This window comes from Aeromonas sp. QDB03 (genome assembly GCF_027707985.1).
GTDB classification, from domain to species: domain Bacteria; phylum Pseudomonadota; class Gammaproteobacteria; order Enterobacterales; family Aeromonadaceae; genus Aeromonas; species Aeromonas hydrophila.
In genome coordinates, this window is sequence record NZ_JAPCJG010000014.1 from 1 (window position 1) to 56,319 (window position 56,319).

Genomic DNA, 56,319 nt, shown 5'->3' on the forward strand with positions numbered 1-56,319 from the left:
CGCCGGGGGTCGCGGGTTCGAGTCCCGTCCGCTCCGCCACTACTTAAGAAGCCCAGTCTAACGACTGGGCTTTTTTTCGTTTCCGACACAGCCATCATTTCCCCCGAATTGCCTTTTCTCCCTCTAGAGACTCAGTAAAACACGCAGAGCCAGATGGTGGTCATGTCGGGGTGGGTCCATTCCACCCTGTGTTTCTGGCGGGCGGGAATATTGATGTGGTCGCCCGGGCCCAGTTGTACCAGCTGCTGTTGCTGAGTCTGCGGGTCGATGAACAGCAGGCTGGCTTCCCCCTGTACCACCAGGATCCACTCATGCTCATCCTGATCGTACCACTCTCCCGGGACGGTGTGATGACCGTGGGAGAGGATGCGTTCGATCCGCAGATGGTTGGTGCTGACCAGATCCTGAAAGAGTTCGGTAGGCAGTGGCGAGGGAATATCGTTCAGCAGATTGCGCGTGTGCATGGGTATCTCTCGTCTGACAGTGCAAGTGGTTCTCTGCAGTATAGGAGCGAGCCTGATGGGTAAAGGTGAGATCCGTGACAGGCAGGCAAGCAAATCCGTGTCCGAACGAGAACGATTACGACCATTTTGATGAAAAAGTCAGGGAATTCGCTGCAATTCCGACAAATTCTTGCTATTTTGCGCGCCACGAAAGCAAACGATTTCCTTCACACTTTCAGGACAAGTTATGGCAAAGCAAGATATGGCCGCCCAATCAGGGAACGGCGGCTTTTTGGACTCTTATTTTTCCATTTCTGCGCGCGGCAGCAGCGTGCGCCAGGAGTTGCTGGCCGGGTTGACCACCTTTTTGGCCATGGTTTACAGCATCATAGTGGTGCCGAACATGCTGGGTGCTGCCGGTTTTGAACAGGGACCGGTGTTTGTCGCCACCTGCTTGATCGCCGCCTTCGGCTCTCTGCTGATGGGCCTGTGGGCCAAGCTGCCGATGGCCATCGGTTGTGCCATCTCCCTCACCGCCTTTACCGCCTTCAGCCTGGTGCTGGGGCAGGGGCTGAGCATCCCGGTGGCGCTGGGCGCCATCTTCCTGATGGGGGTTCTGTTCACCCTGATCAGCGTCACCGGCGTGCGCCAGTGGATCCTGGACAACCTGCCCTCCGGCATCGCCCACGGCACCGGCATCGGCATCGGTCTGTTCCTGCTGCTGATCGCCACCAACGGCGTCGGCATGGTGATCAAGAACGAAGGCGCCGGTCTGCCGGTGCAACTGGGTGAAGTGACCGCCTTCCCGGTCATCATGACGGTGCTGGGTCTGGCCGCCATCTTCGGTCTGGAGCGCCGCAAGGTGCCGGGCGGCATCCTGATGGTGATCATCGCCATCTCCATCCTCGGCCTTGTCTTCGACCCGAAAGTGACCTGGCAGGGCTTTTTCGCCATGCCGAGCCTGACCGGTGAGAAAGGCTCACTGGTAGGCAGCATGGATCTGCTGGGTGCCCTCAATCCGGTGGTGATCCCGACCGTCTTGGCACTGGTGATGACCGCCGTGTTTGATGCGACCGGCACCATCCGTGCCGTGGCCGGTCAGGCGGGCCTCATCAACGAGCGCGGCCACATCATCAGCGGCGGCAAGGCACTGACTGCCGACTCCGTCAGCAGCATGGTAGCGGGCGCCGTCGGTGGTGCACCGGCTGCCGTCTACATCGAATCTGCCGCAGGCACCGCCGCCGGTGGCAAGACCGGTCTGACCGCTGCCCTGGTCGGCGTGCTGTTCCTGCTGATGATCTTCCTCTCGCCGCTGAGCTATCTGGTACCGGCCTACGCCACCGCGCCGGCGCTGATGTACGTCGGTCTGCTGATGCTGGGCAACGTCACCAAACTGGATTTCAACGACTCGGTCGATGCGCTCTCCGGCATGCTGTGCGCCGTCTTTATCGTGCTCACCTGCAACATCGTTACCGGCATCATGCTGGGCTTCGTGGCGCTGGTCGTCGGTCGCCTGTTTGCCGCCGAGTGGAAGAAGCTCAATATCGGCACAGTGATCATCGCCGTGGCGCTGGTGATCTTCTATGCCGGTGGTTGGGCCATCTAAGGCTCCCGGTTGACGTGAAGGGCTCCTGCGGGGGCCCTTTTTGTTGGCTGTGAGACGGCTAACAGTTTTCCTCATATTGGCTCCGCACTGTTTCAGATTGAAACGCCGACCACCCTTCTGCTGTTTCAGATCCGAACCAAACTTCCGGTTATTTTTATCCTGATTTCTGTCGCTAGACTGGCTCCATCAACCATCTGCCTACCCGTGTGGTGGCAAGCCAAGGAGTGAGCCATGAAGAAACTGATCAATGCCGTCGATGCCGTGGTCCGTGAACAACTGATGGGGATGGCAGCCGCCCACCCCGAGCTCAAGGTCCGTATCGAGCCACACTACATCACCCGTGCCGACTCCCCCGTGATGGGCAAGGTGGCACTGGTCTCCGGTGGCGGCAGCGGCCATGAGCCGATGCACGGCGGTCTGGTGGGCAAGGGGATGCTGGATGGTGCCTGCCCCGGCGAGATCTTTACCTCGCCGACCCCGGATCAGATGTATGAGTGCGGCCAGGCGGTCGACGGCGGTGCCGGGGTGCTGTTTCTGGTGAAGAACTACACCGGGGATGTGCTCAACTTCGAGACCGCGGTCGAGCTGCTGCACGGTGACGGGGTCAAGGTGGGTTTTGCCCTGATCGATGACGATGTGGCGGTCAAAGACAGCCTCTATACCGCCGGCCGTCGTGGTGTCGCCACGACCGTGCTGTGCGAGAAGCTGGTAGGTGCCGCCGCCGAGGCGGGCTACGATCTGGCGCGCTGCGAGGCGCTGGCCCGCCGTATCAACAACCAGAGTCGCACCATAGGCGTCGCTACCCACGCCTGTACCGTACCGGCCGCCGGCAAGCCCTCCTTCACCCTGGCGGACAACGAGATGGAGTTCGGCGTCGGCATCCATGGCGAGCCGGGCATAGCGCGTCGTCCCTTCACCAATCTCGACACCCTGGTGGGTGACATGTTCAATGAACTGGCGGACAACACTCCCTATGGCCGTACCCTGCGTCATTGGGACAGAGCCTCCGGCAGCTGGCAGGAGGAGCACACCTTCATCGAGCCGTTCAACAAGGGCGATCGCGTCATCGCACTGGTCAACAGCCTGGGCGGTACTCCCATCTCCGAGCTCTACGGCGTCTATGGTCGACTCGCCACCCTGTGCGAAGAGGCGGGCATCCATCTGGTGCACAACCTGATCGGCCCCTACTGCACCTCCCTCGATATGACCGGCATCTCCATCACCCTGCTCAAGGTGGATGACGAGCTGATGACCCTGTGGGATGCCCCCGTTCACACCCCGGCCTTGCGCCGCGGCTGCTAAGGAGCCCTCATTCCCATGCTAAGCAAACATCAGATCGTCAACTGGCTGCTCGACTGCGAGCATATCTTCACCGAGCAGCGTGACTACCTCACGGCGCTGGATACCGATATCGGCGACGGCGACCACGGCCTCAACATGCAGCGCGGCTTTACCAAGGTGGCCGAGAAGCTGCCGGCAGTGGCGGACAAGGATATCGGCCAGGTACTGAAAACCACCGGCATGACCCTGCTCTCCTCGGTCGGCGGTGCCAGCGGCCCGCTCTACGGCACCTTCTTCATCCGGGCCGCGGCCAGCAGCGATGCCTGCCAGAGCCTGACCCTCGGCCAGCTCGGCAGGATGCTGGCCGACGGGGTGGAGGGGATCGTCTCGCGCGGCCGCGCCGAGCCGGGTGACAAGACCATGTGCGATGCCTGGTGGCCGGCCCTGGGCGCCCTGCAGCAGGCGGAGCAGCAAGGCTTGCCGCTGCCCGAGGCGCTGGACAAGGCGGTCGCGGCCGCTGCCGCCGGCACCGAGGCCACCATCCAGATGCAGGCCCGCAAGGGGCGCGCCAGCTATCTTGGCGAGCGCAGCATCGGCCATCAGGATGCCGGGGCCACCTCGACCCTGCTGCTGCTGACCGCCCTGCGCGACAGAGCGAGGTTGTGACATGATCGGAATCGTAGTGGTCTCTCACAGCGCCATACTGGCAGCCGGCTTGAAAGCGCTGGCCGACCAGCTGGGCAGCCCGGCGAAACTGTTGCTGGCGGCCGGGGTCGATGACCCCGACCATCCCATCGGCACCGACGCCATCGCCGTGATGAGTGCGATTGAAGAAGCGGATGACGGCAGCGGCGTGCTGGTGCTGATGGACTTGGGCAGCGCCCTGCTCAGTGCCGAGACCGCCCTCGAGCTGTTGCCCCCGGAGCTGAGTGCTCGGGTACGGCTCTGCCCGGCCCCGCTGGTCGAGGGCACCCTGGCCGCCGTGGTGGCAGCCGGATCCGGCCTGACGCTGGACGAGGTCGCCGCCGAGGCGCTCGGTGCGCTGGGCCCGAAGCAGGCGATGCTGCCGGGCAAGGCGGAGCCGCAGGATGTCGAGGCCGCTCCTGTCCCCGACGACGGTTGGCTGCGCTGCGAGGTGGTGGTGGACAATCCCCACGGCCTGCACGTGCGCCCTGCCGCTCGTCTGGTGGCGGTACTCAAGCCTTTTGCCGCCGAACTCAGGCTGCAAAAGGAGGATAAAGAGGCCAACCCCCGCAGCCTGACCCGGCTCACCATGCTCAACGTGCGCCAGGGTGACCAGCTCACCCTGCTGGCGCGCGGCGAGGATGCCGAGGCCGCCTTGGCCTGCTTCCAGCAGCTGGCTGCGGAGCGCTTCGGCGACTGACGCCACTGTTTCAAGGCGCTGCACTCGCTCGCTGAGCCGGTGCAGCCCCATTCAAGACGAAGGAGTCCCCGGCACTGCCGCCCCTTCGCCCCTGTTAGTTTCAAAAGATGTCTTATGAACTAGAGAGAGGGATAAAATATGGACCGCATCATCATCAGCCCCAGCAAATACGTGCAAGGCAACGGGGCCCTCGCCAACATCGGCAACTACGTCAAGGCGCTCGGCGCCAAGCCGCTGATCCTGGCCGACGCCTTCGTCACCAAGCTGGTTGGCGATACTGTGGCCACCAGCTTCCACGGGGCAGGCATCCAGCCCGAGTTCGACTGCTTCAACGGCGAGTGCTCCCGCCCCGAGATCGACCGCCTGCTGGCTCGCTGCAAGCAGACCCCGTTTGACGTCATCATCGGCATCGGCGGCGGCAAGACGCTGGATACCGCCAAGTCGGTCGCCTTCTACCAGCAGGTACCGGTGGTCATAGTGCCGACCATCGCCTCCACCGATGCCCCCACCAGCGCATTGGCGGTCATCTACACCCCGGAGGGGCAGTTCAGTGAATACCTGATGATCCCGACCAACCCCAACATGGTCATCATGGATACCGGCGTGGTCGCCCGTGCCCCGGTGCGGCTGTTGGTCTCCGGCATGGGGGATGCGCTCTCCACCTACTTCGAGGCGCGCGCCAACAAGGTGTCCGGTTGCCAGACCATGGCCGGTGGTGCCTCCACCCTGGCGGCGCAGGCCATCGCCGAACTCTGCTACAAGACCCTGCTGGCCGATGGCTACAAGGCCAAGCTGGCGGTGGAGCAGGGGCTCTGCACCAAGGCGGTGGAGAACATCATCGAGGCCAATACCTATCTGAGCGGTATCGGCTTTGAGAGCAGCGGTCTGGCCGCCGCCCACGCCGTTCACAACGGCCTGACCCAGCTGGCCGAGTGTCACCACCTCTATCACGGTGAGAAAGTGGCGTTCGGTACCCTGGTGCAGCTGGTGCTGGAGAACGCGCCGATGGCGGAGATCGAAACCGTATTGGGTTTCTGCCGCTCGATTGGCCTGCCCACCAACCTGCATATGATGGGGGTCAAGGAGCTGGACATGGCGCGCCTGATGGACGTGGCCAAGGCCTCCACTGCGGAAGGGGAGACCATCCACAACATGCCGTTCAAGGTTACCGCCGAGGACGTACTGGCGGCCATCGTCACCGCCCACCAGCTGGGGCTGTAACAGCGCCACCGCTGACCCTGCCATATAAAGACGGCCCCGCATCTGCGGGGCCTTTTCGTTTTCAGCGGGCCTGTTGGCGACAGCTCGGGCCGGCGTCAGCCGTGATAGTCGGCGGGGTCGATCTCGAGCAGTTTCAGCCGTCGCCAGAGGGTGGTACGGCCGATCCCCAGTTGCTGGGCCATCTGGCTCACCTGCCCCTTGCAGGCGTGGGCGCAGCGCAGGATGGCTTGCCGCTCCAGCTCGGCCAAGGTGAGCAGTGGTTGTCCCACCACCTCGTCCGCCACCAGTTGATGGCCGTGACGAATGGCGGCCGGCAGTGCCTCGGGCGGGATCTGCGATTGGCTGGAGTGAAGCAGGGCATGCTCGATGGCGCTGCGCAGCTCCCCCAGGTTGCCGGGCCAGCGGTAGGCAAGCAGGCAGTCGAGGGCCGCCGGGCTGAACTGGCGCCCCGGCTCGCGTCCCTGTGCCCCCAGCTGCTGGCTGATGAGGCCGGGCAGATCCGCAGTGCGCTCGCGCAGGCTCGGCAGCCACAGTTCGCACGCCTGCAACGCATAGAGCAGCTGCCGCCCGAAGTGCCCCTCCTGCACCTTCTGCTCCAGCGCGGCGCTGCTGGTAGTGATGATCCTTACCTTGAGCGGCAGGATGCGGGCCGAGTCGAAGCGCTGGAGGCGGCCGGTCTTGAGCAGTTGCAGCAGCGCCGCCTGCATGGGGGCAGAGAGGCACTCTACCTGCTCCAGCACCAGGGTGCCGCCGTGGGCCAGTTCGAACTTGCCGGCCCGCTCCTGTCCCGCTTCGTCGGAGCCCATCAGTTCCAGCGCCATCCGCTCGCTCGGCAGTGCCTGGCAGTTGAGGGTGACGAGCGGGCCGGCGGCCTGCTCGCTGCCAAAGTGGATCGCCTCCGCCAACTGGGCCTTGCCCACCTCCTCCTCGCCGCGCAGCAGGATGGGGCCCGGGCTTTGGGCCGCCTGCCGGGCGTAACGCAGCAGCTTGCGCATGGCGCTCGACTCGCCCACCAGCGCCGACAGCTCGGGTACCGTCTGCCGTAGCTGATGGATGGCTCGCAGCCGATCGACCGGGTGCAGCAGCACGATAAAGCTGACGCCGTCCGGTCCGGGCAGCGGCTTGAGGCTCACCAGCGCACTGATGAACTCAGCCTCCTGCCCGCCCACCCGCTCCAGCGTTACCTCCACATGGCTCAGGGTGGTCTGCCCCTTGATGGCGAGCTGCAGCCGCTGGGGCAGCAGCAGGTGCTGCTCCAGCGGCTGGCCGAGGCAGAGATCCGGGTCGAGCCGCAGCCGCCTGGCCGCCAGGGCGTTGAGGTAGCGAAGCCGACCCTGCGGGTCCCAGGCCAGCACGCCGTCATCCATGCCGTCCAGCAGGGCGTAGAGCTCGCTCAGGTGGTGCTGGGACTCCTGCATCAGGGTCTCCATCTGCAGCAGGTGGGCCAGCTCGCGCCCGGCGCTGACGGTTAGCGCCAGATCGCCGGCGTTCGCCTCTTCCACCTTGCAGGTCAGCGCCATGATGGCGACCTGACGGCCGTTGCTGTTGTAGACCGGGCTGGCACAGCAGTGCCAGGGGTGCAGGGTCTGGTTGAAGTGCTGGGTACCGCTGACGCAGAGCGGCATTCCCTCCAGCGCGGCCAGGTTGATGGCATTGGTGCCGATGCGCCCCTCGCTGAAAAAGGCGCCGAGGCCGAAGCCGAGCACTTCCAGCTCCGCCAGGGTGTCGGGGTGGCCGGTGCGCGCCAGCAGGCAGCCGCTCTCGTCGGTGAGCAGCAGGGCGCAGGGGCGCCCCTCCATGAATTCGTAGAGATCCTCGAGCGCCATCTCGCCGGTGGTGAGCAAGTCGCGCTTGCGCTGGCGCAGGCTCTGCAGGGTTTGCCCCTTGGCGCTGTGGGGTGGGTGCCAGAGGGTCGGGCTGGTCTGGTGGGCGCAGCGCAGCCAGGAGGCTTGCAGATAGTCAGGCCAGGCCTGGGCTGGCGGCATGGAGGCGGACAGGATGGTCACGACAAGATCCGGCAAAGAGACGAACGCCCATTTAACCACCCTTGCCGGCCCGATTCAGTGACCTGCCTCAGAGGGATGGCAAACCATCCTCGGCGGGAGCCGGGTCGGCAAACTGCAACTCAAGCCAGCGACAGAAGGCGCGGCACTCCGGCATGGTCTCGCTCTCCTGATGCACCAGCAGATGCCACTGCGGCCCCTTGACCCTGTGGGTGGAGAGCGGCAACAGTTGCCCCTGCTGGCGAGCGGGATGGGAGAGCCGCTCGCTCACCAGGGCTATGCCGAGCCCCTGGCAGGCAGCTTCCAGCAAGAGGCCGGGATCGGAGAAGTTGAGCCCCCGGGTCTGCAACTGCAGATCCTCTCCGCCCTTGAGGGTCCAGTGGTGCCAGTCCAGCTCCCGCTCCCCGTGCAGGGTGGTGCGCTCTGCCGCAGGTAGCGCCAGCACGGCGGGGGCCGCCACCGGCAGCAGGCGGTCTGCCAGCAGCAGGTGGCGGCACTCGGCCTGGGGGGCCAGCTCCCAGCGCAGGGCGAGATCGATGGTCTGCTCGGCCATGTCGGGCTCTTCGTCACTGGTGAACAGCCAGAGATCGACCTCGGGATGGGCGCGATGAAAGGCCCCCAGCCGCGGCAGCAGCCAGTGGCGGGCGAGGGCGGTGCTGGTGTTGAGCACCAGCTGGTTCGGTTTGCGGTACTGCTCCAACCGCTGGATCCCCATCGCCAGCTGCAGCAGCACGCTCTGGGTGGTCTCCAGCAGATCCTGCCCCGCATCGGTGAGGGTGACCGAGCGCCCCTGCCGGTGAAACAGCGGCTGGCCGAGCAGCTCCTCCAGCGAGCGGATCTGCTGGCTGATGGCGGACTGGGTCAGGTGCAGCGCCTGCGCCGCCTGATGAAAACTGCCGAGTCTGGCCGCCGCCTCAAAGCCCCGCAGCACGTTGAGCGGGGGCCACTGCTTGAACACCATTGATTAGCTCCACTTATCACTTTTACCGAAAATCGATCGTTTGTTCGCCATCCATGCAGCAGATAGTCTATTACTCAGCGTGATTCGATTAACAGCGCTTGTTTTTGATCCCCCTTTTGTTGGGCCAGGACGCTCAGGTTCGAGCCCGTTTTCACAGGAGTCATCTCATGTCATCCCGTCGCCATGTTCTGAAACAGCTGGCCGCCCTCGGCGCCTTGGTCGGGCTGGGTACGTTGCCAAGGGCCCAGGCTGCCGCAGCCGTCGCCAGCCCGGCAGACACCCGCTTCTACATGCCGGAAGAGTCGACGTTTCAGACCCGGGTCTGGGTGGCGTTTGCCGCCAGCGAGGCCATCTGGGGCAGCGACTATCCGGCGGTGCAGGCCACCATAGGCAGGCTGGTGCAGGCCATGGTGCCCTATACCCAGGTGAATGTGCTCTGCCGCGAAGCCGAACAGGCGCTGGCCCGTCAGCTCTGCGGCGAGCAGAACACCCGCTTTGTCGTCGCCGAGCTGGACGACATCTGGCTGCGGGATACCGGCGGCGTCTTCGTTCAGAACGAGGAGGAGCAGCTGGGGCTGGTGGATTTCAACTTCAACGGCTGGGGTGACAAGCAGGAGCACGAACAGGATGCGGGTGTGGCCGAGCTGATCAGCCAGCAGGCCAAGGTCCGTTATCTGCAGAGCAAGCTGACCGGCGAGGGGGGCGGCATCGAGGTGGATGGCAACGACACCGCCATCCTGACCGAGAGCTGCTGGCTCAACAGCAACCGCAATCCGGGGGTGAGCAAGGTGCAACTGGAGGCGGAGCTGAAGGCCAATCTGGGGCTGCGCAAAATCATCTGGCTGCCCGGCATCAAGGGCAAGGACATCACAGATGCCCACGTCGACTTCTACGCCCGCTTCGTGCGCCCCGGGGTGGTGGTGGTCAATCTGGACAACGACCCCCAGTCCCACGACTACGAGGTGACCCGCCGGCACCTGACCATCCTCAAGCAGGTCACCGATGCGGACGGCAACAAGCTGGAGCTGCATGTGCTGCCGCCACCGCTGGACGGGCGGGACAACCGCTTCAGCCGCAGCCGGGATTTTGCCGCCGGCTACATCAACTATCTGCCGATCAATGGCGCCGTCATCGCCCCCGAGTTTGGCGACAAGGCGGCCGACAGCTACTGCCACGAGCTGCTGACCCGCCTCTACCCGGGTCGCGAAATCGTGCAGATCAATATCGATCCGGTGGCCGCCGGTGGCGGCGGCATTCACTGCATCACCCTGCACCAGCCAGCCTGACCTTCCCTTACCCACTGATAACCCGGAGCGTTGCCACGCCCTGGGTTATTTATCTCCCCCCTGAACCGCAGCCTACCTCTTGTCCAGCAACACTGTATAAGACGTTGCCCCGATCACACTCCTGACCTGTTCACAACGTCGAAGCTGTGTGACGCTTTCTATTACCGCACTAGAAGTGTATTTTGCTCCGAGGCTAAAGTAGAGCCAAAAGAGAATGTATGACGAATGTGTTCAACACCAGATTCCTGCCGGTAATCTTGTTATTTAAAAATGTATTTTCGCGGTAATCAGGACAAATCGGAGTTATATAGATGGATCTTCTAACGGATTATTACCCCTTCAATTCCATCAGTGTTAAATTGCAAAGTGGAATATAGGCTATTATGGATGGCTTTACATTTACATCAGAGGTAATCAAAGCGGTCTCTTGGCCAAGCGCAGTTATCGCTATTGTACTTCTATTACGAAAACCAATTCTCGAACTTGCTCCATTGATGAAGAAACTTAAATTTAAGGAGTTAGAACTTGAGTTTTCTCAAGAAATACAAGTATTAAAGTCAGAGGTGAGCGATGTACTTCCCGTAAAGGGCATAAAGCACCAATTGGAGATACCCCCAACTTCAAAAGCGCTAGACCTAGTTCCTTATTCAACACGGGCTGCCATTATTGAAGCATGGATTGAACTTGAAGCTGCAGCAGTTGAAACTGCCAGCTCGTTCTGGAATCAGCCTCCTAGCGATGTATTTAGAAAAGATCCTAAACTAGGTGACTATCTTCATCAGTGTAAGGTTTTAGATGATAAGCAACTTGCATTGTATAAGAAGCTTCGTCAATTAAGAAATAAGTCCGCTCATGCAGAAGAACTTAACTTAAATGAGAATGATGTAAGGGAATATATTGAAATGGCAGGTTCCCTAGCTAGACATATAAAGAATTACTAATAACAACCAAATAAACCATTCAATCAAAGACACGCTGGCACATGTGATTTAACTTGGTGTCATTTGATAGGAGATGAAATTGAAACTGATAGATATATTGAGTGATAAAACATTAAATCCATCACTCATAATTGGCAACGGTATTAATAGGTACAACAGCTCTAAGGCTGATAAAAATAACTCTTGGGATAAGATGCTGTTAGAGCTTTGGAGAAAGCACAGTAATTCTGAATCACAGCTGTCTACACCTACAGGCATTTCTCTTACCGAATTTTATGACGCTCTTGATTTAACAAAGAGATCTAACGAAATTAATTTGCAATATGAATTCTGTGAGTTAATGAGTGGCTGGGAATCTAAAAGTCATCACTTGGCAATTTCCTCATGGGCTCAAAGCAATGGAATACCAATATTAACCACAAATTTTGAGGAGACTCTTTCCTCCAGCATTACTCAGGAGATCAGACATTTTGATTCAATAACTTTCACTGACTTCTATCCATGGGGAAGTTACTTCTCCGATCATGAGGTTATTGATCCTGCCACTGAATTTGCTATTTGGCATATTAATGGTATGCAGCGATATCGTAGGAGTATACGGCTTGGTTTATCTCATTACATGGGCTCGGTCGAGAGAGCTAGACGGTTAATTCATAAAAATAATGAATCAACGCTGTTCTCTGGCAAGAATGTAAATGAGTGGTCTGGGTATAAAAGTTGGCTACATATAATATTTAACAATGATTTGATATTTATAGGTCTAGGTCTTGATACCACAGAAGTATTTTTAAGATGGTTGCTAATTGAACGCGCTAAATACTTTAGTAAATTCCCTGAACGAAGAAAGAAGGCATTTTTTGTCCATGCAGACCAAATTTCTCTACCAGTCGGGCAAACACTATTCCTAAATAGTGTGGGGATTCAAGTTGTGCATGAAAGCTCTTATGATGAACTGTATTCTTTACCTTGGACATCAAGTAAACAGCGTGTTTAAGTGGGGTTTGGCACGTGTAGCCCATAGATTCGATTAGCGAAGCTGCATGGGACGGCAATAAACAAAAGAGCCGCCCGATGGGCGGCTCTTGGCATCAGCGATGGTGGCTGAATCGTCTTTTGACTGAATCGTTATTGGGCCTTGGGCGGTTCCACCGCAGCGGCCGCCGGTTGGTCATCCTCCTTGATCCAGGCATCCAGCAGGGTGTAGCCCACCGCCAGCACCACCGGGCCGATAAAAAGGCCGATGATCCCCATCGCCAGCAAGCCGCCGATAACCCCCACCAGAATGAGGATGAGCGGCAGGTCGGCACCGCGCTTGATCAGGAAGGGGCGCAGGAAGTTGTCCATGGTGCCCGCCAGCAGCGACCAGACCAGCAGGAAGGTGCCCCAGGTGGTATCACCGCTCCAGTAGAGGTAGCCGACACAGGCCAGCAGCACCGGGAAGGGGCCGATCTGGGCGACGATCAGCAGGAACATCACCACCACCAGGATCATGGTGTAGGGGATGCCGGCAATCAGCAGACCCAGTCCCGCCACCGAGGATTGCACCAGGGCGGTCACCACGACCCCCATGGCCACGGCGCGGATCGCCTGTGAAGCGAGCACGGTGGCGTTGTCGCCGCGCTCGCCGGCCAGCCGGTGGGCGAAGCGGCGAATGCCGGTCGCCACCACTTCACCGGAGTGGTAGAGCAGGCCACAGATGCCGACGGTCAGCAGGAAGTGGACGAACAGCAGCCCCAGGTTGCCCGCCTGGGAGGCGAGCCAGCGGGCGGTCTGGCCAAAATAGGGGGCCAGCTTGGCGAACAGCACCTGGCCACCGCTCGCCAGAATTTGCTGCCAGAAGTCATAGAGCTTGCCGCCTACCAGCGGCACCTGCTGCAACCAGAGCAGCTCGGGAGGCGGGGAGTGGCTGATGGTGGTGCCGAGCTCAATCAGCATGGGCGCCTTCTCCGCCACGTTGGCCAGCGCCATGAACAGCGGGATGACGAACATCAGCAGCAGTACCAGGGTCATGCTGAGGGCCGCCAGGGCGCGCTTGCCCCACAGCAGGCGCTGCACCATCAGCATCAGCGGCCAGGTGGCGATGGTGATCATGGTGGCCCACACCAGGGCGGGCAGGAAGGGGCGCAGCACCATGAAGCAGGAGACGATGAGGAGGCTGAGAAACAGCACTCCCAGGGTTATCTTGGCCAAATCCACTTTTTTCATATTCATAGCAATCCCTTGTCAGGGCCTGGGCCCTTGGGTAGCGGGTCATTATTCACGAGTGAGAGTATCCACCAGAGGCCGGCGCTCAACCAGAGCCCCAGGCAACAATAAAGCAGCCACTGGCCGAGCAGGATAAGCCAGGAGCTGGTCAGCCAGAGCTGCAGCGCCCACCAGAGCACCCCCAGCGGCAGGCCGCCGAGCAGCGCCAGCAGCGGGGTACGCCAGCCGGTCTGCGTCGTGCGCGGCAGCGGCAACAGCATGCCGAGGGTCAGCCCCAGGCTGAAGGTGGCCAGGCCCGCTAGCGCCGAGGATTGGCTCCACCCGGCTGCCAGCGCGCAGGCGAAGGTGAGCCCGGTCCAGCTCCACGACTTGGCCGCCAGGTTGGCGAGGCGGGGATGCAGAGCCAGCAGCAGGGCGCCAAGCAGCAGGCCGGCCGCCACATCCGACAGGAAGTGAACCCCGAGCCAGACCCGGGCCAGCCCGGTCAGGGTGGCCAGCAGCAAGGCCAGGGCGATGCTGCACCAGGGGTTGGCGGGCCAGCACCCTCTGAGCAGCACGCCCCAGAACAGCAGTGCCGAGGCGGCGTGACCGCTCGGCATGCCGAAGCCCTGGGCGCTGCCTTGTGCCAGCGTGGGATCGAGGTGGAAGGGTCTGGGCCAGCCAATCCCCTCCTTGGCCAGCTGCACCAGCAGGGTGAGGGTCAGCATGGCCAGCAGCAGTTGGCGCACCCGGAGCCAGCCCAGCCAGGGCAGCAGCAAGGGTAGCAGGGCAAGCTGAAAGGCGGCTGAACCGAACAGGTTGCTGACTTCGAGCCAGCGCACCTGGGTACCGAGCCAGGTTTGCAGCTGGTGGATCAGCGGCACTTCCATTTGGTGCAGTGCATTGCCCTCGCCACGAAAATCGGGCAGCCACAGCACAGGGCTGTCGGGAATGGCGGCCAGTTGGGGGGCCAGCCAGTCGAGCTGCGCCGGAAAGCGGCGCTGATCATCCGGCAACCGGGCCGGAGCGATCAGCCTGGCATTGAGGATCTCGCCGCCCAGATTGGGGGCCCGCAACAGGGAGACAAAGCCGGAATCGGTTTGTGCGCGAATGGGTTCCAGGGTCTGGCAGGCAAACAGCAGGGCGCGCTGCCATGACCCCAGCTCGGCGATGATCCGGCCCCGCAGGCCGGTCTCTTCATACAGCTCCCGCAGCGCCGCCTGTTGTGGCGTTTCGCCCGCGTCTATGTAGCCGCCGGTCAGGCTGTAGCGGGAGGAGACCCTGTCCTGCACCAGCAACAGCTGTTGTTGATGTTTGACCACGCAGACGGCGGCGCTTGGCGCGGCCAGGGCGGGCAATCCCGCCAGCAGGAGACAGAACAGCAAAAAACAGTAGCGCGACATGACAGCCTGACGAGTGAGGGAGAATGGGCACAAGCGTCACAGAAATCAGATAGTTGGGCAATGGTTTCCGGTCTGGCTTCGCAACTTGGAGCTGCTGGACGAGGGGCCGGCCGGCTGCGCAAGGATTGCCGTGGGGAGAGGCAGTCCCTAGTATTGGCAGCTATGTTATTTTCATGCAGCAAACCTTGGGACCTTCCATGAAACAGTTTGGCTTTTTTCTGGGTATCGCCATCGGCGTCATCCTGATCCTGTTCGGCAGCATCGTCATCTTCCAGGCCCTGCCTGCCGCGCTGGACGTGCTGGAGATGCCGAGCCGCATCCCCTTCGTGCGCGAGGTTTACACCTGGCTGATGACCAGCGCCAGCGGCCTGACCGGCCAGCTGGAGCAGAACTTCCTGGAAGCGTTCCAGACCGTGCTCAAGCTGATCCTGCTCATCACCTTCATGTGGGTCTGCGTCAAGCTGGTCAACATGGGGGTCTTGATCATCCGTGCCGGGGTGGACCTCATCCGTACTGCCATCGAGCACAGCGAAAGTGCCCAGACCAAGAAGTCCGATCACGACCACCACTTCCAGTGAGCGGATCGCACCATGAAACAGGCCACCTTCGGGTGGCCTGTTTGCATCTTGGGTTTATTCGATCGTGGGCAGGTGATCAGCCGGCGGTGACTGCACCACATCCTGATAGCGGGCGATGAGCCGCTTGAAGGCCTCCCCCTGTCTGACCTTGTCGAGCGCCTGCTGCAGGCGGGCGACCTGCTGTTTGTCCGCCGCCGGGTTGAAGGCGAAGCAGTTGTCCTGATCTGCCAGGGTGGCGACGGTGACGAAGGTATCGGATGAAAAGCCGAGCTGCCTTGCCTGGTGGAACAGCATGACTTCGTTGCCGGCCACCAGATCGGTGCGGGCCATGATGAGCTGGCGCACCACCTGATCCATGCGCTCCACCGACATCAGGTTGGCGGGGCTGATGCCCCGGTTGAGCAGCAGCTGCTCCCCCACATCCGCCTGCATGACTCCGATCTGCAGCTTGGTCAGATCGGCCTTGCCGGTCACCTTGGGGGCATCCCGCTTGCGCCCTACCAGCGAGACCCGCGAGTGGCTGATGGGGCAGACCCAGAGAAAGTGCGGATCCCGCGCCTGGGTGTGGGCTGTGGTGAACAGCACCGCATCCGGCTGCTGGGTCAGCAGGTACCAGGCCTTGGCCCAGGGCATGAAGTGGATGGGCTGCTCCGGCTCGCCCATCTCCTGCCACATCAGCCTCAGCAACTCCACCGCCAGGCCGGTGCTGTTGCCCTGCTCATCCTGGCCGTTGAACGGCATGTTCTGCTCGGAGTAATAGGTGAACGCCGAGGCGGGCATGGCTGTGCCAAGACAGCAGCAGATCATCAGGCTGAGCAGACGCGACATGGCAGCACTCCTTGCAACAAATCGTCCTTCCAGTTTAGGGGGCTATGTCGAGAAGTTCATGATTTCCCGCGCCCGGTGGCGTGGATGGCGAGGGTTTGTGGTGGGGAGCGAGGGGGCGGAAAACAGCCAGGCCATCTTGCGATGGCCTGGTGAGGGGCTTACTTGAGCAGGGCTTCCATCTCGGCTTCGGCAGCGGCGCGCGCGGCCTCGGCCTTGGCGGCCGCATCCGCCGCCGTTGTTGCGGTGGCAGTGGCGCTGCTGGCCGCCTGCTTGGCCGGTTCGGTGACGGCCTTGGTTGCCTGCTGCTGCACGGTGGCAGTGGCGCTGCTAGCCGCTTGCTTGACTGGTTCGGTCACAGTCTTGGTGGCCTGCTGCACGGTGGCGGTGGCGCTGCTGACCGCCTGCTTGGCCGGCTCGGCCACGGCCTTGGCAGCTTGTTGCTGCACGGTGGCGGTGGCGTTGCTGACCGCCTGCTTGGCCGGCTCGGTGACGGCCTTAGTGGCCTGCTGCTGCGCGGTGGCAGTGGCGTTGCTGACCGCCTGCTTGGCCGGCTCGGTGACGGCCTTGGTGGCCTGCTGCTGCACGGTGGAAGTGGCACTGCTGGCTGCCTTGCCGGCCTGTTGCTGGGCCGAGGTAGCGGCGCCGCTCACGACCTGCTTGGTGGTGTCAGCCATGGTCTTGCTGGCGCCCTGCTGCAGGGAACCCAGCACACTGCCAAATACCGAGCTGGTGGTGGCGGCGCCAGTCAGGCTCTTGGTAGCCGAGCCGGTCAGACTGTTGGTGGCGCCGGTGAGTGCGCTGGTTGCCGGATTGCCCTGCGTCTGCCAGTTCTGCATCTCGGTTGGCCAGCTCGGGGCGCCGGCCGCCAGGTTCTCGCCAAAGACCTGGGGCGTACCGTCCCCCTTGAGCAGCATGACGGACATCTGGTTGGTCTGTGAGTTCCACACCATGCCGGCCTGCTTGGCAACGTCCGGCACGGGGGCGTAGCGGGAGACCACGTAGAACAGCGGCCCCTCCTGCTGCAGCTCGTTGGCGGTCTTGAGCAACTGCATGGTGCTGTCGTAATTGGGGCCGAGGATGCTGGTCATCCGGTCCTTGATCAGCGGCTGTTCAAACAGGTTGGCTTCATTGGGGTCGAAGCCGACCAGAGGTTTGAGCAGGGCCCACATCAGCTGGCTGGTGGGGCTCATCATCAACAGGGGGGCGACGCAGGCGGACAACATCAGGCTCAGGCAGGCCGCCTGGAGCAACGGCATGATACGCATTGGGATAATATCCAAATAACGATTTGATTAATAAGGTTATATTCGTCGAGAACCGACAAATCCACCGGGGTTTTCCTGCACCTATTTTGACGGGCATGAGCAGGCGCTGGCAGGCTATCATATTGGCTTGGGAATGCCAGCGAGGGCGCTGCTTATTAATCAAGTTTGTGTCGTTTCCGGTCGCCTGAACCTTCTATCGAGCGAGGAGAGACATCATGTATCTGGGCAAGAGGGTAGGTGGCTGGCTGTGGCTGGCACTGCTGGGCGGTGCGACCGGCACTGGCGTGGCGGCAGAGCCGAAGCGGGCGGAAGTGGGAACCGAACTGGTGCTGCCGCTGGGCTCGCTGCCGGAGCGAGTCTGCTGGTATCAGGATCAGAGATATTCGCTGGGTGCCAGGATCCAGCAGGGCGACAGCTGGCTGGAGTGCGCCCCGCAAAACGAGCTGGAGAGCAACGGGCCGCTGGCCTGGCGCGAGCCGCAAAGGGCGTCGGATGCGGCCGGAAAGGCGACGAAGAGCGGCATCATCAGCGTCGGTCAGTGAGGCTTTTCTTGATCCAGCTAAAGACATGGACGTGACCTCTATCGCATAATGCGGCTCTTTTCCTCTCTTGGCTGGAACCTAAGAAATGGCTCGTCGCTCTTCCAATGCACAACGTCGTCGCAGTAGCTGGTGGTACAAACGCCTGTTGGCAAGGGAGCGGGAAGAGCGCGAAGCGCGTTCCGTCCGGGATTGATACAGCAGTGAAAACAGAGCCTTGAGCTCTGTTTTTTATTCATCACCGCAGACGCTCACTGTGACACTCTGCCTATGCACAGCATGTTTGCCGTAACGGGTGGTACAAACGCCTGTTGGCAAGGGAGCGGGAAGAGCGCGAGGGCGCTGCGTCCGGGATGGATACCGCAGTGAAAACGGAGCCTTGGGCTCCGTTTTTTATCTATCAAATACCGTCATGACGAGAACGGGGGCCAGCAGGCCCCCGTTTTGCTTTTGCAGATGTTGACTGCCTGCGACTTAGCGCTGCAGGGCGGCCAGTGCCAGTTCGACCCGCTTGGCGTACTCGGGGTCGGCCTGCTCGAAGTGCTTGAGCTGGGCCGCGACGATGGCGTCATCCTCCACATTGACGAGGGAACGCGCCAGGTTGGCGGCGAGGCGTGAGCGCTGCCCCTCGTCCATGATCCGGAACAGGTTGCCCGGCTGGCTGTAGTAGTCGCTGTCGTAGTCGCGAAAATCGTAGTGCAGGGCGGCCCCTTCCAGGCTCAGTGCCGGCTCGTGCTGCTCGCTCGGCTGCTGGGTGCCGAAGCGGTTCGGCTGGTAGTTGGGGCTGGCGCCACCGTTGCTGTCGGCCCGCATGGCGCCGTCGCGGTGGGCACCGTGGTGGAACGGGCAGCGCGGGGCGTTGACCGGCAGCAGGCCGTGGTTGACGCCGAGGCGATAGCGCTGGGTGTCACCGTAGGAGAACAGGCGGCCTTGCAGCATGCGATCCGGCGAGAAGCCGATGCCGGGCACCACGTTGGCCGGGGTGAAGGCGGCCTGCTCCACGTGGGCGAAGTAGTTGTCCGGGTTCTGGTTGAGCTCCAGCACGCCGACCGGGATCAGCGGGTAGTCGCTGTGCGGCCACACCTTGGTGAGGTCGAACGGGTGGATCTTGTAGGTCTGGGCTTCGGCCTCCGGCATCACCTGCACATAGACCTTCCAGCGCGGGAAGTCGCCCCGCTCGATGGCGTTGAACAGATCGGCCTGACTGGTCTCCCGATCCTGGCCGACGGCGGTGGCGGCCTCTTCATCGGTGTAGAAGCTGTGGCCCTGCTCGGTCTTGAAGTGGAACTTGACCCAGAAGCGCTCGTTGGCGTCGTTGATGAAGCTGAAGGTGTGGCTGCCGTAGCCGTTCATCTCGCGCAGGCTCTTGGGGATGCCGCGATCGCTGAACAGTATGGTGACCTGGTGCAGGGACTCGGGATGGCGGGACCAGAAGTCCCAGGCAGCGGTGGCGCTGCGCAGGTTGGTGCGCGGATCCCGCTTCTGGGTGTGGATGAAGTCGGGGAATTTCAGCGGATCGCGAATGAAGAACACCGGGGTGTTGTTGCCCACCAGGTCCCAGTTGCCCTGCTCGGTGTAGAACTTGAGGGCGAAGCCGCGCACGTCGCGCTCTGCGTCGGCGGCGCCCTTCTCACCGGCCACGGTGGAGAAGCGCAGGAACACCGGGGTCTGCTTGCCGACGGCATTGAACAGGTCGGCCTTGCTGAAGGCGCTGATGTCATGGGTCACGGTAAAGGTGCCGTAGGCGCCCGAGCCTTTAGCGTGAACCACCCGCTCCGGGATCCGTTCCCGATCGAAGTGAGCCAACTTTTCCATCAACCAGATGTCTTGCATCAGCACCGGGCCGCGGGGGCCGGCGGTGAGGCTGTTGTTGTTGTCGACAACGGGGGCGCCATTGGCACTGTGCAGGGTCTTGTCGTTCATGGTGCTTCTCCTTGTTGGTGAGCCTTGAGTCTATAACAAGGAAAAACCAGGGAACCAATGGGCCCTCCCTCGCCCTTTGATAGGCATCACAAATGGGTGGGGCTGGGGGGATGACCGGACCCTTCTGATGCTGCATGATGAGGTTTTCGAGAAGGAGCCTCAGATGCAGATCACCATTCGTCACGCCGAACCGGCCGATGCCCCCGCCTTGCGGGATCTCTATGCCATGCCCAACGCCCAGGCGGGCACCCTGCAACTGCCCTATCCGACTCTGGGCGTGTGGCAGAAGCGGCTGGAGAGCGGCAGCGTAGTGGCGCTGGTGGCCGAGGTCGACGGCCTGCTGGTGGGCCAGCTCTCGCTGCATATGGAGCCCAACCCCAGGCGCAAGCACGTGGCCTGTATCGGCATGGGGGTACGGGATGACTGGGCCGGCAAGGGAGTGGGCTCCGCCCTGCTGGGGGCCGCGCTGGAGATGGCCGACAACTGGCTCAACCTGCAACGCGTCGAGCTCACCGTCTACACCGACAATCAGGGGGCACTGGCGCTCTATCGCAAGTTCGGTTTCGTCGAGGAGGGGCTGGCCCGTGGCTACGCCTTTCGTCAGGGGGAGTACGTGGATGCCCTCTACATGGCGAGGATCCGGCCATGATCGACTACCGCCGCCGGCTCATCCCGGTGCTGCGGGCGCTGGAGCAGGATCCGGATCTCTCCATCGAGGCGCTGGCGGAGCGGGCCTGTCTCTCCCTCTACCATTTTCACCGGGTGTTCACCGCCGTGGTGGGGGAAGCGCCGGGGGAGATGTGCCGGCGCTTGCGCATGCAGCGGGCCGCCTGGCAGCTCTGTTACACCGATGCCAGCATCACCGCCATCGCGCTGGGGGCGGGGCTAGGCAGCTCCCAGGCCTTTGCCAAGGCCTTTCGTCGCTACTATGGCTGCACACCGGGCGCGTTTCGCAGTGACAAGAGCAAGAATGGACACCTGGAGAGCAAGGATGGACACGCATGGGATGGGCCGTCCCCTTATGCTGAAGGCCACTCATCAGCAAGGAGCAACACCATGAAAACTGTCGAGATGGACGCCCGCACCCTGGCCTATGTGCGGGTCACCGGTCCCTATGGCGAGGGTTATGATGCCGTCTGCGGCCGTCTGCACCAGTGGGCCGCAGCGCGCGGGCTGGAGGGCGGGGAGTGGATCTTCATCTACCACGACAACCCGGAGGTGACGCCGCCGGCCCAGTGCCGCACCGACATCGGCATCACTGTGCCGCCCCAGACCCGGGGTGAGGGAGAGGTGGAGACCCAGCTCATTCCGGCTGGCCGTTATGCCCAGTCCCGTTACCTCATCACCGACCGCAACCAGTACGGACCGCGCTGGCAGGAGCATGTGGGTGACATAGTCGCGGCCGGGCTGGAGTTTGGCAGCGGCCCCTGCTTCGAGCTCTACCACAGCGTGAGCAACGATCCCCTGCGCGACGACGTGAGCTTCTGCTCCAGCGTACGCTAGGCGTGCGGCCATAAAACGAGGCGCCCTGGGCACCTCGTTTTGTTTGGGGTGACTGGCGTTCCGGCATACCCGCTGTATCAGGGCTGGCTGGGCACCTTGTCCCGCCGGGATTTCCACCACCAGCGCAGGCGGATCTGGGAGATCAGCATGCCTGCCAGCATCAGGGCGCAGCCGACCATGGCGCGCTCGTCGAGGGTTTCCCCCAGCAACAGCACACCACCGATGGCGGCGAACACCGTCTCCAGACTGAGGATGATGGCGGCATGGGCCGGGTGGGCGCCGCGCTGACCCACCACCTGCAGGGTGTAGCCCACCCCGACCGACACCAGACCGGCATAGAGCAGGGCCTGCCAGCCGGCCACCGCGCCGCTCAGACTGGGTGTCTCGATGACCAGCGCTGTGCCCAGACTGAGCAGGCCGCACACCACGAACTGAACGCCGGCGAGGCGAATGGGGGCGACCCGGCTCGAGTAGTGATCCAGCACCAGCAGGTGTACGGCCCAGAACAGGGCGCCCACCACCTGCAGCAGGTCGCCGTAGCCGATGGTGAAATCCTCGGTGACGCTGAGGTAGTAGAGCCCTGCCATGGCGATGAGGGCGCCAACCCAGGTGTTGGCCCCCGTCTTGTGGCGCAGGGCGAGCCCGATCACCGGCACCAGTATGATGTAGAGACCGGTGATGAAACCCGCCTTGGCTGCCGTGGTATAGAGCAGCCCCACCTGTTGCAGCGAGGCAGCGCTGAACAGCACGGTACCGGCGATGAGGCCGCCGGTCAGCAGCAGACGCCGATCACCGTGCTGGGCACTGGGTTGCCGAGACTTGAGCCACCACAGTAGCGGCAGCAGAGAGGCGGCCCCCAACAGAAAGCGCAGGCCGTTGAAGGTGTAAGGCCCCATGTGATCCATCCCGAGCCGCTGGGCCACGAAGCCCAGCCCCCAGATGGCGGCGGCCATCAATAACATCATGTTCGAACGCATAGATTCATCCCTGAAAGACGGACGGGCAGGGCCGTGCCGCAAAACTCCAGCCTCCAAGATAACCGTGCGCGGGGGGATTTGTCTTTAGCTGTCGATGAGGTTGGCAGTGTGAGCGGTTATCCCACGGCCTTGCCGCAGCTCGTGCGGCTCAACCGTTGGCGATGCCGGCCAGCAGGGGGATGAGGGCGAGCAGCAGCAGGTTGCCGCGCAGGATCCAGATCACCCAGAACTGCTGCTGGATGGAGACCATGGGGGCGCGCCCCTGGCGCAGGGAGCGGCGCCAGCGGTAGAAGAGACGGCTGGGATAGCCAAAGCTGATGGCCATCACGCAGAACAGCAGCAGCTTGGTGCGGTAGCCCGGATTGGCGAGCAGCACGGACGGCTCGTCGGGGTGGGCGAGCACCTGTAACACCCCGGTGATGAAGATGAGCAGCAGGGCCAGCGCCGCCAGGCCATCGGCCAGCAGCAGTTTGCGCACCTGCTCGATGGACATGCCGCGACGGAACAGAAAATATTCGGAGGTGATCGCTCCGGTCAGGGTGATCACGGCGCAGTAGTGCAGCGCCATCAACAGATCCGGGTTCAGCATCCTTGTCGATTACCTCTCGTTGAGCAGATGGTCAGCTTCCCTTTGGACGCCATCTCGCGCTGCTGATATTCTGACACTACGCGTTGTCTGGCAATAGCAGGAGTCAGGATTGGATAAACGAGCGGTCTCCAAAAAAACCTGGTCCCTGGTTGCCCGGATGCGTCTGGGCCTGCTTCTGCTGTTCATCCCGGTATTGATGCTGGGGGGTATCTACTACCTGCACATGGAACGCAGTCTGCAAAACGAGCTGCAACAGCGCCTGCTCGCCACCAATCACCAGCTGCGTCACGTCTTCATCGAACCCTATCTGCACGAGATGGAGCGCCAGTTCACCCTCATCTACGACCAGGTGCAGGTGGCGGACATCAGCGGCCCCCGTCTGCACAACACCGAGACCTATCTGAAGGAGTGGCAGCTCTACAAGGGGGTCATGGCCGATCTGGTCTACATCTACATCGGTACCGCCGAACGCCAGATGCTGATCTACCCCGCCTGGCAGGCGGATGCCAACTTCGATCCCAGGGTTCGCCCCTGGTATCAGCTGGCCAGCCAGCACGTGGGCAAGATGGTCTGGACCGAGCCCTATTACGACTATACCAACGGCAATCTGGTGATCGCCCTGGCGCGGGCCCTGACCGACAAGGAGGGCAAGGTGCGCGGGGTCTTTGCGATGGATGCCATCCTGGCCCCCTTTTCCGCCCAGCTGAATCGCCAGCTGGGGGATGGCTACCAGATGGTCGTCAACCAGTCCGGCAAGGTGCTGGCACATCCTGACACCGCCCAACTGCTCAAACCCATGGCCCACCCCGAGTGGCTCTCCCGCTTCAGCCAGGAGGACGGCATCTTTCTGGACAAGGCCTCCAGCCAGTTCGTGGCCTACAGCAAGCTGCCCGAGCGCAACTGGGTGCTGATCAGCGTGCAGCCGGCGGCCAGCGTGATGGCGGTGGTGGAGCGGGTCTCCCTCAACGTGCAGCTGATGGTGGCGCTGGCCTGCGTGCTCTACGTGATGCTGGCGCTGGTCTGGTCCCGCTATTTTCGCCGCATGCTCGACGAGATCTCCAGCATGATCCGGGCGAGCCGGATGCAGCCCGATGACGTGCCGCAGGGGGGGATGCGCGAGCTCAGACACGTCTATGCCGAGCTGGCGGAGGTGAGCAAGGATTATCACGAGGCGCGCCAGCAGGCCAATCTCGACAAGCTGACCGGCCTCTACAACCGCCGTTTCTTCGATGAACGCGTCAATCGTCTGCTGTTCGAGCATCAGCCGTTCTGCCTGGCCATGGTGGATCTGGACGATTTCAAACGGGTCAACGATACCTTCGGCCATCAGACCGGGGACGTGGTGCTCAAGCGGGTGTCCAAGCTGGGCATGCGACTGCTGGGGGATCACGGCTGGGTCTGCCGCTACGGCGGCGAGGAGCTGGTGGTGCTGCTGGTCAACCCGGACATTCACTTCTGCCAGATGCTGCTGGAGCAGTTCCGCAAGGGGGTGGAGTCACTAGACTGGCGCGAGCCCGAGCTCAGGATCACCTTCAGCGGCGGGCTGGTAGCCAGTCAGGCGGGGATGGATGGCAAGACGCTGCTGGAGATCGCCGATGCCGAGGTGTACCGGGCCAAACGCGACGGCAAGAACCGCATCTATCTGGGCAGGCCGGAGGCGAAGAGACAGGAGGATGCGCCCCCTGCCGACGATGCACTGCTGAGCAAGGAAGAGGCCTGAGGGCCTCTTCTTCATTCAGGAGGCCAGCTGCCAGTCGAGGGTGGGCCAGGCCTGCTCGATGGCGATCTGACGCAGACCGGGCGCCGGGTTGACCGCGTGGGGGTGGGTTACCGCTTGCAGCAGCGGTAGATCGTTGTGGGAGTCGCTGTAGCCGTGGCTCTCCTGCCAGGGGTTGGCGCTGGCGGCAAACAGCTGGTTGATGCGGGCCACCTTGCCCTCGCGAAAGCTGAGGGTGCCGCGGGTCTGGCCGGTCAGCATGCCGGCCTCCTCGTCCAGCAGGATGGCCACGCAGTGATCCATCCCCAGCATCTGCGCCATGGGGGCCACCAGATGTTCGCCGGAGGCGGAGATGAGCACCAGTTCGTCGCCGCGCTGGCGGTGCCACTCGATGCGTGCCAGCCCCTCCGGGTAGATACGATCGCGCAGTACCTGCTCGGCAAAGCGGGCGCAGAGCGAGTCGAGCCACTGGCGCGTCTTGCCCGCCAGCGGTTGCAGGGTGAAGGCCATGTACTGGTGCATGTCCATCTTGCCCTGATGGTAGAGGGACATCATCGCCTGCTCCTCGGCGATCATGCTGGCCGGAGCCAGCTCCTCGGCCACCATGTACTCCAGCCAGAGGCTGGCGGAATCCCCGGCAATCAGGGTCTCGTCCAGATCAAACAGTGCCAGTGCCATGGGCGCTCCTCGCAGTGAAAATGGAAATGAAATGCGGCGTCATGCTACCTCACAGAGCTGATCCTGAGCCACCACCAGGGTCACGGCACTGCCCACGGCCAGCAGATCGCCGGCGGAGCGGTTGAGGCAGTCCACCGTCAGCAGGCCCGCCGCGCAGTTCACCTGATAGCGGATCACGTTGCCGAGCAGTTGCCGCCCGCTGATGACCCCCGGCAGGTGAGGTTCATCGCTGTGGGCGCCGGCCGGCAGCAGGGAGAGAGACTCGGGTCGCAGCGCCAGCTTGCCCTGAAAACGGGGGCCAAACAGCGACTTGCCCTGCTCTGCGCCAAGCAGGTTGTAGTTGCCGATAAAGCTCGCCACGAACTCGCTGGCGGGACGGGTATAGATCTCCTCCGGCGTACCGCTCTGGACGATGGATCCCTTGTTCATCAGGAAGATCCTGTCCGACATGGTCAGTGCCTCCTCCTGATCGTGGGTGACGAAGATGGTGGTGAGCTCAAGGCGCTGCTGGATCTCGCGGATCTGCTGGCGCAGGCTGCGGCGGATACGGGCATCCAGCGCCGAGAGCGGCTCGTCCAGCAGCAGGATCCGCGGCTGCACCACCAGAGCCCGGGCCAGCGCCACTCGCTGACGCTGGCCACCGGAGAGCTCGGCCGGATAACGGCGCTCGAAGCCGGTCAGCTCCACCAGCTCAAGCGCCTCCTGCACGCTGGCGGCCAGATCACGTCCCGGCTGGGGCTTCATCTTGAGGCCGAAAGCGACGTTGTCCCGCACCGTCATGTTGGGGAACAGCGCATAGCTCTGGAACACCATGCCGATGCCCCGTTTCTGGGGCTCCTGCCAGGTGATCTCTTCACCGGCCACCCGCACCTGACCGCCATCCACCGGGGTGAGCCCGGCCAGCGCCCGCAGCAGGGTGGATTTGCCGCAGCCAGAGGGGCCGAGCAGAGTCACCAGCTCCCCCTTGCGGATGCCGAATTCAATCCCCTCGAACACTCTGGTGTCACCGTAGGATTTGTGCAGTTGATTCACTTCTAGATGGAACATGTTGATTCACCGATGAAATCTGTTGGCCGCCCAGGTGAGCAGCAGGGTCAGCAGGAAGTAGCTCATCACCAGTGCGCTGGTGAAGTGGCCCGAGGTGGCGCGCATGTTGTAGAGGTAGACCTGCAGGGTTTCGTAACGGGTGCCCACCAGCATGTTGGCAAACACGAACTCGCCGAGCAGGAAGGAAAGCGAGAGAAACAGCGCCGCCAGCAGCCCCTTGCGCAGGCAGGGGATCACTACCAGCAGGAAGGCGCGGGTGCTGCTCGCACCCAGTAGGTGGGCGGCATCCATCAGATCTTTCAGCGGCACCCCTTGCAGGCTGTTGGCCAGCGCCCGATACATGAAGGGGAGCACCACGGTGAACCAGGTGCCGATCAGGATCCACGGCGTGCCGATAATGGGCAGAACACCGTCGGCATAGATCTGCAGCAGCCCGACCGAGGAGACCACCGGCGGCACCGCGAAGGGGAGCAGGATCAGCAAGTTCATCCAGGGATCCAGCCTGGGGAAGTAGTAGGCCACTACCAGCACGGTGGGCACCAGCACCAGGGTGCCCAGCAACAGGGTGGCGAAGCAGACCAGGAGGCTTCGGCCAAATGCCGCCAGAAAGCGCGGGTCGCCCCACAGCTTGAGATACCAGTCGAGGGTGAAGCCATCCGGCAGCAGGGTCGCCCCCCAGCGGGTGGAGATGGAGTAGAGAAAGGTGGCCAGCAGCGGCAGCAGCAGGGTGGCGACCAGCCCACCCAGCACCCACTTGGGCCAGCGCGGCGTCAAATCATGCATGGGATTGCCCCTTGTTCACATAGCTCTTTTTCAGCAGCCACTGGTTGGCGGCCGTCACTACCCCCAGCAGCACCATCAGGATCACCGCCAGCGCCGCCGCCATATTGGGTTCGAGGAAGATATCGCCGGAGACCAGACTGGCCACCCGGATGGTCACCAGATTGAAGTTGCCGGTAGTGAGGGCATAGGCAGAGGCATAGGCCCCCACCGCGTTGGCAAACAGGATGATCAGGGTGCCGAGCAGCGCAGGCGTCAGCACCGGCAGCGCCACGTGCCACACATACTGCCCCTTGCTCGCCCCCAGCAGCGCGGCCGCTTGCGGCCATTCATCCTGCAGCGCATCGAAGGCCGGATAGAGCAGCAGCAGGGCGAGCGGGATCTGGAAGTAGGTGTAGATGAGAATAAGGCCCGACCCCGAGTAGAGGTTGAAGCCGTCGATCAATCCCCAGGATTTCAGCAGCAGGGTCACTGCACCATTGATGCCGAGAATGATGATAAAGGCGAATGCCAGCGGCACACCGCTGAAGTTGCCGGTCATGGTGACAAAGGCCAGCAGCACCCGCTTGACCCGCTCGCCGCTGTGACGTAACGCCGCTGCCCCGAGGGTGCCGATGGCCAGCCCCGCCAGACTGGCGATACCGGCGATGCGCAGCGAGTTGCCGAACGATTGCAGGTAGAAGGGGGAGCTCAAAATCTCCCGGTAGTAGTCGAGGCCCCAGCCATCGGGGGTCTGAAAACTGCCCACCAGCACCCACACCATGGGGGCGAGCTGGAACAGGATCATCAGCAGGACAAACGGCAGCAGCACCAGGGCCGGCAGCCAGTAGCGGCGCAGCCGGCGCCGAGTGATGGCGGGTTGATCCTCGAGGATCTCGGTGGTGGCGGGCATCATCAGTGCACCTCCGGCTGGTTGCCAGCCTTGAGCAGCGGCGGGCCGCTCGGCTTGTCGTGGGGTACACCCAGCAGGTCGGCCATCAGGGCGCAGAGCTGAGTCTGCTGCATGGCGGGGCCGGCGGGCCACTGGGCCACAAACGCATCGCCAAACAGCCAGAGCGGTACCCGGCGCTCCTCGGCCAGGGTGCCGCCGTGGCTCAAGTCGTTGTTCATGCCGTGATCCGAGGTGATCACCACCTGATACCCCTCCGCCAGCCACTGGGGCAGCAGGTCGGCCAGCAGGCTGTCCATCCGGCGCGCCTGATTGCGGTACTGGCGGGAATCGAGACCAAACTGGTGGCCGGCATCATCCACCCCCATCGGGTGGATCAGCAGGAAATCGGGGTCGTACTGGCTGCGCAGCCACTCGCCGTCCATCAGCAGATGGCTGTCGGGGTAGTTGTCATCCCAGTAGAAGCAGCCGTGCTGGATGGGCAGTCGCTCGTCATGGGTGAAGCGATCACGGGCCGCTTGCCAGGGGCTCTGGTTGTAGAGCTCGCTCACCCAGTGGTAGGCCGCCGCCGCGGTTCGTTTGCCGCCCACGCGGGCCAGATGGAAGATGGACTCCTGCCGGCTGAGACGGCTCACCCCGTTGTGGGTGATGCCGCTCTCCAACGGCGGGACGCCGGTCAGGATGCACTCGTAGAGGGGCCGGGAGAGGGAGGGCAGGGCGCAGCTCAGGGTTGCCTGCAACCCCTGGCCCGCCTCCACCATGCCTGCGAGGTAGCCCATGCAATGGGCTACCTCGGCAGAGAGGCCATCCACAAGTACCACTATCACCTTGTGTTGCACTGGCCGCTCCTTATTGCATGTTGATCATGACGGTTTCCTGCCACTGGCGCGGCAGGGCCTTGGAGCTCTGCTCCCAGGCGGCGTGATCCTGTACCGGCTTGGCATTGGCGTACTGCTCGGCCGGCAGCAGCTTGGCCTTGACGTCGTCCGGCAGGGTCACGTTGCTGCGAATGGGGCGGGCATAGCCGCGCGCCAGGTTGATCTGGCCGGCGTCGGAGAGGATGTATTCCCGTGCCAGCTTGGCGGCGTTGGGGTTCTTGGCCCATTTGTTGATGATGGTGGTGTAACCGGCGATGACGGAGCCGTCGCTCGGGATCACCACCTCAAACTTCTTGGGGTCGATCTGGTCGCGGTAGTTCAGCGCGTTGAAGTCCCACAGCACACCCACTTCCACCTCGCCCTTCTCGATGTTGGCGATGGTGGGGTCGCTCAGCGACAGGCGACCCTGCTGGGCCAGCTTGCCGAACAGCTCCAGGGCGGGCTTGAGATTCTTCTCGCTACCACCGGTGGCATAGGCCGCCGCCAGCACGCCGTTGTTGGCCTGGGAGGCAACACCGACGTCACCCAGGGTCACCTTGTAGTCGCCACCCAGCAGGGACTGCCAGCTGGTCGGGGCAGCCTTGACCAGATCCTTGTTGATCAGGAAGGCGATGGTGCCGGTATAGGCCAGCATCCAGTGACCGTCGGCATCCTTGGCCCAGTTGGGAATGTCGGCCCAGGTGGAGGGCTTGTAGGGCTGGGTGACCCCCTGCTTGACCGCTACCGGGCCGAAGGCGCCGCCCACGTCACCGATGTCGGCGGTGGCATTGGCCTTCTCGGCGGCAAACTTGGCGATCTCCTGTGCCGAGCTCATGTCGGTATCTTGATGCTTGATGCCGTAGATGCTACCGAGCTGCTGCCAGGTATCCTTCCAGTTGGCCCAGCTGTCGGGCATGCCGATGCTGCTGAGCTGGCCTTCACCGCGAGCGGCCTTCTCGAGATCCGCGATATTGTCGGCGGCAAACAGTGGCTGACTGATGGCCACCAGGGCCAGTGCACTTGCGATCACGCTTTTCATCATCCCATCCCTCTGGACTAGGTCAGTTAAGGTTCGAGAGGGATGCTAGAGGGGAAATATGACGGTGGCGGGGCGCTTTGATGGCAGTTTGATGACAATTGCCCTGTCATGTCGCTGTCATCCACAGCGGTTACAACTCTGAACCCAAGTGAAGCTGGACTACTCCAGCACTGGCTGAGCCAACAAGGGCTAGGCCAGCCGCCGCAGTCAGGATGAGCGACAGGGACATGAGCGTGATTGAATCGAGATTGAGCGAGCGGGTCGCGGCCGATGGCCGCGCCTCCAAGTGTGAACAGATTTGCCAGACCCTGCGCCGCTATATTGGCAGCGGCCAGCTGGCGGCGGGGCAGCAGTTGCCCGCCGAGCGGGCGCTGAGCGAGCGCTTCGCCACCACCCGCATCACCATCAAGGAGGCGCTCTCGAGCCTCGAAGCAGACGGCCTTATCTACCGGGCCGAACGGCGTGGCTGGTTCGTGGCGCCGCCTCGCCTCACCTACGATCCCGCCATTCACACCCACTTTCACCAGTGGATCGGCGAGCAGCAGCGCACCGCCGAAACCCGGGTGCTGGCCCACGGCAGCGAGCTGGCCAGCAGTGAACTCTGCCGCTGGATGGGGCTGGATCCTTTTACCCCGCTTTATGAGATCCGCCGCCTGCGTCTCATCGATGGTCGCCCGGTGCTGCACGTCAGCCACCATCTGCTGGCCAGCCGCTTTCCCGATATCGCCAGCGCGCCGCTGGCCAGCTCCCTCACCGAGATCTATCAGCAGCGCTATGGCATAGGCCAGGGTGGGGCGAGTCTCGAGATCATCCCCTCGGCGGCGCGCGGCGCCATCGCCCGCGCCCTCAATCTGGCGGAGGGGAGCGCGGTGCTGCGGCTGGTGCGGGTCAACTATGACGAGCGGGGCGCTCTGGTGGATTGCGATATCGAACACTGGCGGCCGGATGCGATCCGTATCTGTCTGGATACGCGGGCATTACAGCCGCCTTCATTCGACAGGCCGGCGCAGATCCAGCTTGCGGATCAGGGGTGATCCAGCGTGCTCTGGCGGGCCATGCCTGCGTGAAAAGTAGGGGAGGCGGATCCCGCGGGATCCGCCGGGATCAGTTGTCGATATTGGGGATCAGGTCGTCGAAGCTCTGGTAGCCGCAGTCGGCCAGCTGCAGTGACATGGTGTAGGTCTTGCTGCCCTCCCGCTGGCCGATGGCGGGACGATTGAGCTTGAGCTCCTGGTGCCAGTACTCCTTCATCCGCTCGATCAGCGTCATCGCCTCGCTCTCGTCCAGGTGGAGCTGGCACAGTGCCATGTAGTTGTTGGACTTGTGCATGTTCTCCACCAGATAGTCCCCCAGCACGGACATGGCCTGGCGCGCCTGCTGGCGGGCGAAGCGGCTGTGCTGCTCGAAGCTGATCCGCTCGCTGATGAGGAAGTGGTAGCTGTTGTCGATGCCGAGCTGCAGGATGCCGAGCTTCTCCAGCTTGCGAAGATAGAGGTAGCAGGAGGCATCGGTCAGGCCGTACTCCCGCTTGAGATCGATTAACGTCTTGTCGCGCCAGAAGATGTTGGCGAGAAAGGCGTATAGCCCCGGCTCCTTGTGGAAGGCCTCGTCCTGCTCCTGGGTGAAGACGGCGCGGCGGCTCTGGGCATCCTGAGTGCGGTCCAGCAGCTCCTCGAACGACAGCCCCACCAGGTGGCAGATCTCCAGCAGGGTATCGAACGGCAGGGAGGGCTTGTTCATCATCCGTTTGACGGTGGCGATGGAGACGCCCATGGCTTCTGCCAGGGTCTGATAGCGGATCCCCTTGTCGGTCAGGGTCTTCTTCAGGGTGTCGAGAATATTGTTGGCCAGGGTCTGGCTATAGGTCATGCAACTATTCCTTTATCTGCATCGTTATGTTGTGTCAGAAACTGAGTTCTTTTGTCGTTATGGGCTCAGATACTGATACTTAAAAAAACCAGAGGAAACAAACCCGGCGTAATCGATGGAAATGGCCAGACCAGTCTGAGTAGAAGGTTGCAGATAGTGATACTCTGCGGTGCATATCCTTCAACCATTCAACATTTTGCTGGTGGCGCATAAAACATCGCGCATAATTCAACACGAATCGGATTCAAGACCTTCCTGGTTGAGAAATCGATTGTTTGCTTCCAATTTAAGGGTTTTTTAAACCGCAAGGTTTTTATTCTTTCCTGGCATTGAGCGGAACTCGCAAGAGGGCCGCTTTTTTCTTTTCTCCGAATTTGCGCCCGCCGTCAAGCGGCGGGGCACCGGCAGCCCGCTGTCGCTGCTTGCCCCCTCCTTTCTGTTACCGCCCGTCTTACTCCCCCTTGCAGGGAAACAGCTTGGGGATCTCCCGGATCAGCCAGCTCTTGGCCTTGCCCATGGTGTCGCGCCGCCAGGCCAGCACGACCTGGATCTGGTGGCGATACTCGGGGCTGATCACCTTGAGCCGTCCGGCCCGGATGTCCTCTTCTATCCAGCTCAGCGGCATGGTGCCGACCCCGATCCCCGTCAGCAGGGCGTCGCGCTTCTCGCCCATGGTGCTGACGGTCAGGCGCGGCTGCTTGTCGAGCAGGCGATAGGTGAGCACCGGCTTGCGCAGTGCCGTGTCGGCCACTGCGATGGCCCGGTAGCGGCGCAGGGTATCGTCCGCCAGGGGCTCGGGCTCCTGATGCAGGGGATGATCCGGGTGGGCGACGTAGAGCATCACCTCCTCCTGCAGCGGCTGGTGCTTGATGCCGGTCATCATGATGTCGGGATTGAGGGAGGAGATGAGCAGGTCGGCCCGGCCATCTTCCAGACACTCCCAGCTGCCCGCCAGCACCTCGGCGCGAAACCTCAGCCTGGTATCGGTCAGCTCGGCCAGCCGCTCCACCAGCGGGTAGAGCGCCTGCAGCGGCACCAGGGCATCGACGGCGATGGTGATGTCGGTCTCCCAGCCGCGGGCCAGCGCCCGGGTCTCGCCCACCAGGTGCTCGGCCGCCTCCAGCAGAACCCGACCCCGCTCCAGCAGCATGCGACCCGCCGGGGTGAACTTGGTTCTGTGGCCGCTGCGGTCGAACAGCATGGCGTCCAGCTCGTCTTCCAGCTTCTGTACCGTGTAGCTCAGCGCCGAGGGCACCTTGCCCAGTTCGTCGGCCGCCGCCGCGAAGCTGCCACGGCGGTCGATGGCATCCAGCACCCGGATGGCTTCCAGGGTCAGCGCCCGTTCCTTGTTCAGTTCCTTGGCCATAAATTGCCTTCAATTTTTTTGAACATGTTTACCAGTTTATCTCGCTAACAAGTTAGGCCAAGTGTCTTTAATATTCAATCAACGCTTAGGCAGGAACGCCAAGCAGCCAAATAAACGGGTAGTTCCAGACTGTGACTCCATCAATCAGGGAGTCTGACTTCGGTGAAAGAACAACACACTATTTGAATGACCTCTTGCATGGATGCATTGATTCTGGCCACAGCGGCCTTGGCAATGACATAAAACCAAGAGAGTGAATGAACATGAAAAACGTAATCAAGATGCTGGCCGTTGCAGGCCTGATGACCGCAGGTTTTGCTCAGGCTTCCGTCCCGGCTGACCTCAACGCCGCCCCGGGTGTGCTGTTTGTGAACTGGCACGCCACCGCCGCGGTGGAAGGCAAGGGCAACCCCATGCTGGAAGTGCGTGACGAGTCTGGCGACCTGGTTGCCTCCGTCCATGCCAACCTGATGGGCAGCCAGCAGGTACAGATCCCGAGCCGCACCCAGGGCAACCTGACCGTGAGCCTGGGTGAGCAGAGCAGCGACTACCGCATTCCGTTCGGCATCGGTAGCGGCAAGCAGCGTTAATCAACCGTATCGGTACGTGAGGAGCACACCATGATGAAATTGAGAGCCGCAGAAGCGCGCGGCAAGGCCAACTTCGGCTGGCTGGATGCGCGCCACAGCTTTTCCTTCGGGCACTACTACGACCCGGACTGGATGGGGCATTCAGTGCTGCGGGTCATCAATCAGGATCTGGTGGCGCCGGGTGGCGGTTTCGCGACCCACCCTCACGCCAACATGGAAATCCTGACCTGCGTGCTGCAAGGCACCATAGAGCACAAGGACAGCCTCGGCCATGCCGAGCAGATCCCGGCGGGGGATTTCCAGCTGATGAGCGCGGGGTCCGGCATCCGGCACAGCGAGTACAACCCCTCGCAGACCGAGCCGCTCTCCCTGCTGCAAATCTGGATCGAGCCGAACGAACACGGCACGACACCCGGCTATCAGCAGAAGAAGATTGAAGCCAATCCGGGCATGACGCTGGTGGCGTCACCGGACGGCGAGGCAGGATCCTTCAGGATCCGCCAGCAGGCCCGCGTCTGGCGTTTGCAGCTTGAACCGGGTGAGAGCCTCACCTGGGAGCTGGCCGGCCGACACGGCTACCTGCAGATGATTTCAGGGGAGCTTGCCGCCAACGGTCTGGCTGCCCGACCCGGCGACGGGGTTCTCAGTCGTGATGAGCCCAAATGGGATCTGGTGGCCGCGAGTGCCAGCCAAGCCCTGTTATTTGACCTACCCTGAAGCAGTCAGCGGTGATGTGACGCAAAACGAGGATATTGAAATGGACAAGATGAAAGATTTGGCACTGCTGGTGGGTCGCGTTCTGCTGGCTCTGATGTTTGTGATTGCGGGCTGGGGCAAGATTGGCGGTTACGCCGGTACCCAGGGGTACATGGAAGCCATGGGCGTGCCTGGTTTCATCCTGCCGCTGGTGATCCTGCTGGAGCTGGGCGGTGGCCTCGCCATCATGCTGGGCCTGTTTACCCGCAGCCTCTCCGTGCTGATGGCCGGTTTCACCCTGATGGCCGCCTTTATTTTCCACTATCAGCCTGCCGACCAGATGCAGATGCTGATGTTCATGAAGAACGTCTCCGTGGCCGGTGGTTTCCTGGCCCTGGCGGCAGCCGGTGCAGGGGCCTTCAGCCTGGATGCCCGCTTCGGCAAGAACTGGTAAACCCCGCAGGTTCGAGTTTTCCAACGCCTTTTGGCCGGTGCAACTGCACCGGCTTTTTTATGTTCGTCACATTTGCCTGCGGCAGATGACGGCGACGTGATCGGCGACAACAAGCGCCTTTTGCATCTTCCCCCCCGATCCCTGACAATCCCGATACCTGTGAAGTGACGGGGATCCTTGAGGTTTTCCCGCGCTGACCCCTCTTTTGCTCTGGCGGGAATTGCCCATGTTTACCCTCTACCACTCCAATCAGCTGGATCTGCTCAAAGAGCTGCTGGTGAGCCGCATCCGGCAGGCCCCTCTCTCTCACCCCTTCGAGCGCGAGCAAATTCTGGTGCAGAGCCCGGGCATGGCCCAGTGGCTCAAGCTGGAGCTGGCCAAGGCCTTCGGCATTGCCGCCAATATCGACTTTCCGCTGCCCGCCAGCTTTATCTGGGAGATGTTCACCCAGGTGCTGGCGGACGTGCCGCGCCAGAGCCCCTACAACAAGGGCGCCATGAGCTGGCAGCTGATGACCATTCTGCCCGCCCTGCTCGATCGTCCCGCTTTTGCGCCGCTGGCCGCCTATCTGGGCGGGGATGACGCGGATCCTGCCAAGGATCCCGAGCAGGTGCGGCTGTGGCAGCTCTGCCAGAAGGTGGCGGATCTGTTCGACCAGTATCTGGTCTACCGGCCGGACTGGATCGCCCGCTGGGAGCAGGGGGAGGGGTTGAGCCAGGAGCTGGCCGGAGTGAGCGGTCAGGATTGGCAGCCCGAGCTGTGGCGCGAGCTGGTGGCCCGCACCCTGGCGCTGAGCCCAAGCGGCTACCACCGCGCCAACCTCTACGAGGAGTTTATCCACGAGCTGGCGCGTACCGCCACGCTGCCGGGCAAGCTGCCGCAGCGAGTCTTCGTGTTTGGCATCTCGGCGCTGCCGCCGCGTTATGTGGAGGCGCTGCTGGCCCTCGGCAGCCGGCCCGAGGTGGAGGTGCACCTGTTCGTCACCAACCCCTGCCGCTACTACTGGGGCGACCTGCTCGATCGCAAGACGCTGGCGCGCCTCGAGAACAAGCTCAAGCCCGGTACCGACATCGAGACCCTGCAGGGCCCCGCCAACCCGCTGCTTGCCTCCATGGGCAAGCTGGGGCGGGACTACCTGCATCAGCTGATGGAGCTGGACGTGCCGCAAATCGAGGCCTTCGTCGATATCGAGGAGATGGATGGCAAGGGCAATATCAAGCTGCTGCACGCCATCCAGAAGGATGTGCTGGAGCTGGCCGAACGGGGCGCCGGCCAGTTCGATCTCGACGCCAGCCACCACAAGAGCCCGCTCGATCCGGCGGATGGATCCCTGCAGATCCACGCCTGTCACGGCCCGATGCGCGAGCTCGAGGTGCTGCACGACCGGCTGCTGGCGCTGTTCGAGCAGGACCCCTCCCTCACCCCGAAAGACGTGGTGGTGATGATGCCTGACGTGAACAGCTACGGCCCCTACATTCAGGCTGTGTTCGGTGCACGCGGCCAGATCCCGTTTGCGGTATCGGATCGGGCGGCCAGCCAGGAGAGCCCGCTGCTGCAGAGCTTCCTCGCCCTGCTCAGGTTGCCCAACGCCCGCTTCGGGGCGGGCGAGCTGCTCGCCATTCTCGAGGTGCCCGCCGTGCTGCGCCGCTTCGAGCTGGATGACGAGGAGTTCAACCAGCTGCGGGTCTGGGTGCAGGAGACCGGCATCCGCTGGGGGCTGGATGACGGTTACCCCGAGCGCTTCGATCTGCCGCGCCTCTCTGGCAACAGCTGGCTGTTCGGCCTGCGTCGCATGCTGCTCGGCTTTGCCATGGGCGACGGTGAGCCGGTGGCGGGCATCTTGCCTTACGCCGATATCGAAGGTCAGCAGGGGTTGGCGCTCGGCAAGCTCGCCTGGTTCGTCGACTCGCTGGCTGAATTTTTGCCCCGCTTGCAACAGGCGCAGCCGCTAGGGGAGTGGGTCGCCTGCCTCAACGCACTGCTGGAGCGCTTCTATCTGGCCGACGAGGATGAAGAGCGCCAGCTGCAACTGATCCGCAGCCAGCTGGCCGACTGGCTCGCCCAGCTTGGTGAGGCCCGTTTCGAGCAGCCCATCAGTGCGGACTTGTTGCAGGATTATCTCGGCAGCGTGCTGGGGGAGTCCCGCTCCAGCCAGCGCTTCCTCGCCGGTCAGGTCAACTTCTGCACCCTGATGCCGATGCGCTCCATCCCCTTCAAGCAGGTCTGCCTGCTCGGCATGAACGACGGCGTCTACCCGCGCACCCTGCCACCCATGGGGTTTGACCTGATGGCGGTAGCGGGCCGGCGGGGGGATCGCTCCCGTCGTGATGACGACCGCTACCTGTTTCTCGAGGCGCTGCTCAGCGCCCAGCAGGGGCTCTACATCAGCTATCAGGGTTTCAGCGCCCAGGACAACAGCGACAAGGTGCCCTCGGTGCTGCTTGCCGAACTGATCGACTATGTGCGGCAGGGATTCGTGCTGGCGGGGGATGAGAAGCTCGATGACGAGCGCTCCGGCAAGCGACTGCTGGCGCACCTGATCACCCAGCATCCGCTCACCCCCTACAGCCACGCCTACTTCTATCCGGCGGCGGGCTCCGGCCTCTTTACCTATGCCGCCGACTGGCTGCCGGCCCTCCATCCGCAGCGCGGCGCGGCCAACTTCCAGAGTGGCGAGCTGCCGCTCCCCCCCGAATGGGGCAAGGAGCAGGGGCTGGAGCTGGCGGAGCTGCTGCGCTTCTATCGCCAGCCAGCCCGCTACTTCCTCAACCGCCGTCTCAAGGTGTGGTTCGAGCTTAATGAGGCCAACATCGAGGAGAGCGAGCCGTTCGAGCTGGACGGCCTGCAACATTATCAGCTGAAAGACCTGCTGCTCGCTGCTCACCTGGCGGAAGGGGACAGTGCCATGCGCCGCGAGCGGCTGCAGCTCACCGGCCTGCTGCCGCAAGGGTGGTTCGGCAGCCTGCTGCTGGAGGATCTGGACGAGCAGATGGGCAAGCTGGCGGATCGGCTGCGGCCCTGGGTGGCGGCCAATGAGGCAGAGAAACAGGCGGTGGAGGTCGATATCGCGCTGGCTCAGGGTCAGCTGCAAGGGTGGATCGACACCCAGAAGGGACGCTTGCTGGTGGTCAAGCCCGGCAGCTTCAACGGCAAGGATCTGCTGCTGGGCTGGATCCAGCACCTCTGCCTCGCCCTGAGCGACGCCCCCGGCGACACTCTGCTGTTCGATGCCAAGCAGAGTCTGCGGCTGGCCAGGCTCCCGGCTGACGAGGCGCGGCCCAATCTGGCGGCGCTGGTGGCGCTCTGGATGCAGGGGATGAAGCGACCGCTGCCCTTCTTCCCGAGCACCGCCTGGGACTGGCTCAAGGCGATCGAGAAGGATCCGGAGAAACCGGAGGCGGCCGACAAGGCGGCCCTCACCCGCTTCAACGGCGGCTACATGGCCAAGGGGGAGGGGGAAGACGCCTATGTCGCCCGCTGTTTCCCGGAACTCGACGAGGCCGTGCTGGCCCAGTTGCAGGCGCTGGCCCGTGAACACCTGACCCCGCTGCTCAAGAGCCTGGAGGAGTTGCAATAATGGCCAACCCGCTCAATACCCTGCGTTTTCCCCTTTATGGAGAGCGGCTGATCGAGGCCTCCGCCGGTACCGGCAAGACCTACACCATCGCCGGTCTCTACCTGCGCCTGCTGCTGGGCCATGGCCCGCTCATTGAAGAGGGCGCCGATGCCGGTCAACCCAGCGCCCACGAGCGGCCGCTCTCGGTGACCGAGATCCTGGTGGTGACCTTTACCGAGGCGGCCACCGCCGAGCTGCGCGGCCGGATCCGCGCTCGTATCCACGAGGCACGGCTCGCCTTTATGCGCGGTGAAAGCAAGGACGCCCTGCTGAGCCAGCTGCTGGCGGAGGTGGAGGATCACGAGCTGGCGGCCCGCCGCCTGCTGGCCGCCGAGCGCCAGATGGACGAGGCGGCGGTCTTCACCATCCACGGCTTCTGCCAGCGGATGCTGAAACAGAACGCCTTCGAGTCGGGTGCCCTCTTTGAAACCGAATTTCTCACCGATGACAGCCAGCTTCGGCTGCAGGCGGTGAGCGACTACTGGCGATCCGAGTTCTATCCGGTGGACAAGCCCCTCGCCAGCGCCGTGCGTGCGCTCTGGCCGAGCCCCGCCGCCCTGCTGCGGGAGATGGGGAGCTGGCTCGACAACAGCGAGCTGGAGATGCGCCCGCCGGCGGGGGACGAGACCCTCGCCGCCCGCCATCAGGCGGCCATGGCCCGCATTGAGGCGGTGAAGCGCGAGTGGCTGGCGCAAGGGGACGAGATCCGCCGCCAGACCGATGGGCAAGTAAGCCGCTACACCGGCAAGAACTACGAAGGCTGGCTCGCCAAGATAGCCGACTGGGCGCAGGACGAGCACAGCGGCTACGCCATTCCCAAGGAGCTGGAGCGCTTCGGCCAGACGGTGCTGGAGGAGAACCTCAAGAAGGGGGGCGCGGTGCCGACCCTGCCGCTCTTTAGCCAGATCGATGCGCTGCTGGCGAGTCGCCCCGGCATTCGCGATCTCATTCTGCAACGGGCGGCGGTGGTGGTGCGCAGCCGGATGCAGGCCAGCAAGCGGCAAGCCCATCAGCTCTCGTTCGACGATCTGCTCAAAGACCTCGACGGGGCGCTCGGCTCCGGCCTTGGCGAGCGGCTGTGCGAGCGCATTCGCGCCACCTACCGGGTGGCGATGATCGATGAATTTCAGGATACCGACCCCCAGCAGTACCGCATCTTCCACCGTCTTTACGGTGGCCACACCGACACGGCACTGCTGATGATCGGTGACCCCAAGCAGGCCATCTACGGCTTTCGCGGCGCCGACATCTTTACCTACATTCAGGCGCGGCGAAATGTGAGCGCCCACTACACCCTCGGGCGCAACTGGCGCTCCAGCAGCGCGCTGGTGGCGGCGGTCAACGGTCTGTTCGAGCGGGCCAAGGATCCCTTTATCTACGAGGCGGATATCCCCTTCCTGCCGGTGGAGGCGCAGGGCAAGAGCAAGGCGCTGCAGCTGGATGGCGAAGCCGCTCCCGTGCTCCACTGCTGGCAGCTGAGCGGCCAGCCCACCTTCAACAAGGGGGATTACCAGAGCCGGATGGCCCGCGCCACGGCGGTGGAGATCCACCGCCTGCTGACCCAGGCCCGTGATGGCAAGGCGCAGATTGGTGACCAGCCGGTGAAAGCGGGGGATATCGCCGTGCTGGTGCGCACCGGCGCCGAGGGCAAGCTGGTGCAGCAGGAGCTGGCACGGCTCGCCATCGCCTCCGTCTACCTGTCGAATCGCGAGAGCGTGCTGGCGCAGGTGGAGGCGCGGGAGATTTTGCTCATTCTGCACGCCTGCCAGAACCCGGGGGAGGAGCGCAGCCTTAGGGCGGCGCTCGCCACCGGGCTGTTCGATCTGGACGCCAAGGCGCTCGACGAGCTCGCCAGTGACGAGCGGGCGTGGGAGAGCGCGGTGCAGGAGTTTATGGAGTACCGCAAGATCTGGCACAAGCGCGGCGTGCTGGCCATGCTGCGCGCCCTGCTGCACCTGCGCAATCTCGCCTCGTCCCTGCTGGCGAGCCCGAACGGCGAGCGGCGGCTGACCAACTTCCTCCACCTCGGCGAGCTGCTGCAACAGGTGAGCTGTGAGCTGGACGGCGAATATGCCCTGCTGCGCTGGCTGGGGGAGGCGGCGAGCCGCCCCGACGGCCAGGATGCAGAGCAGGTACTGCGGCTCGAATCCGAGCGCAAGCTGGTGCAGATCGTCACCATCCACAAATCCAAGGGGCTGGAGTACCCGCTGGTGTTCCTGCCCTTCATCTGCAGCCACCGCGCTGCCGATACCCCGCTGTTCCACGAAGCGGACGGCGCGGGCAATCGCACCGTGCTCGATCTCACCGGCGCCGAGGCGTCCCTGGCCGAGGCTGACCGCGAGCGCCTTGCCGAAGACCTGCGGCTGCTCTACGTGGCGCTGACCCGGGGCGTTTACGCCACCTGGCTGGGGCTGGCGCCGGTGCGCTCCGGTAATGGCAAGTCGGAGCAGACTGACCTGCACCAGACCGCCATCGGCTACCTGCTGCAAAAGGGCGAGGAGGGGGATGCCGCGACGCTGGCGACCGCTCTGACCGAGCTGGCGCAGGCGCTGCCCGGAGTGGCCGTCGGTGAGCCCTCGCTCACCCGCCCGGCCCCCATGGCGGCGGAGGAGGAGCAACTGGGCGAGCCGCAGGTGCGCCACTTTACCGGCACCCTTGAGCGGGACTGGTGGATCAGCTCCTACTCCGGGCTGGCGGCGCAGGGCCACGGGCATAGCAAGGGGGTGCTGGCCAATCCGGGCTTCGATGACGAGGTGGTGACCGAGGCGGCTGCGCTGGTTTCCGAGCAACCGGAGGAGGCGCCCCAGCCCTCCATCTTTACCTTCCCGAAAGGGGCGCGCCCCGGCACATTGCTGCACAGTCTGTTCGAGACCATCGACTTTCAAAGCGCCGGCGGCGAGCCGCTGGCGGAGCACATCGCCACCCTGCTGGCGCAGGATGGCTTCGACGAGAGCTGGGCGCCCGTGCTGCAACAGCAGGTGGAGGCGGTGCTGAATACCCCGCTGGAAACCGGCTTTGGCGAGCCGGTGCGGCTGCGGGATCTGGCCCCCGAGCGCAAGCAGGTGGAGCTGGAGTTCTTCCTGCCCATGGGGCGGGTGACGGCGCCGGCGCTGACCGCGCTCTGCCAGCAGCACGACCCGCTGTCACGGGGCAACAAGCCGCTCAGCTTTGCCACCGTGCAGGGGATGCTCAAGGGCTTTATCGACCTGGTGTTTGAGTGGCAGGGGCGCTGGTATCTGCTCGACTACAAATCGAACCACCTCGGCATGAGCCCCACTGATTACAGCCGTCCGGCGCTGGAGCGGGCGATGGCGGAGCATCGCTACGACCTGCAATACCAGCTCTACTCGCTGGCGCTGCACCGGCTGCTGGCCCTACGCCTGCCAGGCTACAACTTCGAGCAGCACTTTGGCGGGGTCTTCTATCTGTTCCTGCGCGGCATGCCGCAGGGGGGGATTTTCCATACCCGCCCCAGTCGTGAACTGGTGCTGGGGCTGGATCGGTTGTTTAGCGAGGGGGCGGCGCCCGCCCTCGCCGGGGTATCGGATAACGGGGTTGAAGCATGAACGGCACCATGATGATTGAACGGCTCAAGGCCCTGGCGCTGGCTGGCCGCATCCGCCAGCTGGATCTGCAATTTGCCAGGCTGGTGGCCGACCTTGGCGGCAGCCCCGAGCTGGTGCTGGGGGCGGCGCTCACCTGCTTCGAGCTGGGGCGCGGCCATGTCTGTCTGCCGCTGGAGATGCTAGCTTCCGGATCACTGCGGCCGTTCGGGCTGGATCCCCAGCAGAGCCGGGATCTGCTGGCCGATCTGGCGGATCCTGCCCGCTGGCCCGCCCTGTTTGCGGCAAGCCCGCTCGTGGGTACGGAACAGGATGACGGGTTAACCCCGCGCTGGCCGCTGCGGCTGTGGCACGGGCGGCTCTACCTCACCCGCTACCACGATTTTGAACTGGGGGTGGCCCGCCATCTGCGCGCCCTGAGCGAGCGCGCCGAATGGCCGGAGATTGCCCCGGCCCTGTCGCGGCTATTTGCCCGCGACTACGGCCTGGTGTTCGCGGCCCTGCTCAAGGCCCGCCTCGCCCCCGACTTCTCGGCCCGCCACTTTATCGAGAAGTATCTGGATCTGGTGTTCCCGCACGAGGTGGATTGGCCCGCCATCGAGGCGCTGCTGGCCAGCGCCCAGGCGGCGAGCGACTTGAGCAAGCTGGATACGCTGGTGCCCGAGGCGCTCTGCTGCAACGGCCAGAAGCTGGCTGCGGCCACCGCGGCGGCGCGCCCCTTTGCGGTCATCTCCGGCGGCCCCGGCACCGGCAAGACCACGACTGTGGCCAAACTGCTCGCCATTCTGGTGGAGACCGGCCTGCAAGCGGGCAAGGCGCCAGCGATCCGGCTGGTGGCCCCCACCGGCAAGGCGGCGGCGCGCCTCACCGAGAGTATCGGCTCTGCCCTGCAGGCCCTCGATCTGCCCCCCGAGTGGGTGGAGGCGATCCCTACTGAAGCGGGCACCCTGCACCGGCTGCTCGGGGTCATTCCGGGGCGCAGCCAGTTCCGCCACCACGCGGGCAACCCGTTGCACCTCGACCTGCTGGTGGTGGATGAGGCTTCCATGGTCGATTTGCCGATGATGGCGCGCCTGCTCGATGCACTGCCGAGCCACGCTCGCCTGATCCTGCTCGGCGACAAGGATCAGCTCGCCTCGGTAGAGGCGGGGGCCGTGCTCGGCGATATCTGCAGCTTTATCGAACAGGGCATCAGCCCCGCGCAGGCGGATTGGCTCTCCCGCCAGACCGGCTACCGCTTGCAGGGCACGCCCGCGGGGGCCCCGGTGCGCGACAGCCTCTGCCTGCTGGCCAAGAGCTGGCGTTTTGATCAGCACTCCGGCATCGGTCAGCTGGCACGCGCCTGCAACAGCGGCGATGCCACGGCGGTGGAATCAGTCTGGGGCATGGGCTTTGCTGATATCAGCCTGCACCCCTGGGCCGGGGAGGCCTACGACGCCCTGATAGCCCAGGGGGTGGCCGGTTATGGTGCCTATCTGAAGGCGGCCCGCGCGGGGGAAGCGCCCGCCGCCGTGTTCAAGGCATTCAACAGCTTCCAGATCCTCTGCGCCCTGCGCGATGGCCCGTTCGGGGTGCTGGGGCTTAATGAACGGCTCGAATTGGCCCTGTCACGGGCTGGCCTGATTGCCCGTGATGGCGACTGGTATGCCGGTCGCCCGGTGATGGTGGTGCGCAACGACCACGGCGTCGGCCTCTACAACGGCGATATGGGGCTCTGCCTGCCCGATGAAAGCGGGCGGCTCAAGGTATGGTTTGAGCAGCCGGACGGCACCCTGCGGGCGCTTTTGCCCAGCCGGCTGCCGCCCCACGAGACGGTCTATGCCATGACCATCCACAAATCCCAGGGGTCGGAGTTTGCCCATACCGTGCTGGTGCTGCCCGACAGCCCCAGCCCGCTGTTGACCCGCGAGCTGGTCTATACCGGCATCACCCGCGCCAAGGCCCGCCTCGATCTCTACGGCGATCGCGCCCTGCTGGCACAGGCCGTGCGGAAAAAGACCGAGCGTTATTCCGGATTGGCGGAGAGGTTAGGGGATAAGATTTAATATAATCGGAAATATATTTAGAGGGTTACATGATCACAATATATACAGGGGATAATGGCTCAGGGAAGAGCAGGCAGTTGTCAATGTTGGCGAGAGATGCTGTAAATAACAACCAACATGTGATTGCAATTTCCACCTCACTAACTGACCGATTTCCAAGTAGGAGTTCTCGGGGTAGCTATTGTTACATGGGGCGGAAGTTAAATGGAAACATTTATTTAAAGGCTGTTAAGAAAGCTTTTATCTCCGCTGTCAATGAGGCGGATTTATTCTCATATACGTTATCTAACATCTTAGAGTATGCTGGTTTCGAACCTCAAATAGGTTTTGACATGTCATCCTTTAACATGAACATTGAAAGTTATAAATATTATGTTGATGAGATAAATGAAACTTATGACGAAGAGTTCATGTCGCTACTCTATTTAATAAGGCATCATATACAAGACCTAGGCTATATGTTGTGGGCTAATGCTTATACTAGATATGGAGAGGGCCTTTCGGGCGAGATAATTTCTAAAATTCTTTTGAATGAACGAAAGCTGAGAAAACTTAAATTTATAAAGAAACTAGATATTTTTCTATCGAAAAACAGCAATTATTTTAAACTGCAAGATGCTAGTTCTGGAGAGTTATCGCTGATTGCGACTTCATTGTTTATTGCTGCCAATATAAAAAAGTCAGGCACTGCAATATTCATCGATGAGCCTGAAAATAGTTTGCACCCTAACTGGCAGCAACAATATATTAAGAATCTGTTGAATATTTTCCCTCATTCAAACATAGATTTATTCATTGCAACTCACTCTCCTTTACTTATATCTGGCTCAATTAATGAGCATGATGTCAGTGTTCTTAGATCTAGTGGCTCGTATTTTTATCCGGTGGAGCCGGAGATCAAAAATGTTGAAAAAGCCTATATGGAGCAATTTGGTATTGTGACACCAGAAAATAATGCTTTATCTCAACTATGCATAGACTTAATTAATGATGTTGAGTGTGGTGACATACAACTAGCTGAAGCTGTTGATACGCTGAATAAATATAAAAGTTGTTCCTATGATAGTACGCAAAAGGATTTTATAGATAAAGCCATTCACTTATTACATATAGCTGAAGGGTTCCAGCATGGCTAAAATCATTTTCACTCAAGATGAAATTAACGAAATGGTTCGTGTTTATAATGTTGGGCATAATGAATGGAAAAGGATAAACATCGACTCTATCAAAGGAAAAATAAAATCGGAAAAAATTAATAGACAAAATGGATTCTGTTGCTACTGTCGAAGAGACATCCATAATGAATTTAAGCTAGTGTTGGATATTGAACATATAATCCCAAAATCAAAGCTAAAAAAACATATGTTTTCATCTAAAAACCTTAGTGTATCCTGCAAAAGATGCAATATGAATATAAAAGGTGAAGATGTTAGCTTTCTTAATGTCCCCTTGAATAACTTACCTAAAAGAATATTTAGGTCTAAATTCTACAAAATAATTCACCCCAATTTGGATAAATATCATGCTCATTTAGAGAAAATAGCGATTCAAATAGGTGATAGTATAGTGGTTAAATATTTCATAAGAAATGGAAGTGAGAAAGGACAATTTACTAGGAACTACTTCAAATTAAGTGAGTTAGAAAGGAATTCATTCAATAAAGCGCAAGGTGGGCGAAGTTCTGAAATTAATAGCCAGATTTTAATGCGCTTATTTGATGAACTACATCAATAGATCTCGTATTTTGGGCTTTGCAGGCTCAGCACCAACCTACCGATTGTGTAGGTTGTGGCTGAGCGTAGCGAAGCCCAACGTTTACCGCTAAGTCTCTTTTTCCTGCCCCTTATCCCCAGACCTTCTCCTCCCTTTTTAATAAACGGGAGAAGGGATCAATGTCGTTACCTCTGTCCGATTACGCTTCGCTAATCGAACCTACGTGGCTGATGGTATTGCGGTTAGCAGAATCGGCATGGCTGGCGATCATATTCTGGCTGCTGCTTTACTCCCTCTCCCGCTGGGAGAGAGGGTGAGGGGAGCATTCAGGTATTAGATGGTCAGCTCCAACCGGTTGCCTTCCGGGTCGAGGAAGGTGCTTTCGTAATAGCCATCGCCGGTCCAGCGGGGGCCGTCCAGGTGTTTCACCTCGGCGCCCTTGAGCAGCTTGAGGCGGGCGGTCATCTTGTCCACCTCCTCCACGCTGCCGAGGGAGAAGGCGATATGGGCCAGCCCCTGCAACGGGTGTGGCAGGTGCAGATCTGCCGGAAACAGGATGGGGGTGTGCATCAGCTCCAGGCTGGCGCCCCCCTCGAAGCGCACGAAGTAAGAGCTGAATTGTTTGCTCGGATTGTGATAGCGCTCATTGGCCTGCCCGCCAAACAGGGTGCAGTAGAATGCCTTGAGTGCCTCCAGATCCTGCGCCCAGATGGCGACGTGATGGATATGCATGGCTGGTCTCCTGTGACTTGATGCCCTTAATGCTATGCTGGGGCCTGTTCTTTCGACATGGCTGAGCCCGTCCTGATGATGTCTGAAACTGCCAACACCGATCTTGTCGATGTCTCCCCCGACTGCCGCGAGCAGATCTGCTGTGACAGCCTGCTGCCAGCCCTCGCACAGGAGCAGGTGTGGCTGGCTGGCTATTCCCGCCTCAAGACCCGCTACCGCATTGCGCGCCGCTTTGCCGATGTGCACTGCTTTCTGCTGACCCTGGGCGGCGAGGGGGAGGTGCAGGTAGGGGATCGCCGTGAGCGGTTGCAGGTCGGCGAGTGGGCGCTGATCCCGGCCGGGGAGCCGCTCTGCTATCAGCTTGGTGAGCAGGTTAATGAGCCGTTGGCTCAGCCGTTGAGTGAGACGGGCGAGTGGGCGCTGGTGTGGCTGCTGCTGCACAAGGATTCCCCCTGGGATGCCTTCGCCAGCCACCCCCGGCTCGGTTGTACCTCCCAGCAGGCCACCGTGCTGCGCACGATCGAGAACCTCTATGCGGAGCAGGAGCGTCATCAGGACCCGCTGCTCAGCGCCCTGCTGGTTGAGCAGCTCGGCTTTTACCTGCGCCGGCTGCTGCAGAAGGGGGAGGGGCAGCGGCGTGGCGAGCGGCTGGCGCTGCGCCTTGAATTGCTGCTCAAAGAGGCGCTGACCGAGTCGTGGGACATAGCGCGCATGGCCGGAGCCCTGCACCTCTCCGAACGCCAGCTCTACCGGCTCTGCCAGCAGCACTTTGCGCTGGCCCCCATGGCGCTGCTACAACGGCTGCGCTTGCAGCGGGCGGCGCTCTTGCTGGCCAGCCGGGCCGACTCGGTGAAGCGGCTGGCCGAGCAGTGCGGCTTCAAGAACGAGTACCACTTCTCCACCGCCTTCAAACGCCAGCACGGGCTGGCGCCCAGCCACTATCGCAGCCTGCATCATCCCGCCTTTAAAACCGGACAAGGGTGAAATATTGAGCCACACTGGTTGCTACTGTTATTCAGACGAACCCGATGGCGGCCGATAACCGGAACAAGCGGTGGTGGTTTTCATCGATCAACGGATAGCGGGCTGTGCAGCCGTCTGCCGCTGTCATTTCTCAACATCAGGCTGGAATGCCCCGCACCCTGTGGGGCGGCAAGACAAGGATGGTCTCCCATGCTGCAGGACAGCGACACGATCAGGATCTCGGACGTCAGCGAAGCCGTGATACACGGCATTCTGGCGGTGGTGAGCGACGGGATCTGGGACTGGAATGCCAATACCGGCTTCGTCTATCGCAACCCGGGTTGGTATCAGATGCTGGGCTACGAAGCCCACTCCCTGGGCAACAACGTCTTCACCTGGGAGAGCGTGATCCACCCCGACGACATGGATCGGGTGATGGCCAGCTTCGATGCCTACCTGAGCGGCGCCGCCCCCGACTATCGGGTCGAGTATCGCTGCCGCAGTCGCGCCGGCGACTATATCTGGATCGAGGATTGCGGCCGCGTCATCGCCCGCAATCCGGACGGATCGGTGGCCCGGATGATCGGCGCCCATCGCAACATCCACGCCCAGAAGCTGCTGCTGGAGCAGCTGGAGCGGCGCAATCACACCCTGGAGCAGCAGATTGCCGAGCGCACCGCCGAGCTGGTGCAGCTCAACGAGGCGTTGCAGCAGAAGGCGGAGGAGAACCGCCAGCTGGCGGAGACCGACGCCCTGACCGGTGCCGCCAGCCGCTACCGGCTGGAGCGGGCCATCCGCCAGGAGTGCGAACGGGCCAAGCGCTTTCACCAGCCCTTCTCCGTCATCGCCATGGACGTGGATGACTTCAAGCAGATCAACGACAACCACGGCCACCACGCCGGGGATCAGACCCTGATCAACATAGTGGCGCTGGTGCGCGGCCACATCCGCGAAATCGACCTGATTGCCCGCTGGGGTGGCGACGAGTTCATGGTGGTGCTGCCCAATACCGGCCGGCTCGATGGCCGGCTGGTGGCCGACAAGCTGCGGGAGCTGCTGGTGCAGTCGCGGGTCTGCCAGCACTTCGACATCACCATGAGCTTCGGGCTGGCCGAGTACCAGCCGGACGAGCCCATGAGCCAGCTGATGGTGCGGGTGGATCGGGCCCTCTACCAGGCCAAGCTGACGGGCAAGAACCAGATCTGCGAGTAGTTCGCCCATAGCCGGCGTCAGCGGTCCGGCTAAGCCGCCGCCATGTCGGATTATTCTGGTTATCCCCCCCGAATGCGTCTTGACCGATCGATCGCCTTGACTCCGATCGAGGGCGCTGGTCTGATGCGCGCTCTTTAATCCCCCGCGAGACATGAAACGATGAAAAAGAGCATCCTGGTTGCCCTGACTGCACTGCCGCTGATGGCCAACGCCGGTCTGATGGATTCCCTGACCGACACAGTGACCAGCAGCGTGACCAGCACTGCCAAAGAGATGGCCGGCTCCGCCATGGACAGCGCCTCCAATGAAGCGATCAAGAAGGCGCTGGACATCAAGGAAGGCGGCTCCAACAAGCAGGCCATCAAGGACAAGCTGGGCGCACCGGCCAGCACCAAGACCGAAGCCGGTCTGGAAGTGTGGACCTATGACCTGGGCGCCCTGAACAAGGTTTCTCCCATGCTGGCAGAGACCTCCAAGACCCTGTTCAAGGATGCCGAAGCCGCTCAGAAGAACGTGCTTATCAAGTTCGAAGGCGAGACCGTCAAGACCCTGAACCTGGTCGACAAGACCAAGGCTTGAGTCTGAAAGACGTGCATGAAAAAAGGGGCCCGCGGGCCCCTTTTTGCTGCCTGATGCTGGCCGTCAAACCTTGAAGCGGTGTACCAGCGCCAGCAACTGGCGATTGGAGCTGAGCAGCGCCGCTGCACTCTGTTCGGTGTGCTGGCCGTTTTCCAGCAGCAGGTTGAGCATGTCGCGAATGCTCACCATGTTGCGGTTGATCTCCTCGGTTACCCGGCTCTGCTCCTCGGCGGCGGTGGCGATCTGGCTGCTGAGGTCGTGGATCCGCACCACTGAGTCGGCCATGTTGTCGAGCCCCCCCGTTACCTGGCCCGTGGTATCTGCTGCCGTCTGACAGCTGCGCTTGGTATGTTCCATGGCGACCACGGCTTCGGCGACGCCCTGGGTGAGGCGCGACAGCATGCTGCCCACCTCGGCCGTGCTGTTCTGGGTGCGCGCGGCCAGGGCACGCACCTCGTCGGCGACCACTGCGAACCCGCGTCCCTGCTCACCGGCCCGCGCCGCCTCGATGGCGGCATTGAGTGCCAACAGGTTGGTCTGGGCGGCGATGCCGCCGATCACCCCGAGCACGCTGCCGATCTGCTGGGCATCCTCCTGCATCTCCAGCACCTTGGCGGCCGCCAGATCCACCTCGTCGATCAGGGCCACCACGCTGGCGGAAGCCGATCCCACCACGGTGCGTGAATTGGCGGCCTGGCCGTTGGCGGCTTCGGTGAAGCTGGCCGAATCGCTGGCGTGTTGCGCCACGCTGTCGGCGGTGGAGCTGAGTTCGGTGAGTGCGGTGACCACCTGCTCCGTTTCGGCGGCGTGTTCGTTCAGGATCCGCCTGGCCTGGCCGGTCTGCTGATCGAGGCGTGCCAGCTCCTGGGTGATGAGATCGGTGGCGTCCGTCACCTGTACCATCATCTGCTGCAGATAGGCGATAAAGTGGTTCACCGACAGGGCGATGTGATCCAGCTCATCGTGCCCCTTCACCTGAATGCGGGCGGTCAGGTCGGCATCACCGGCACTGAGGGCATCGATATTCTGCTTGAGGGTCTGCAGCCGGTTGCCGAGTTGACTGACGGCGAGCAACATCAGCCCGAACAGCAGCCCTACCAGTGGCAGCTGGATAGCGGCCAGGGTGGTGAGCACATCCCTGCTGTCTTGTGTCAGCAGGCTGGTTGGCAGGGCAGTCGCCAGCAACCAGGGCGTCCCCTCGATGGCTTGCAGCAGCAGGGTCTGCTCCTCCCCCTGATCCTGGAAAGTGGTGCGCAACTGCGCCTGGCTGCGGGCTTGACCGAGCAGGCCGGCAATGGCGCTGGCGAAGGGATAATCGGCGTGAGCGGAGAGATTGCCCAGCACCACATCACCGTTCAGGCGGGCGTTTCGGCTCAGGATCTTGCCGTCAGCCTCGACGATCATCACCTGGCCACCGATCTCCTGCTCCTTGCTGGCCACCAGATCGTTGAAGAAGCCCAGGGTCACGTCTATGGTCGACACCCCGTAGAGGGTGCCATTACGGTAGATCCCCATGGCGCAGTTGGTTCTCGGTTGCTGACTGGCGCCGTCCTTATAGGCGGCGGCCCAGGCACACATGCCTTGAGGGGCTTGCTGTCCCGCCTTATGCCAGGGTTGTTCGAAGTAGTTGGGGGCCTCAGCCGAGTTCCAGTAGGTGTTGGGGATCAGCTTGTTGGCCGCATCCCTGTGATAGAAGGTGCTGAACTTGGCACGGCCGGCTTCCCGCTGATCCGGCAGTGGCCAGATGCCGCCGCCAAACACCATGGCATTGCCGTATTGATCGATCAGTGCCGGCAGCAGGGCATCGATCTGTTCGCTCGGCAGCTGGGCGACCAGCTGGGTGATGCTGCGGGACTGGCTCTGCACCCCGTTGAGCTGATCGCGGATGTCGGTGGCGATCTCGCTGACCCGCAGTGCCACGTTCTGTTCACCGGCCTTCTGCAGCGCCGGCTTGATCCAGAGCTGGATGCCAAATACCGTCAGGGCACATACCAGCGCCATGAATCCCACAAAAACGGCGCTATAGCGCCCCTTGATTGTCCCCAGACTCCACCCCATAACGACTCCTGTCTTTTATTGGTTCGCGGATGCGCGACCTTGTTATGCGAGGCGCCATTATTAGCTATTTCGAACATAAAACGTTTGTTATCGCTCACAGAACCCGGAGCAGGGAGGAAGGGAAGTGAGGGATGTGGGAGTGGATCTCGGCGGGCAACCGGCCGAGCGGGAGGGCGGAACGAAAAAAGGGTGGCCGAGGCCACCCTGTTTCGGGTCGAGGCGCGTTTACTGATGCGCTTCGGCGAACTGCTTCATCGCTTCGGCGTGCTTGGTCATGCCGTCGGCACGCAGGCTCAGGTTCTTCACGAATTCAGCCTTTTTGGCCGGATCTTCGATCTTGTCGTAACGCTGCTGCAGGTGAGTCTGGATCTGCTCCGGCGTCATGTTCTGCATGCGGGCCATCTTGTCGTGGCGGCCGCCATGGTGCTTGCCGCCCATCATGCCGCTGCCATCCATCGGGCAGTCGGTCATCATGCCGGGCTGGGCGGTGGTGACGGCTTCGCTGGCGGCATAGGCGCCGAGCGGCAGGCCAAGGATCAGGGTGGCGGTCAGCAGGGTCTTGGTCAGTTTTTTCATGGTCTATCTCCTTGCGGATTGAGTTCGGGGTCGGCTTGCTCGCCTTGACCCTAAGTAAACACCAGACTGGTGTCTGAACTTTGCCAGTTGAAGCCTATTTTGTAGCAGAGTGTGACACGGTGACGCTGTACAGGGCTTGACCGGGCGCATGCCGGACGGGAAATAAAAATACCCCGTCAGCGTTGCCCGCTGGCGGGGTATTTTTAGGCTGGGGTCGGCTTAGCGCTGGCGACCGCTGCCGACGCTGTAGGGCATGCGATAGCTGCTGCTCTCGCCGTCCAGGCTGAGGGTCAGGTCACCCTGGGCCCGCATCGGCAGACGCACCTGCTGCATCCCCTGCAACTCGGCAGGCACCCGCTTGAGCACGTCGCCGGTGGCGTTGCGGATCACCAGGGTGGGGTGTGCCTCATTGCTGCTGACGGCGTCGTGCCAGTTGACGAACAGCAGACCGGGGGCGGCACTGACGTCGGCGGGCAGGGCGGCCTGGGCCAGGCCGGTGTGGGCCAGGCCGGCCAGCATTAACAGAGTCAGGCTCTTGTTGATCATGATATTGCTCTCCTTGGTATGACTCGCCGCAAGATGGCGGCAGAAAAGTCAGGGTGCGCAGCCGCCACCTGGCGGCCGCACATCATGACGAAGGGGGTTCGGTCGCACCCTTGGCGTCGTCGCGGCCGGGGGCCCTGTCGGCGAGGGATGTCTGCTGGTGGTCCGGGGGGCTCGCCGGCTGGGGTGAGCTGCCGCTCGCCTGTCTGGCAAGGGCTTCGCTGGCGGCAAAGGCCAGCAGCAAGGGGGTGGTGAGGGCCAGCATGGCCTGTCTACTCCTGCAACCAATGGGATGGCCACAGTAAACAGCCGGCTTGTGTCTCAACTTTGCCGAACGGGCGCTTTTTTGTAGCAGAGTGTGGCATCTTGCTGATCTGGCACACTTTGACACAAACCGTCCGGCAGATTTTCGTATACTCGTGCCAGCTCTAACAGGAGAGGCCTCATGAACCAAAGCAGCACCCACATTCTGGTGGTCGACGATCACAGCGAGATCCGCGATCTGCTGAAGCGTTTTCTGGAACAGCACGGCCTGCGGGTCAGTTGTGCCCGGGATGGCAAGGAGATGAAGCGGCTGCTGGAGGAGCGGGAGTTCGATCTGCTGGTGCTGGATCTGATGATGCCGGGAGAAGATGGCCTGACCCTTTGCCGCGAGCTGCGGGCCAAGTCCAGCCTGCCCATCATCATGCTCACCGCCATGGGGGAGGAGACCGACCGCATCATAGGGCTGGAGATGGGGGCCGACGACTACCTCGCCAAACCGTTCAATCCGCGCGAGCTGCTGGCCCGCATCAAGGCGGTGATGCGCCGCACCCAGGTCGAACCGCAGCCGGCGGCCGAGACCTTGACCCGGGATCTGCGCTTCGATCGCTGGCTGCTCGACATCAACCGGCGCGAGCTGGTGGATGAGGAAGGGGTGGGCCTGAGCCTCTCCACCGCCGAATTCGACCTGCTGCGGGTCTTTCTGGAGCGGCCGCAGCGGGTGCTGAGCCGGGATCAATTGCTGGATCTGGCCCGTGGCCGCGAGGCGGTGGCGTTTGACCGGGCCATCGACACCCTGGTGAGCCGGCTGCGGCGCAAGCTGGAGCGGGATCCCAAGAACCCGGAGCTGATCAAGACCATCTGGGGCGGCGGTTACCTGTTCGCCGCCGATGTGACCCAGGTATAAGGCCGTGGGGATCCTCAAGCGTGGCTGGTCGAAACTGTGGCCCAAGGGGCTGACCGGCCAGATCATCCTGGTGGCGCTGGCCGGGCTGGTGTTGATCCAGCTGCTCAGCATCCAGATCTACCGTACGGATCGGGAGGAGGCGCTCGGCTACATCAACAGCCGCAACGCCATGCAGCGGATTGTTTCCGTGGTGCGGCTGCTGGCCCTCTCGCCCCCCTCTCTCTATGACGAGATCATCAAGGCGAGCCGCAGCGAGACCCTGCTGCTGCGCATCGCCGACGAGCCGCTGCAACCGGACAACCGCAGCCCCCGCTTCGAGCAGCTGGTGCGCTCCCGGCTGGGCTACCCCTCGACCCTGATGGTGGAGATCAGCGCCGAGCTAAAGCAGGATGCCCAGCGCAGCCGCGCCTGGCAGCACCACAGCCGGATGATGAAGGATCGCAAAGGGATGCCGCCGCCGCAGGACATGCGGCTGTACGGCTCCATCCAGCTGCCGCGCGGTGGCTGGCTGCAGTTCAGCTCGCTGGTGGACAAGGAGTCGGCCAGCTGGTCCTGGCAGACCACCCTCAACCTGATGCTGGTGGCGAGCCTGGTGATCGGCCTGATGATCTGGCTGTTCCGCCGCGCCACCCTGCCGCTCAAGCAGCTGGCCGCCAATACGGATCGGCTGGGCCGTGGCGAAGACATAGAGCCGCTGCGGGAGGAGGGGCCGACCGAGGTGCGCGAATCCATCCAGGCCTTCAACCGCATGCACACCCGGCTCGATCGCTTCGTGCAGGACCGCACCCGGATGCTGGCGGCCATCTCCCACGATCTGCGTACCCCCATCACCAGCCTGCGGCTGCGCACCGAGTTTCTGGACGAGGGGGAGGACAAGGAGCGGATCCAGCAGACCCTGCAGCAGATGGAGCAGATGCTGGCGGCGACCCTCAGCTTCGCCCGGGAGGAGGGGCAGCAGGAGGCGACCCGGGAGCTGGATCTGGTGAGCCTGCTGGAGAGCCTGTGCGACGACTATGCCGACACCGGCCAGCCGGTTACCTGCCTGGCGGAGGGCAAGCAGGTCTATGCCTGCCGCGCCAATACCCTGCGCCGGGTGCTGCAAAACCTCATCGGCAACGCCATCAAGTACGCCGGCAGCGCCGAGGTGTCGCTGGAGCGCACCGACAGCGAGCTGGTCATCCGGGTCTGCGATCAGGGGCCCGGCATCGATCCGGCCAGGCTGGAGGACGTGTTCAAGCCGTTCGTGCGGCTCGACGAGGCCCGCAACACCGAATCCGGCAGCGTGGGGTTGGGGCTCTCCATTGCCCGCACCCTGGTGCACCAGCACGGCGGCGAGCTGACCCTGCACAACCGGGAACAGGGCGGACTGGAAGCGCGCATCAGCCTGCCGCTGTAAGAGCGGCGGGAGCACGGCGGGGAGGATGGCGACGAGCCGCCTCCCCGTTTTTTATCTTGCACTTATCTGACTGAAATCACGCCTATTTCATACTCGCTCATGCTTGTTCTTCTATGCTGAAGGTGGCGATAATCGATGGCCGCACAGACGGCCAAACAGCAAGGTTGGTGCAGGGATGGCGGGCGATTCTGGTTTTCGGTGGCGAGTCTGGTGCGGGGTGTGGTTGTTGCTCTTGGCACAGGCGTGGCCCGTGTTGGCGAATACGCCCCTCAAGCCGCTCATCGTGACCAACTCCAAGGCCTGGCAGCCCTTCTCCTACCTCAATGAAGAGGGGGAGCCCGATGGCCTGCTGATCGATCTGTGGCGCGAATATGGCAGGGTCACCGGTCGTCCGATCCAGTTCAAGCTGGTGGACTGGCAGGCCTCGCTGGACCTGGTTCGCAACGGCCAGGCCGATGTCCATGGCGGCCTGCTCTGGTCGCCGGAGCGCAATCTGGTCTACGACTACGGTCAGGCCCTCTCCCATGTCGACTCCCAGCTCTTCTTCGCCAACTCCCTGCGTGGCTCGGACGTGAACTACTACCTGCTGCACGAGAGCGTGGGGGTGGTGACGGGGGGCTACGAGGAGTACTACGCCCGCAAGCACTTCCCCACCACGCGCCTGCGCACCTTCGATGACAACGACGCCATGCTGCGTGCGGCCTTCAGCGGCGAGCTGGATGCCTTCATCGCCGATCTGCAGGTGGCCAACTTCTACATCTACACCTCGGCGGATCCCACCCGCTTCATCCCGGTGCGCCACCTCTACAGCGACGAGATCCGCTTCGCCGTCGCCAAGGGCAACCAGGCGCTGCAGCAGGAGCTGGAGCAGGGCTTCTCTCGCATCGGCGAGGCGGATCGGGAGCGGATCGTCCGCAAGTGGATGCACATCGAGACCGTCTACCCGGTCCACCTCTGGCCCTGGCTGCTGGCCATCGGCGGCCTGGTGCTGATGGCCTACATCATCCAGTTGCGGCGGGCGGTGGCGAGCCGTACCGCCGAGCTTATCCAGGCCAACGCCAGACTGGAGCGTCTTGCTGGCACCGACTCCATGACCGGCATCCTCAACCGGCGGGCATTCTTGCCACTGCTGGAGCAGCGGCTGGCCAGCGGTCAGGCCTCGGCCCTGCTGCTGTTCGATCTCGATCGCTTCAAGGGGATCAACGATCACTTCGGTCACGGGGTCGGGGACGAGGTGTTGTCGGCCATGGTGGCGCAG

General features: G+C 62.4%; 51 protein-coding genes (1 of these 51 only partly in view). 28 read left to right on the top strand and 23 right to left on the bottom strand.

Annotated features, from left to right (window positions below; translation table 11 throughout):
• Window positions 1-131 precede the first annotated feature (131 nt).
• A complete protein-coding gene (locus PG900_RS20950) occupies window positions 132-464 on the bottom strand; it encodes a cupin domain-containing protein (protein WP_270803190.1) in 333 nt (110 codons plus the stop codon).
• A 226-nt stretch (window positions 465-690) separates the two neighbouring features.
• On the opposite strand from PG900_RS20950, the gene PG900_RS20955 reads away from it, so the two are divergent.
• The 5 genes from PG900_RS20955 (at window position 691) to PG900_RS20975 (ending at window position 5,935) form a co-directional block, all read left to right on the top strand.
• A complete protein-coding gene (locus PG900_RS20955; RefSeq protein ID WP_016352259.1) occupies window positions 691-2,049 on the top strand; it encodes an NCS2 family permease in 1,359 nt (452 codons plus the stop codon).
• 231 nt (window positions 2,050-2,280) lie between these two features.
• Window positions 2,281-3,351: a dihydroxyacetone kinase subunit DhaK gene (dhaK, locus tag PG900_RS20960; protein WP_270832169.1), complete on the top strand. Its 1,071-nt coding sequence runs from the start codon at window positions 2,281-2,283 to the stop codon at window positions 3,349-3,351.
• A gap of 15 nt (window positions 3,352-3,366) precedes the next feature.
• Entirely contained in the window at window positions 3,367-3,996 is a 630-nt protein-coding gene (gene dhaL / locus PG900_RS20965; RefSeq protein WP_017410767.1) for a dihydroxyacetone kinase subunit DhaL, read from the top strand.
• Window position 3,997: 1 nt separating this feature from the next.
• Complete coding sequence (gene dhaM, locus PG900_RS20970; RefSeq protein ID WP_270832171.1) at window positions 3,998-4,714, top strand: dihydroxyacetone kinase phosphoryl donor subunit DhaM; 717 nt, start codon at window positions 3,998-4,000, stop codon at window positions 4,712-4,714.
• A 138-nt stretch (window positions 4,715-4,852) separates the two neighbouring features.
• Window positions 4,853-5,935, top strand: coding sequence for a glycerol dehydrogenase (locus PG900_RS20975; protein WP_024946333.1), 1,083 nt, complete (start codon window positions 4,853-4,855; stop codon window positions 5,933-5,935).
• A 95-nt stretch (window positions 5,936-6,030) separates the two neighbouring features.
• Here PG900_RS20975 and dhaR read toward each other — a convergent pair whose 3' ends face one another.
• A complete protein-coding gene (gene dhaR, locus PG900_RS20980) occupies window positions 6,031-7,941 on the bottom strand; it encodes a dihydroxyacetone kinase operon transcriptional regulator DhaR (protein WP_270832172.1) in 1,911 nt (636 codons plus the stop codon).
• A gap of 67 nt (window positions 7,942-8,008) precedes the next feature.
• Window positions 8,009-8,899 (bottom strand): LysR family transcriptional regulator, encoded by an 891-nt coding sequence (locus tag PG900_RS20985; RefSeq protein ID WP_270832173.1) that lies wholly within the window; start codon window positions 8,897-8,899, stop codon window positions 8,009-8,011.
• Window positions 8,900-9,066: 167 nt separating this feature from the next.
• On the opposite strand from PG900_RS20985, the gene PG900_RS20990 reads away from it, so the two are divergent.
• From PG900_RS20990 to PG900_RS21000, 3 genes are all read left to right on the top strand, one after another.
• Window positions 9,067-10,185, top strand: a complete 1,119-nt coding sequence (locus PG900_RS20990) for an agmatine deiminase family protein (protein WP_270832176.1) — start codon at window positions 9,067-9,069, stop codon at window positions 10,183-10,185.
• 383 nt (window positions 10,186-10,568) lie between these two features.
• Entirely contained in the window at window positions 10,569-11,126 is a 558-nt protein-coding gene (locus PG900_RS20995; protein WP_187269278.1) for a hypothetical protein, read from the top strand.
• Between the two features lie 79 nt (window positions 11,127-11,205).
• Window positions 11,206-12,120: a hypothetical protein gene (locus PG900_RS21000; RefSeq protein WP_270832177.1), complete on the top strand. Its 915-nt coding sequence runs from the start codon at window positions 11,206-11,208 to the stop codon at window positions 12,118-12,120.
• Window positions 12,121-12,251: 131 nt separating this feature from the next.
• Here PG900_RS21000 and ydiK read toward each other — a convergent pair whose 3' ends face one another.
• Window positions 12,252-13,337, bottom strand: coding sequence for an AI-2E family transporter YdiK (gene ydiK, locus PG900_RS21005; protein WP_044801002.1), 1,086 nt, complete (start codon window positions 13,335-13,337; stop codon window positions 12,252-12,254).
• A complete protein-coding gene (locus tag PG900_RS21010; RefSeq protein ID WP_270832179.1) occupies window positions 13,334-14,713 on the bottom strand; it encodes a bifunctional NUDIX hydrolase/phosphatase PAP2 family protein in 1,380 nt (459 codons plus the stop codon). The genes ydiK and PG900_RS21010 overlap by 4 nt, the downstream gene beginning before the upstream one ends.
• 197 nt (window positions 14,714-14,910) lie before the next feature.
• On the opposite strand from PG900_RS21010, the gene PG900_RS21015 reads away from it, so the two are divergent.
• Window positions 14,911-15,291, top strand: coding sequence for a hypothetical protein (locus tag PG900_RS21015; protein WP_024946339.1), 381 nt, complete (start codon window positions 14,911-14,913; stop codon window positions 15,289-15,291).
• Between the two features lie 54 nt (window positions 15,292-15,345).
• On the opposite strand, the gene PG900_RS21020 is transcribed toward PG900_RS21015, so the two are convergent.
• Window positions 15,346-16,119, bottom strand: coding sequence for a substrate-binding periplasmic protein (locus tag PG900_RS21020; RefSeq protein WP_270832181.1), 774 nt, complete (start codon window positions 16,117-16,119; stop codon window positions 15,346-15,348).
• Window positions 16,120-16,277: 158 nt separating this feature from the next.
• Complete coding sequence (locus PG900_RS21025) at window positions 16,278-17,384, bottom strand: hypothetical protein (RefSeq protein WP_270832183.1); 1,107 nt, start codon at window positions 17,382-17,384, stop codon at window positions 16,278-16,280.
• Window positions 17,385-17,599: 215 nt separating this feature from the next.
• On the opposite strand from PG900_RS21025, the gene PG900_RS21030 reads away from it, so the two are divergent.
• A complete protein-coding gene (locus PG900_RS21030) occupies window positions 17,600-17,926 on the top strand; it encodes a YnjH family protein (RefSeq protein ID WP_270832185.1) in 327 nt (108 codons plus the stop codon).
• 471 nt (window positions 17,927-18,397) lie between these two features.
• Here the strand turns inward: PG900_RS21030 and PG900_RS21035 are convergent, their stop codons facing one another.
• Entirely contained in the window at window positions 18,398-19,846 is a 1,449-nt protein-coding gene (locus PG900_RS21035; RefSeq protein WP_049048067.1) for a catalase, read from the bottom strand.
• A 163-nt stretch (window positions 19,847-20,009) separates the two neighbouring features.
• On the opposite strand from PG900_RS21035, the gene PG900_RS21040 reads away from it, so the two are divergent.
• Complete coding sequence (locus PG900_RS21040; protein WP_017410779.1) at window positions 20,010-20,495, top strand: GNAT family N-acetyltransferase; 486 nt, start codon at window positions 20,010-20,012, stop codon at window positions 20,493-20,495.
• Window positions 20,492-21,349: an AraC family transcriptional regulator gene (locus PG900_RS21045; RefSeq protein ID WP_270832186.1), complete on the top strand. Its 858-nt coding sequence runs from the start codon at window positions 20,492-20,494 to the stop codon at window positions 21,347-21,349. The genes PG900_RS21040 and PG900_RS21045 overlap by 4 nt, the downstream gene beginning before the upstream one ends.
• A gap of 77 nt (window positions 21,350-21,426) precedes the next feature.
• On the opposite strand, the gene PG900_RS21050 is transcribed toward PG900_RS21045, so the two are convergent.
• Window positions 21,427-22,326 carry a DMT family transporter gene (locus tag PG900_RS21050; protein WP_270832187.1) on the bottom strand — a complete coding sequence of 300 codons (900 nt, stop codon included), beginning with the start codon at window positions 22,324-22,326 and terminating at the stop codon, window positions 21,427-21,429.
• Window positions 22,327-22,474: 148 nt separating this feature from the next.
• A complete protein-coding gene (locus PG900_RS21055; protein ID WP_011707672.1) occupies window positions 22,475-22,915 on the bottom strand; it encodes a DUF2214 family protein in 441 nt (146 codons plus the stop codon).
• Between the two features lie 109 nt (window positions 22,916-23,024).
• Between PG900_RS21055 and PG900_RS21060 the strand changes: the two genes are divergently transcribed.
• Entirely contained in the window at window positions 23,025-24,635 is a 1,611-nt protein-coding gene (locus tag PG900_RS21060; protein WP_039215952.1) for a sensor domain-containing diguanylate cyclase, read from the top strand.
• Window positions 24,636-24,650: 15 nt separating this feature from the next.
• Here PG900_RS21060 and PG900_RS21065 read toward each other — a convergent pair whose 3' ends face one another.
• From PG900_RS21065 to PG900_RS21090, 6 genes are read right to left on the bottom strand one after another with little or no spacing between them, the layout of a single operon-like run.
• Complete coding sequence (locus tag PG900_RS21065) at window positions 24,651-25,310, bottom strand: HAD family hydrolase (protein WP_270832189.1); 660 nt, start codon at window positions 25,308-25,310, stop codon at window positions 24,651-24,653.
• A 39-nt stretch (window positions 25,311-25,349) separates the two neighbouring features.
• Window positions 25,350-26,357: an ABC transporter ATP-binding protein gene (locus tag PG900_RS21070; RefSeq protein ID WP_270832190.1), complete on the bottom strand. Its 1,008-nt coding sequence runs from the start codon at window positions 26,355-26,357 to the stop codon at window positions 25,350-25,352.
• A gap of 6 nt (window positions 26,358-26,363) precedes the next feature.
• Window positions 26,364-27,140, bottom strand: a complete 777-nt coding sequence (locus PG900_RS21075) for an ABC transporter permease (protein ID WP_270832191.1) — start codon at window positions 27,138-27,140, stop codon at window positions 26,364-26,366.
• Entirely contained in the window at window positions 27,133-28,032 is a 900-nt protein-coding gene (locus PG900_RS21080; RefSeq protein ID WP_270832193.1) for an ABC transporter permease, read from the bottom strand. Before PG900_RS21080 ends, PG900_RS21075 begins: the two co-directional genes overlap by 8 nt.
• The gene (locus PG900_RS21085; protein ID WP_270832195.1) at window positions 28,032-28,865 is read right to left on the bottom strand and encodes an alkaline phosphatase family protein; all 834 of its coding nucleotides are present in this window, start codon (window positions 28,863-28,865) and stop codon (window positions 28,032-28,034) included. Before PG900_RS21085 ends, PG900_RS21080 begins: the two co-directional genes overlap by 1 nt.
• Before the next feature lie 10 nt (window positions 28,866-28,875).
• A complete protein-coding gene (locus PG900_RS21090) occupies window positions 28,876-29,922 on the bottom strand; it encodes an ABC transporter substrate-binding protein (protein ID WP_270832197.1) in 1,047 nt (348 codons plus the stop codon).
• Window positions 29,923-30,149: 227 nt separating this feature from the next.
• On the opposite strand from PG900_RS21090, the gene PG900_RS21095 reads away from it, so the two are divergent.
• Window positions 30,150-30,956, top strand: a complete 807-nt coding sequence (locus tag PG900_RS21095; RefSeq protein WP_442866160.1) for a UTRA domain-containing protein — start codon at window positions 30,150-30,152, stop codon at window positions 30,954-30,956.
• 70 nt (window positions 30,957-31,026) lie between these two features.
• On the opposite strand, the gene PG900_RS21100 is transcribed toward PG900_RS21095, so the two are convergent.
• Together PG900_RS21100 and PG900_RS21105 are read right to left on the bottom strand one after the other, a co-directional pair.
• Window positions 31,027-31,791, bottom strand: coding sequence for a helix-turn-helix domain-containing protein (locus tag PG900_RS21100; RefSeq protein WP_158196518.1), 765 nt, complete (start codon window positions 31,789-31,791; stop codon window positions 31,027-31,029).
• A gap of 451 nt (window positions 31,792-32,242) precedes the next feature.
• Window positions 32,243-33,157 carry a LysR family transcriptional regulator gene (locus PG900_RS21105; RefSeq protein ID WP_270832201.1) on the bottom strand — a complete coding sequence of 305 codons (915 nt, stop codon included), beginning with the start codon at window positions 33,155-33,157 and terminating at the stop codon, window positions 32,243-32,245.
• Between the two features lie 257 nt (window positions 33,158-33,414).
• Here PG900_RS21105 and PG900_RS21110 point away from each other — a divergent pair, with 257 nt between their 5' ends.
• The 8 genes from PG900_RS21110 (at window position 33,415) to PG900_RS21145 (ending at window position 45,855) form a co-directional block, all read left to right on the top strand.
• A complete protein-coding gene (locus tag PG900_RS21110) occupies window positions 33,415-33,747 on the top strand; it encodes a hypothetical protein (RefSeq protein ID WP_011707661.1) in 333 nt (110 codons plus the stop codon).
• 30 nt (window positions 33,748-33,777) lie between these two features.
• Window positions 33,778-34,464, top strand: coding sequence for a pirin family protein (locus PG900_RS21115; RefSeq protein WP_042006079.1), 687 nt, complete (start codon window positions 33,778-33,780; stop codon window positions 34,462-34,464).
• Window positions 34,465-34,504: 40 nt separating this feature from the next.
• Entirely contained in the window at window positions 34,505-34,897 is a 393-nt protein-coding gene (locus PG900_RS21120; RefSeq protein ID WP_016352231.1) for a DoxX family protein, read from the top strand.
• A 226-nt stretch (window positions 34,898-35,123) separates the two neighbouring features.
• Window positions 35,124-38,474 carry an exodeoxyribonuclease V subunit gamma gene (gene recC / locus PG900_RS21125; protein WP_270832202.1) on the top strand — a complete coding sequence of 1,117 codons (3,351 nt, stop codon included), beginning with the start codon at window positions 35,124-35,126 and terminating at the stop codon, window positions 38,472-38,474.
• Window positions 38,474-42,079, top strand: a complete 3,606-nt coding sequence (recB, locus tag PG900_RS21130) for an exodeoxyribonuclease V subunit beta (RefSeq protein WP_270832203.1) — start codon at window positions 38,474-38,476, stop codon at window positions 42,077-42,079. Before recC ends, recB begins: the two co-directional genes overlap by 1 nt.
• Complete coding sequence (recD, locus tag PG900_RS21135) at window positions 42,076-44,121, top strand: exodeoxyribonuclease V subunit alpha (RefSeq protein ID WP_270832204.1); 2,046 nt, start codon at window positions 42,076-42,078, stop codon at window positions 44,119-44,121. Before recB ends, recD begins: the two co-directional genes overlap by 4 nt.
• 29 nt (window positions 44,122-44,150) lie before the next feature.
• Window positions 44,151-45,257 carry an AAA family ATPase gene (locus PG900_RS21140; protein WP_270832205.1) on the top strand — a complete coding sequence of 369 codons (1,107 nt, stop codon included), beginning with the start codon at window positions 44,151-44,153 and terminating at the stop codon, window positions 45,255-45,257.
• Window positions 45,250-45,855: an HNH endonuclease domain-containing protein gene (locus PG900_RS21145; protein ID WP_270832206.1), complete on the top strand. Its 606-nt coding sequence runs from the start codon at window positions 45,250-45,252 to the stop codon at window positions 45,853-45,855. Before PG900_RS21140 ends, PG900_RS21145 begins: the two co-directional genes overlap by 8 nt.
• Before the next feature lie 312 nt (window positions 45,856-46,167).
• Here the strand turns inward: PG900_RS21145 and PG900_RS21150 are convergent, their stop codons facing one another.
• Window positions 46,168-46,566, bottom strand: a complete 399-nt coding sequence (locus PG900_RS21150) for a VOC family protein (protein WP_042065484.1) — start codon at window positions 46,564-46,566, stop codon at window positions 46,168-46,170.
• Window positions 46,567-46,641: 75 nt separating this feature from the next.
• On the opposite strand from PG900_RS21150, the gene PG900_RS21155 reads away from it, so the two are divergent.
• The 3 genes from PG900_RS21155 (at window position 46,642) to PG900_RS21165 (ending at window position 49,320) form a co-directional block, all read left to right on the top strand.
• The gene (locus PG900_RS21155) at window positions 46,642-47,550 is read left to right on the top strand and encodes a helix-turn-helix transcriptional regulator (RefSeq protein WP_270832207.1); all 909 of its coding nucleotides are present in this window, start codon (window positions 46,642-46,644) and stop codon (window positions 47,548-47,550) included.
• Between the two features lie 189 nt (window positions 47,551-47,739).
• A complete protein-coding gene (locus PG900_RS21160; RefSeq protein WP_270832208.1) occupies window positions 47,740-48,741 on the top strand; it encodes a sensor domain-containing diguanylate cyclase in 1,002 nt (333 codons plus the stop codon).
• A gap of 159 nt (window positions 48,742-48,900) precedes the next feature.
• Window positions 48,901-49,320 carry a hypothetical protein gene (locus PG900_RS21165; protein WP_011707651.1) on the top strand — a complete coding sequence of 140 codons (420 nt, stop codon included), beginning with the start codon at window positions 48,901-48,903 and terminating at the stop codon, window positions 49,318-49,320.
• Between the two features lie 63 nt (window positions 49,321-49,383).
• Here PG900_RS21165 and PG900_RS21170 read toward each other — a convergent pair whose 3' ends face one another.
• The 4 genes from PG900_RS21170 to PG900_RS21185 form a co-directional block, all read right to left on the bottom strand.
• Window positions 49,384-51,378 carry a methyl-accepting chemotaxis protein gene (locus tag PG900_RS21170; RefSeq protein WP_270832210.1) on the bottom strand — a complete coding sequence of 665 codons (1,995 nt, stop codon included), beginning with the start codon at window positions 51,376-51,378 and terminating at the stop codon, window positions 49,384-49,386.
• Between the two features lie 225 nt (window positions 51,379-51,603).
• Window positions 51,604-51,954, bottom strand: coding sequence for a hypothetical protein (locus PG900_RS21175; protein WP_011707650.1), 351 nt, complete (start codon window positions 51,952-51,954; stop codon window positions 51,604-51,606).
• A 219-nt stretch (window positions 51,955-52,173) separates the two neighbouring features.
• Complete coding sequence (locus tag PG900_RS21180) at window positions 52,174-52,500, bottom strand: hypothetical protein (protein ID WP_011707649.1); 327 nt, start codon at window positions 52,498-52,500, stop codon at window positions 52,174-52,176.
• An 82-nt stretch (window positions 52,501-52,582) separates the two neighbouring features.
• The gene (locus PG900_RS21185; RefSeq protein ID WP_270832212.1) at window positions 52,583-52,762 is read right to left on the bottom strand and encodes a hypothetical protein; all 180 of its coding nucleotides are present in this window, start codon (window positions 52,760-52,762) and stop codon (window positions 52,583-52,585) included.
• A 180-nt stretch (window positions 52,763-52,942) separates the two neighbouring features.
• On the opposite strand from PG900_RS21185, the gene PG900_RS21190 reads away from it, so the two are divergent.
• The 3 genes from PG900_RS21190 to PG900_RS21200 form a co-directional block, all read left to right on the top strand.
• Window positions 52,943-53,665 (top strand): response regulator, encoded by a 723-nt coding sequence (locus tag PG900_RS21190; RefSeq protein ID WP_011707648.1) that lies wholly within the window; start codon window positions 52,943-52,945, stop codon window positions 53,663-53,665.
• Window positions 53,666-53,669: 4 nt separating this feature from the next.
• A complete protein-coding gene (locus PG900_RS21195; RefSeq protein ID WP_270832213.1) occupies window positions 53,670-55,061 on the top strand; it encodes an ATP-binding protein in 1,392 nt (463 codons plus the stop codon).
• Between the two features lie 103 nt (window positions 55,062-55,164).
• Window positions 55,165-56,319: the 5' portion of a transporter substrate-binding domain-containing diguanylate cyclase gene (locus PG900_RS21200; protein WP_270803114.1), read on the top strand. It continues 333 nt past the right edge of the window; the window shows 1,155 of its 1,488 coding nt (coding positions 1-1,155); the start codon lies at window positions 55,165-55,167; its stop codon lies beyond the right edge, outside the window.

Excerpts from the sequence above, each read along its gene's own strand:
- PG900_RS20950 (WP_270803190.1), bottom strand. The coding sequence starts at position 464 with ATGCACACGCGCAATCTGCTGAACGATATTCCCTCGCCACTGCCTACC.
- PG900_RS20955 (WP_016352259.1), top strand. The coding sequence starts at position 691 with ATGGCAAAGCAAGATATGGCCGCCCAATCAGGGAACGGCGGCTTTTTG.
- dhaK (WP_270832169.1), top strand. The coding sequence starts at position 2,281 with ATGAAGAAACTGATCAATGCCGTCGATGCCGTGGTCCGTGAACAACTG.
- dhaL (WP_017410767.1), top strand. The coding sequence starts at position 3,367 with ATGCTAAGCAAACATCAGATCGTCAACTGGCTGCTCGACTGCGAGCAT.
- dhaM (WP_270832171.1), top strand. The coding sequence starts at position 3,998 with ATGATCGGAATCGTAGTGGTCTCTCACAGCGCCATACTGGCAGCCGGC.
- PG900_RS20975 (WP_024946333.1), top strand. The coding sequence starts at position 4,853 with ATGGACCGCATCATCATCAGCCCCAGCAAATACGTGCAAGGCAACGGG.
- PG900_RS20985 (WP_270832173.1), bottom strand. The coding sequence starts at position 8,899 with ATGGTGTTCAAGCAGTGGCCCCCGCTCAACGTGCTGCGGGGCTTTGAG.
- PG900_RS20990 (WP_270832176.1), top strand. The coding sequence starts at position 9,067 with ATGTCATCCCGTCGCCATGTTCTGAAACAGCTGGCCGCCCTCGGCGCC.
- PG900_RS20995 (WP_187269278.1), top strand. The coding sequence starts at position 10,569 with ATGGATGGCTTTACATTTACATCAGAGGTAATCAAAGCGGTCTCTTGG.
- ydiK (WP_044801002.1), bottom strand. The coding sequence starts at position 13,337 with ATGAATATGAAAAAAGTGGATTTGGCCAAGATAACCCTGGGAGTGCTG.
- PG900_RS21010 (WP_270832179.1), bottom strand. The coding sequence starts at position 14,713 with ATGTCGCGCTACTGTTTTTTGCTGTTCTGTCTCCTGCTGGCGGGATTG.
- PG900_RS21015 (WP_024946339.1), top strand. The coding sequence starts at position 14,911 with ATGAAACAGTTTGGCTTTTTTCTGGGTATCGCCATCGGCGTCATCCTG.
- PG900_RS21020 (WP_270832181.1), bottom strand. The coding sequence starts at position 16,119 with ATGTCGCGTCTGCTCAGCCTGATGATCTGCTGCTGTCTTGGCACAGCC.
- PG900_RS21025 (WP_270832183.1), bottom strand. The coding sequence starts at position 17,384 with ATGCGTATCATGCCGTTGCTCCAGGCGGCCTGCCTGAGCCTGATGTTG.
- PG900_RS21030 (WP_270832185.1), top strand. The coding sequence starts at position 17,600 with ATGTATCTGGGCAAGAGGGTAGGTGGCTGGCTGTGGCTGGCACTGCTG.
- PG900_RS21035 (WP_049048067.1), bottom strand. The coding sequence starts at position 19,846 with ATGAACGACAAGACCCTGCACAGTGCCAATGGCGCCCCCGTTGTCGAC.
- PG900_RS21040 (WP_017410779.1), top strand. The coding sequence starts at position 20,010 with ATGCAGATCACCATTCGTCACGCCGAACCGGCCGATGCCCCCGCCTTG.
- PG900_RS21045 (WP_270832186.1), top strand. The coding sequence starts at position 20,492 with ATGATCGACTACCGCCGCCGGCTCATCCCGGTGCTGCGGGCGCTGGAG.
- PG900_RS21050 (WP_270832187.1), bottom strand. The coding sequence starts at position 22,326 with ATGCGTTCGAACATGATGTTATTGATGGCCGCCGCCATCTGGGGGCTG.
- PG900_RS21055 (WP_011707672.1), bottom strand. The coding sequence starts at position 22,915 with ATGCTGAACCCGGATCTGTTGATGGCGCTGCACTACTGCGCCGTGATC.
- PG900_RS21065 (WP_270832189.1), bottom strand. The coding sequence starts at position 25,310 with ATGGCACTGGCACTGTTTGATCTGGACGAGACCCTGATTGCCGGGGAT.
- PG900_RS21070 (WP_270832190.1), bottom strand. The coding sequence starts at position 26,357 with ATGTTCCATCTAGAAGTGAATCAACTGCACAAATCCTACGGTGACACC.
- PG900_RS21075 (WP_270832191.1), bottom strand. The coding sequence starts at position 27,140 with ATGCATGATTTGACGCCGCGCTGGCCCAAGTGGGTGCTGGGTGGGCTG.
- PG900_RS21080 (WP_270832193.1), bottom strand. The coding sequence starts at position 28,032 with ATGATGCCCGCCACCACCGAGATCCTCGAGGATCAACCCGCCATCACT.
- PG900_RS21090 (WP_270832197.1), bottom strand. The coding sequence starts at position 29,922 with ATGAAAAGCGTGATCGCAAGTGCACTGGCCCTGGTGGCCATCAGTCAG.
- PG900_RS21095 (WP_442866160.1), top strand. The coding sequence starts at position 30,150 with ATGAGCGTGATTGAATCGAGATTGAGCGAGCGGGTCGCGGCCGATGGC.
- PG900_RS21100 (WP_158196518.1), bottom strand. The coding sequence starts at position 31,791 with ATGACCTATAGCCAGACCCTGGCCAACAATATTCTCGACACCCTGAAG.
- PG900_RS21105 (WP_270832201.1), bottom strand. The coding sequence starts at position 33,157 with ATGGCCAAGGAACTGAACAAGGAACGGGCGCTGACCCTGGAAGCCATC.
- PG900_RS21110 (WP_011707661.1), top strand. The coding sequence starts at position 33,415 with ATGAACATGAAAAACGTAATCAAGATGCTGGCCGTTGCAGGCCTGATG.
- PG900_RS21115 (WP_042006079.1), top strand. The coding sequence starts at position 33,778 with ATGATGAAATTGAGAGCCGCAGAAGCGCGCGGCAAGGCCAACTTCGGC.
- PG900_RS21120 (WP_016352231.1), top strand. The coding sequence starts at position 34,505 with ATGGACAAGATGAAAGATTTGGCACTGCTGGTGGGTCGCGTTCTGCTG.
- recC (WP_270832202.1), top strand. The coding sequence starts at position 35,124 with ATGTTTACCCTCTACCACTCCAATCAGCTGGATCTGCTCAAAGAGCTG.
- recB (WP_270832203.1), top strand. The coding sequence starts at position 38,474 with ATGGCCAACCCGCTCAATACCCTGCGTTTTCCCCTTTATGGAGAGCGG.
- recD (WP_270832204.1), top strand. The coding sequence starts at position 42,076 with ATGAACGGCACCATGATGATTGAACGGCTCAAGGCCCTGGCGCTGGCT.
- PG900_RS21140 (WP_270832205.1), top strand. The coding sequence starts at position 44,151 with ATGATCACAATATATACAGGGGATAATGGCTCAGGGAAGAGCAGGCAG.
- PG900_RS21145 (WP_270832206.1), top strand. The coding sequence starts at position 45,250 with ATGGCTAAAATCATTTTCACTCAAGATGAAATTAACGAAATGGTTCGT.
- PG900_RS21150 (WP_042065484.1), bottom strand. The coding sequence starts at position 46,566 with ATGCATATCCATCACGTCGCCATCTGGGCGCAGGATCTGGAGGCACTC.
- PG900_RS21155 (WP_270832207.1), top strand. The coding sequence starts at position 46,642 with ATGATGTCTGAAACTGCCAACACCGATCTTGTCGATGTCTCCCCCGAC.
- PG900_RS21160 (WP_270832208.1), top strand. The coding sequence starts at position 47,740 with ATGCTGCAGGACAGCGACACGATCAGGATCTCGGACGTCAGCGAAGCC.
- PG900_RS21165 (WP_011707651.1), top strand. The coding sequence starts at position 48,901 with ATGAAAAAGAGCATCCTGGTTGCCCTGACTGCACTGCCGCTGATGGCC.
- PG900_RS21170 (WP_270832210.1), bottom strand. The coding sequence starts at position 51,378 with ATGGGGTGGAGTCTGGGGACAATCAAGGGGCGCTATAGCGCCGTTTTT.
- PG900_RS21175 (WP_011707650.1), bottom strand. The coding sequence starts at position 51,954 with ATGAAAAAACTGACCAAGACCCTGCTGACCGCCACCCTGATCCTTGGC.
- PG900_RS21180 (WP_011707649.1), bottom strand. The coding sequence starts at position 52,500 with ATGATCAACAAGAGCCTGACTCTGTTAATGCTGGCCGGCCTGGCCCAC.
- PG900_RS21185 (WP_270832212.1), bottom strand. The coding sequence starts at position 52,762 with ATGCTGGCCCTCACCACCCCCTTGCTGCTGGCCTTTGCCGCCAGCGAA.
- PG900_RS21190 (WP_011707648.1), top strand. The coding sequence starts at position 52,943 with ATGAACCAAAGCAGCACCCACATTCTGGTGGTCGACGATCACAGCGAG.